Below are 57,671 nucleotides of genomic sequence, written 5' to 3' on the forward strand. Positions count from 1 at the left end.
TCGTTTATGCTGATGTCGATGCTGCAGCTGATGATTGGCAACGTGCAGGGCGGCGCGATCGATTTGGTGGTGTTCGGCATCCTCGGCGGCAGCAAAACCCATTGGTGGTGGACGATTGCCCTCGGCGTGATTTATGTGCCGATCTATTACTACGGCTTCCGTTTTGTCATCACCCGCATGCGCGTGGAGACGCCGGGACGCGAATCTGATGAAAAGCAAAAACCTGAATTGGTAGCGGCCGATGAACGCACTAAGGTCATCATCAGCGGACTCGGTGGTGAGGCCAATATAGAGGATGTCGATTGCTGCTTCACGCGACTGCGGGTGCGGGTGAAACAGATGAATGAAGTGGTTGATCAAACCTTGCTGACCACCGGTGCCAACGGTATCAATCGCGTCAGCGAACACGATGTGCAGGTGATTTATGGCCCGCAGGTCGAGAAGATTGCCAACGACGTCAAAACTGCTCTCGGCGTGGCGTAACAACCTGCCGCTGCGCGGGCCTTCAGCGCAGCGGCATTCGCCATGATACACTGTTGTTTTCCAGCCAATTCTGCTTTCCATGGACATCAAACAATTAATCTACCTCACTAATCTGGAGCGCGAGCGCCACTTTGGTCGTGCAGCCGAAGCCAGTTTTGTCAGCCAGCCGACGCTGTCGATGCGTCTGAAAAACCTTGAGCGCGAATTAGGCCTTTCGCTGATTAACCGCAGCAATAATTTCGATGGCTTCACGCCAGAGGGCGAACGCGTGCTGACGTGGGCGCGGGAGATTGTCTCGGTGTATCAGGGTTTGAAGCTGGAAGTTGAATCGCTTAAGCATGGCGTCAACGGCACGTTGCGGCTGGGCGTCATGCCGCAGTGCAGCGTGGCGCTGCCGGCGCTGTTGAAGGCGGTGGAAGTGCGCTACCCGCAGCTCGACTATCGCGTTTCGGCGATGAGCGCTGACCAACTGCTGGAAGCGCTCAACAGCCATACCGTGGACGGCGGTATCGGGTTCTTTGAACTGACGTCACTGCGTGAGCTGCACTTCCAGACGGCACTGCTGAAAGATCCCGGCGTGGAAGCCCTGTTTAATCCGGCGCATTTTCCGGCGTTGCTGCAGCAGGAAACCATCACGCTCTCTACACTCGCCAGCCAGCCGCTGTGCCTGGCCGAACCGACGCGCTATTTTCGCCGCTATCTCGACGGGCAACTGCGAGAAACCGGTCTGATCCCACGCGTTATCGTCGAAAGCGCCTCAATTATGCAGCTGTTGCAAAGTGCGCAGGTAGGATTGGGGGTGATGGTTTCGCCGTGCGGCCATCTGTTGCCGGAGCTGATGCAGAATCTGGCGCGGCGGCCAATTGATATCGCGCCGATGGGGCGTCAGGCGGCGCTGGTGATTGCCGAGCCGGGCAGAGCATCGCCGCTGGCTCAGCATTTCTTTGATGAAGCGCGCCGGCATCTACCCGATTAACGGGTTTCGCCGAGCGCCATCAGCACGCGATCCTGCCAGCTGGCAAAGGCTACCGCTTGTAACAGCGTGAAGATGCGTTCGGTGCCCCAGCCAGCATTTAACAGCGGCTGCAGGTGCGCAGCGCTAAAGCGGTCGGGCAGGCGAGTTAACTGGGCGCTGAGGGAAATCACCGGCGAGGTGTTTCCGGCGCGCTCGATATCCTGCACTAGCGCCGTGCGCCATTCACCTGCCAGCAGATCAAACTGGCGTCGACACCCCAGCACGCGCGCGCTAACTGCCTGCGCCAGCGCTTCATCCTGCGCAAAATGTTCGCTAAGCCGCTGCTTCAGAGTAGCGAAGCCGTACAACGCTTGCGCATCCTGCACCAGCAGCCACGTTGCTTCATCCAAACCCTCAATGCCCTGACAGAACGTCACGGCGGCCAGCTGTTCGGCGCTGGCATAGCGCAATTCAACCGGTTTTAACGCTGGTTGCCAGTCGGCGGAGTGGGCAAACAGGTCGGCGTTGGCATCTGGCGGCGGAGAAACACCCGGAATCCAGCGCACCGGCAAGCCCATCATCGCCTGCAGCGACGCCACTACGCGCGACTGATAACTGACATAGCCCACCAGTTGGTTGAGCGTGACGATATCGGGCTCGGTTAATCCCACCGCATCCAACGCGCTAATGCTGTTGCGGGTAATCAGCTCCGGCTGCATCGCTAGCTGGCGCGCATATTGGGTAATTTGTGTCAGGCGATTATTGCTTTCACGTGAAGAGTCCGGGCCGGGCAATGGATTTAGCCGGGCAGAGTAGTGATTGCACAAGCGCTGCACACCAGCGACCTGCGCCACCGTTAATGCAGTGCTGAGGCGATCGTACAGGGTTAACGTGTGCGTCAAACTGGTCGATAGCGTATCGGGAAACAGGATCTGACTCAGATCGCGCGCAGCCAACAGTGCAGGCTGAAAACGTGTCAGCAGCGGTTGTAACGCCGTGGCTTCCTGTTGCAAACCGAGCAGAAAACGGTCTTCGATATAGGCGGCTTCGGGCACCAGCGGTGCGGTAGCGGTAGTATTCGGGCGAGTCTGGCTTTCATAAAACCAGTGGTCATGGCCGGGAGAACGGCGTTGTTCCATGGTCATTCCTTTCGCTAAAAACGGACTTGCTGCAGGGCGTGCGAATCTGAAAAGCAGGCGTGCAACAAAGGGCTAGCTTATCGTCGCTGAACGGCTGTCCACGGCAAAAGAATGATGGGGAATAATTAATAGCTTAGGAGTATAAGGGCGGGGGCTTTTTAAACAGGTCGCCAGCAATGGCGACCTGTGGATGAATCTTATTTCAGTTCCAGCTCGTTCATCGCGGCGATGCTGAAGCCGCCATCAACGTGTACCACTTCACCGGTGATACCACCCGCGAGGTCAGAACACAGGAAGGCCGCAGAGTTACCCACGTCTTCGATGGTCACGGTACGACGAATCGGGGTAACCGCTTCGCAGTGTGCCAGCATCTTACGGAAGTCTTTGATGCCTGACGCCGCCAGGGTACGGATTGGACCGGCCGACACGGCGTTAACGCGCGTGCCTTCTGGACCCATCGCGTTCGCCATGTAACGAACGTTGGCTTCCAGAGACGCTTTCGCCAGACCCATAACGTTGTAGTTAGGGATCGCGCGCTCTGCACCCAGGTAGGACAGGGTCAGCAGGGCAGAGTTAGGGTTCAGCATCGCACGGCACTCTTTAGCCATCGCGACAAAGCTGTAGGCGCTGATGTCGTGAGCGATTTTGAAGCCTTCACGGGTCACGGCGTTCACATAGTCACCATCCAGCTGATCGCCAGGCGCGAAACCGATGGAGTGAACGAAACCGTCAAATTTCGGCCAGGTTTTTGCCAGTTCGGTGAACAGCGCAGTGATGCTCTCGTCTTCGGCTACATCGCAAGGCAGAACAATGTCTGAACCCAGATCTTTAGCAAACTCTTCCACACGACTTTTCAGTTTGTCGTTCTGGTAGGTGAAAGCCAGTTCTGCGCCCTGTTTGTGCATCGCCTGCGCAATACCGTAGGCGATTGAGAGTTTACTGGCAACGCCAGTAATCAGAATGCGCTTACCGGAAAGAAAACCCATAGCTGTAATCCTTTTGGTCATTGTTGTTGGCGGTCGCGATGATTAAAAAATAGGCGACCGACGTTAATCACGTGCGAAGTCTAGCACGTCTCTATAAATGCGGTAAATCGCACCGCGTTTTCCGCGGTAACCTGCGCCATCAGCGTTCGCGTCGCCAGGCTTCTGCGGTTAAAGCTTCGCCAAAGTGGCTGGTGATCAGACGTTTGGTCAAATCGTGCAGCGGCGAGGCCAGTACATCGGCGGTACCGCCGCGTTCAACCACTTCGCCCTGATGCATCACCAGCACCTGATCGCTAATGTGCTTCATCATGCCGAGATGCTGCGTCACATAAATATAGGCGATGCCATGCTTCTCCTGCAGTTCCAGCATCAGGTTCACCAGCTGTGAACGCATGGTCATATCCAGCGAGGCGAGCGCCTCATCGGCAACGATCACTTTCGGCTGTAAAATCAGCGCTCGCGCCAGCGCCAGACGCTGCTTCTGTCCGGGCGCCAGCATATGCGGATAGTAACCGGCGTGATCGCGCAGCAAGCCCACTTGACGCAGCGTGGCGATGATGCGTTTTTCTCGCGCTTCATCATCCAATTCGGTATTCAGGCGCAGCGGGAAATCAAGAATCTGACTGATGCGCTGGCGCGGGTTGAGCGACGTAGAGGGATCCTGAAAAATCATGCGGATGCGCTGGCTGCGGTAACCGTAGTCACCGTACTCTAAAGGATGATCGTCAATCAGCATGTCCCCTGCGGTGGGTTCCACCATGCCGCTCAGCATTTTCGCCAGCGTCGATTTTCCGGAGCCATTTTCACCAATCACCGCCAGCGTCTGCTTCTCGCGTAGGGTAAAACTCACGCCTTTCACCGCTTCGACGTGCTGACGACGGAATAAACCGGTGCGATAGCGATAGGTTTTGCTCAGATTGCGCACTTCCAGCAAGGTTTCCATCGCTACTGGCTCTCCATATTCAACGGGAAGTGACAGGCGAACAGATGCGCTTTGTTGCCGGTCAGGCGCGGTGTTTCGATACATTTGCGCTGCGCATAGGGGCAGCGCGGGCCAAGGCGGCAGCCAATCGGAAGATGTTCCAGCGACGGAATAGCGCCTGAGAGCGTATTCAGCCGGCTTTTATGCGGCAGCGCGCTGCCAAAATCCGGCATCGCACGGATCAACGCCTGGGTATAAGGATGATGTGGCGTATCCATTAAATCTTCGCTCTGGGCGGTTTCAACCGTCTGTCCGCAATACATTACGTTAATGCGGTCGGCCCATTGGCTCATGGTGCGCAGGTCATGGCTGATCAGCAATATCGTGGTGTTGTTGTTTTGATTCAGGCGGCTCAGCAGGCGGAAAATCTGCGCCTGCGTCGTCGGCTCCATCGCATTGGTCGGTTCATCGGCAATCAACAAGCGCGGCTGATTGGCCAGCGCGATGGCGATCATCACTTTCTGGCATTCGCCGTCGGTCAATTCGTACGGAAAACTGCGCATGATGTCTTTGTGATCTTTAATGCCGACGCGGTGCAACAGCTCAATGGCGCGCACTTTACGCCAGAACCACAAACGCTGATACCAGCGGCCTTTGTGGGTCCAGCGCGGAATCGCCTGCATGAGTTGGCGGCCAATACTTTCCGAAGGATCGAGACAGGACTGCGGCTCCTGGAAAATCATCGATACGTTATGGCCGACAATACGTCGCCTTTCTCGCGGCGACAGGCGCAGGAGATCGATGTCGTCAAACACCATGCGATCGGCGGTGACGCGCCAGTTGTCTTTGGTGACGCCACAGATAGCTTTAGCAATCAGGCTCTTGCCCGATCCCGATTCACCTACCAGCCCACGCACTTCCCCTTCAGTGAGCGTTAGATTGATACGATCGACCGCTTTGACCGGACCGTCTGCGGTCATAAATTCAATGGTCAGGTTACGGATATCCAGTAGCGGCATTATTCAACTCCCGCTTCTACCGCGCGACGGATACCGTCGCCCAGCAGGTTAACGATCAATACGCTGACCATTAGCGCCACGCCCGGCAGCATCACCGTCCAGGGCGCGACGTAGATCAACTCCAGCGCGTCACCCAGCATCGCTCCCCATTCGGGTGAGGGCAGCTGCGCACCAAGATCGAGGAAACCGAGCGCGGCGATATCCAGAATCGCCATCGACAGCGAGCGGGTAAACTCACTCACCAGCAGCGGCAGCACGTTGGGCAGCACCGCGTTCCATAAAATATTCAGGTTGCGCGCGCCATCGAGGCGCAATGCCACCACATACTCTTTTTCCATCTCATCATGCACAGCAGTATAGATCTCGCGCACCAAACGTGGGATCAGCGCCAGAAACACCGCCAGCATCGCGTGTTCCAGCCGTGGACCAAGAAACGCCACCACGATAATCGCCAGCAGCAGCGAAGGAATTGACAGCAGCGTATCCAGCACGTGATTCATCACCGCTGAACGTACGCCGTGTGTGATCCCGGCAAATACGCCCAGCACCAGCGCGCAGACCGCCGCCAGCAGCGTCACCACCATCGCGGAACCGACGGTAGGCGCCACGCCGCTCAACAGGCGGCTTAAGACATCACGCCCGAGATCGTCAGTACCGAGGAAGAAGGAGACGTCGCCATAGCGCGACCACGACGGCGGCAGCAACTGATAACCGAGGAATTGCTGATCGATACCATACGGCGCCAGTAATCCCCCGAACAGGCACAGGAACAGCAGGATGCCAAAGCCGTACAAACCGACCATGCCGCTGGTGTCGCGGTACAGGCGCTGCCAGCTGCGACGCAGCGTGCTGGGCAGCCGCTTCTCGTCGTAGACATTATCTAAGGGCATACCATTCCTTATGTTTCAGCGGATTAAGCGCCGCACCGAGAATATCCGACAACACGCTAACCAAAATAACCAGCCCACCAACCACCATTACGCCGGCGGAGATTGCCGCGTAATCCTGCTGGCGAATGGCATTGATCAGCCAGCGGCCAATGCCTGGCCAGTTGAACACCACTTCGGTGATCATCGCTAACGTCAGCATGGTAGAGAACTGCAGGCCAAGACGCGGAATCACCGGCGGCAGCGCATTGTGCAGCACGTGCCGACGAATCACGGTGAGACGCGATAATCCGCGCGTGGCGGCGGCTTTAACGTAATTTTTGTCCATTACTTCGCTGGTGCTGCTGCGCAGTAAACGGATCATTTCGGTGGTAGGCGCAACCGCTAATACCACCACCGGCAAAATCATGTGCGTTAAGGCGCTCACCATCATTTCGTGGCGCCACGGCGAATGGCTCAGCCAGGCATCAATCAAGGCGAAACCGGTAACATTTTGCACTGGATAGAGCAGATCGAAACGCCCGGAAACCGGCAGCCAGCCGAGCGTTAATGAGAAGAACAGGGTGAAGAGCAGCGCCAGCCAGAACACCGGCATCGAGAACCCCAGCAGCGCCAGCGCACTGATGGCTTTATCCTGCCATTTTTTACGCATTACACCGGCGCAGATCCCCAGCGGAATGCCGACCAGCAGCGCCAGCATAAATGCCAGCACGCACAGCTCCAGCGTGGCGGGAAACACTTCGCGCAGCTGAATATCGATCGATTGGCCGTTGGTGCTAGAGACGCCAAAATCAAACTGCAGCAGGCCTTTAAACCAGAACCACCAGGCATCAAACAGCGAAGCACCTTCCAGCGGCGCGTTCGGCGTGAAGTAGCTCAGGCTAAAGCTCACCAGCGACAGCAAAAACAGGGTGATCAGCAGCAGCACCAGACGACGCAAAATATAGATGATCATGCTTACTCCTCGCTGCTCTCATCGCGGTAGACGCCAGCAAACGAGGCGTTACCAAACGGGCTCAGCACTAAGCCTTTAATATCATGGCGATAGGCCTGCAAGCGCAGTGAAGAGGCCAGCGGTAATACCGGCAGCTCCTGCGCTAAAATCTGCTGCGCTTTATCGTAGCTATCAATGCGCGCCGACAGCTGCTGCGACAACAGCGCATGTTGTAGGGATTCATCAAAAGCTGGCGAGCACCAGTGCGCATAGTTGGTCTGTGAACGGATGGCTGCGCAGCTCAATAGGGGCCGGAAAAAACTGTCGGGATCGTTACTGTCCGTGGCCCAGCCGGTTAGGGTGAGATCGTGATTCATCTCCATTAACTGCGCTTCCTGAAAGCGGCCTTCAACCGGTGCAATAGTCACGCGCACGCCAACCTGAGCCAAATCGGCTTGTAACAGTTCAGCGGTTTTTAGCGGGCTGGGATTCCATGATTGCGACGATGAGGGCACCACCAGGCGCAAATGCAGATTCTCCAGACCGAGCGCTTTCAGTGCTTCACGTGCTTTAGCCGGGTTGTATTCGGTGACGCGCGCATCGCTGTCGTAAGCCCAGGAGGCACGCGGCAAAATCGAGGCGGCGGTCTCTGCGGTACCGTAATAGATCGACTCCATCAGGCGTTCGTTATTGATCGCCAGCGCCAGCGCGTGACGCACCTCCGGGCGATCGAGCGGCGGCTTGCGCGTATTAAACGCCAGATAGGCGATGTTCATGCCGGGGCGCAGCGTCATGCGCAGACGCGGGTCATCGCGCAAGATGCTCAGCTGGCTGGCGGCAGGATAGGCCAGCACATCGCATTCGCCGGTCAGCAGTTTGGATAAACGTCCGGTACCGCCGACGCCGAGATCAATCACCACCTGCTGCAGGCGCGGAACGCCTTTCCAGTACTGCGGATTACGCGCCAGCCGCAGATATTGTCCGGTGCGGTATTCACTCAGCTGGAACGGACCGGTGCCGACCGGTTCACGATCCAGCTGCTCCTGCTGGCCCTTAGCGCTGAGATTGTTGGCGTATTCCTGTGACAGAATCGGCGCGTAATGCGTGGCGATATGCCAGAGGAAGGAGGCGTCCGGGCTGTTGAGGCGAATCTCAACCGTATCGCTGTCGAGCTTCTTGACGCTCTGCACCGAATCGGCGAACTGCAGGCTATCAAAATAAGGATAGCTACCACCGTTAACGTTATGCCACGGATGCTTGCGGTCGAACATGCGCGCAAAGCTGAACACCACATCATCGGCGTTCATTTTGCGCGTTGGTTTAAACCAGTTGGTGTGCTGGAAGGCGACATCTTTGCGCAGGTGAAAACGGTAGGTGGCGCCGTTATCGCGCACTTCCCAGCTCTGGGCGAGGTCAGGAATTAGCCGATAGGTGTAAGGATCCACGTCGAGCAGACGGTCATAGAGCTGCGCCGCCAGCGTATCAACCACTAAGCCGCTACTCACCATTTGTGGATTAAAGGTATTGACCGTGCCGTTAACACAATAGACAAAACCGCTGTTGCGGATGTTGTCGGTTGGCGCGGCCCACGCTGACGCACTCATCATGCTGAGACCAAGCAGCAGAGAAGGGAATAATTTTGGCATAGAACTCAACGATTCTGAGGCAATAGCGAGAGTGTATCGCAAAGGTCTCGTACTCCCCAAATTCGCGACACTTCTGCTGTGTTTTTCGTCAAAGTGGCGATGGGGTAATCACATTGTTAGTGTGGAAATGAGAAAAATTCTCAATTAGGGCTTTACAGATGATAATAAGAATGATTATTATTCTTCTGCGCTTCGACGGTGGCTCTACCGAAGAAGAGCACGACATTGCTCACATTGCTTCCAGTATTAGTTGCCCGCACTCTGTTGCGGGCTTTTTTTCGTCCTGTTTCAAGCGGCTGCTGCGTTGGCTGCGCTCGTCCACCCTGGTCACATACTTATGTATGTTCCCAGGGATGTCCTCGCTTGCCGCCTTGCTTCCGCTCGAAACAGTTAGAAAAAAACACTGTGCGGTTCGCTAAAAAAAAACAATTCAATACGTAGGGGCGCCATTTATGGCGACCTGACTAATCCTCGTCGCGCGCCTGAATACCATGCTTTTTCATCATGGCGCGCAGCTGATGGTAAGTAACGCGTAATAGCTCAGCAGCACGGCGCTGATTGTATTTGGCCTGCTGTAAGCTTGCCTCAACTAACTCTCGCTCCTGCTGGTTTTGCCATTGGCGTATATCCAGCGGCAGGGAAGGTAGGGTGCTGATTGCGGGTTCAGTGAGGGTATCGGGTGGCGGATTACGCGGGGCGAAGGGATTAATGATGATATTGTCCAGTTCGTCTTCGGCACTATGATGACGATAAACCGAACGCTCGACCACATTCTTCAATTCGCGCACGTTACCCGGCCAGCTGTGATTCAGCAGCGTCAGCTGCGCACGATCGCTGAAGCCAGGAAACAGCGGCAAGCCCAGCTCGCGGCACATCTGGATAGCGAAATGATTGGCCATCACCAGAATATCGCTACGCCGCTCACGTAGCGGCGGCAGCTGCACCACATCGAAGGCGAGGCGATCGAGCAGGTCGGCGCGGAACTTGCCGGCGGCGGCCAGCATCGGCAGGTCTTCGTTGGTGGCGCAGACTAATCGCACGTTCACCTGCAACGATTGATTGCCGCCGACGCGCTCCAGCTGCCCATACTCAATCACGCGCAACAGCTTTTCCTGTACCAGCATCGGCGCGGTGGCCAGTTCATCAAGAAACAGCGTGCCACCATCGGCACGCTCAAAGCGCCCCAGATGACGTTTCTGCGCACCGGTAAAGGCGCCAGCTTCATGACCGAACAGTTCAGAGTCGAGCAGGTTTTCATTCAGCGCGGCGCAGTTGAGGGAAACAAACGGGCCTTCCCAACGGTTTGACAGGTAGTGCAGACGGCTGGCGATCAATTCTTTACCCGTGCCGCGTTCACCAACCACCAGCACCGGCTTCTCCAGCGGCGCCAAACGCGATACCTGCTCCAGCACCTCAAGAAAGTTGTTGGACTCGCCTAACAGATTGTCTGAATTATTTGCCATGATGAAATTCGCCACTGATTAATCATTTTCACTACCTTAAGGGATGCGGTAGCGGATGTAAAATAAAAAAAGACTGTAAAATCAGCCTATTAAAAGTTGGCACGCGAATTGTATTAGTGAAGGGCGCCTCGCGCACCTACATACAAAATTTGAGGAACATCATTATGGGTATTTTTTCTCGTTTCGCCGACATCGTGAACGCTAACATCAACTCTCTGCTGGAACGCGCCGAAGATCCGCAGAAACTGGTACGCCTGATGATTCAGGAAATGGAAGACACGCTGGTAGAAGTGCGCTCTACCTCTGCCCGTGCGCTGGCGGAAAAGAAACAGCTGGCACGCCGCATGGAGCAGGCTGAAATTCAGCAGGCCGAGTGGCAGGAAAAAGCCGAACTGGCGATTAATAAAGGTAAAGAAGATTTAGCGCGCGCGGCCTTAATTGAAAAGCAGAAGCTGACCGATTTAATCGCGGCCCTGCAGCAGGAATCGGCGCAAGTTGAAGAGACGCTTGAACGCATGAAAGGCGAGATTGGTGAGCTGGAGAAAAAACTCACTGAAACGCGGGCCCGTCAGCAGGCATTAACCTTGCGTCATCAGGCCGCATCCTCTTCACGCGATGTGCGTCGTCAGCTCGACAGCGGCAAGATTGATGATGCGATGGCGCGTTTTGAATCCTTCGAACGTCGTATCGATCACATGGAAGCCGAAGCGGAAAGTCAGCGCTTTGGTAAGCCGAAAGGTCTGGATCAGGAGTTCGCTGAACTGAAAGCCGATGATGAAATCAGCCAGCAGCTGGCCGCGCTGAAAGCCAAAATGAATCGCCCTGAGTGATCGCCACGGGTCTGGTAGCAGGCCCGAGTTAAAATGGTGTCAATGATTAAGGAGAGTCGAATTAATGAGCGCACTTTTTCTAGCCATACCTTTAACCATCTTCGTGCTTTTTGTGGCGCCGATCTGGTTATGGCTGCATTACAGCAACAAGCGCAACGGCGGCGCCGATTTGTCGTCGAGCGATTTGCAGCGTTTACAACAAATTACGCAGGATGCGCGCCGCATGCGTGAGCGTGTCGAAGCGCTGGAAGCCATTTTGGATGCCGAGCATCCGAACTGGAGGCAGCCATGATGAATGGACGTAAATTGTGGCGCATCCCACAACAGGGCAAAGTGCGCGGCGTCTGTGCCGGCGTGGCAGAATATCTCGACATTCCGGTACGCTTACTGCGGGTGATTGTGGTGCTGTCGCTCTTCCTTGGCTTATTTATGTTCACCATCGTTGCCTATTTTATTCTCGGTTTTGTGCTGGATGAGAAGCCCGCCGATGCCGCGGGTGAACGCACGCCGAGCGCACGGGAACTGCTCGACGAGCTGGAAGCCACGCTACACAGCGACGAACGTCACGTGCGTGAGATTGAACGCTATGTCACCTCGGAAACATTTAGCGTGCGTAGCCGCTTCCGCCAAATCTGATTTTTATCCCCGAGCCCGCTAATGGGCTCGCTTCTTCTACATTAAGGTAAGAGGCTCTATGCAAACTCAACGTTTTACTGCTCTGCGCCGTCGCGCGACACCTGCGTTGATGTCGGCGGGGAAATTTATCATCATTAGTGCAGTAACTTACGGGCCCGGCGGTATCGCTGGCTGGGCTGTTAAATCGGTGGCGCGCCGTCCGCTGCGCCTGTTGCTGGCGGCCGCCCTGGAACCGTTGCTGAGCAAAGCGTTTAAACGCTTGTCAGCACGATTCATCAGGGAGAACGATGAAAAGACTGCAAAATGAATTGCTGGCGCTGATGAACCGCGGTGTTGACCGCCATCTGCGCCTGGCCGTTACCGGCTTAAGCCGCAGCGGTAAAACCGCGTTTATCACCTCGCTGGTTAACCAACTGCTCAATGTGCACAGCGGCGCGCGTTTGCCGCTGTTTTCCGTGGTGCGCGAAGAACGCCTGCTTGGGGTGAAACGCGTACCGCAGCGCGAACTCGGTACGCCGCGTTTCACCTACGATGAAGGTCTGGCGCAGCTTTATGGCACACCGCCGATGTGGCCGACGCCCACCCGCGGCGTGAGCGAAATGCGCCTGGCGCTGCGCTATCGCCCGGATGAATCACTGCTGCGCCACTTCAAAGATACCGCCACGCTCTATCTCGAAATTGTCGATTATCCCGGCGAATGGCTGCTGGATCTGCCGATGCTGGCGCAGGATTATCTCAGCTGGTCACGGCAGATGGTTGGCTTATTGCAGGGCGATCGCGCCACCTGGTCTGCGCAATGGCGCAGCTTGTGTGCCGATCTCGATCCCTTTGCACCCGCCGATGAGAATCGTCTCGCCGCGATCGCCGCCGCCTGGACCGATTACCTGCATCAATGCAAAACCGAAGGGTTGCACTTTATCCAGCCGGGCCGCTTTGTGCTGCCGGGCGATATGGCGGGTGCGCCCGCGCTGCAGTTCTTCCCGTGGCCGCAGGTTGAAGAGATGCAGGTCAGCAAACTGGCGCAAGCCCCTGCCGGCAGCAACTTTGCTATGCTGCAGCAGCGCTTTAACTACTATTGCCAGCACGTGGTGAAAGGTTTCTATAAGAATCACTTCCTGCATTTTGATCGCCAAATCGTGCTGGTCGATTGCCTGCAGCCGCTCAATAGCGGACCGCAGGCGTTCAACGATATGCGCCTGGCGCTAACCCAGCTAATGCAGAGTTTCCATTACGGTCAGCGCACGCTGTTTCGCCGCCTGTTTTCGCCGGTCATCGATAAGTTGCTGTTTGCCGCCACCAAAGCCGATCACGTCACCTCCGATCAACACGCCAATATGGTCTCTCTGCTGCAGCAGCTGGTGCAGGACGCATGGCAGAACGCGGCGTTTGAAGGCATTAACATGGATTGCCTCGGCTTAGCGTCGGTACAAGCTACCGAAAGCGGGCTGGTTGATCATCGGGGTGAAAAGCTGCCTGCGCTGCGCGGCAATCGGCTGGCCGATGATGAAGCGCTGACTTTTTATCCCGGCGAAGTACCGCCGCGCTTGCCGGGGCACAGCTTCTGGCAGCAGCAGGGATTTCAGTTTGAACAGTTCCGGCCGCGGCAGCTGGATGTTGACCGCCCGCTGCCACACATTCGCATGGATGCCGCGCTGGAATTTTTACTGGGAGATAAATTGCGATGAGCGACGAAACACCTTTAAAAGGACGCATTGATTTTGCCCGTCCGCTGACGGTGGATGCGGAAAAACCGCTGCGCGCGGCACAAACCTTTAGTGCGGAAACGGACCATGCGTTTCTTGCCACCGCAGAAGCCGAGCCGCTGGAAGAGGGCGAAGGCGAAAAAGTGGTGGAAGCCGCGCTGCGTCCTAAACGCAGCCTGTGGCGTAAAATGGTGGGCGTTGGCCTCGCTATTTTCGCGGTTAGCGTGGTGGCGCAGGGCGCGCAAACGCTGCACGACGCCTGGATAGTGCGCGATTGGTTTACGCTGGGCACCGGTGTGGCCGGTACCTTGATTGTTGCGGCCGGTGCTGGCGCGCTGATTGGCGAATGGCGTCGCTTGTATCGTCTGCGCCAGCGTGCCGAAGAGCGCGATATTGGCCGCGAACTGCTGCACAGCCACGGCGTGGGGAAAGGCCGCGCATTTTGTGAAAAGCTGGCGCAGCAGGCACAGCTGGATCAGGCACATCCGGCGCTGCAACGCTGGCACGCGGCGCTGCATGAAACGCATAACGATCGCGAAATCGTCACGTTATATGCTCAGCTGGTGCAGCCGGTGCTGGATCGTCAGGCGCGGCGTGAAATCAGCCGTCATGCTGCAGAATCTACGCTGATGATCGCCGTCAGCCCGCTGGCGCTGGTGGATATGGCGTTTATCGCCTGGCGCAATCTGCGGCTGGTGAATCGCATCGCAGCAATTTATGGCATTGAGCTCGGCTACTTCAGCCGTATTCGCCTGTTCCGTTTAGTGCTGCTGAATATGGCGTTTGCCGGCGCATCGGAACTGGTGCGCGAAGTGGGCATGGATTGGATGTCGCAGGATCTCGCCGCGCGTCTCTCCACCCGTGCTGCGCAAGGGATTGGTGCCGGTTTACTGACCGCGCGGCTGGGCATTAAGGCGATGGAGTTGTGTCGGCCCTTGCCATGGCTGGAAGAGGATAAGCCGCGTCTCGGCGATTTCCGTCGCGAATTAATCGGTCAGCTGAAAGAATCCCTGGTAAAAAGTGGGGATAAAGCAGGGCAGGCTGCTAAATAATCACTCCTTGCTTACCTTTCACGCTATGGTTGGCGTGAAAGGTAAAATTATCTGTGTCTCAGCCTATATTCGGCGGGATTTTTGTTGGTCGCTCCGCTACACTTCTTCCTGTCACCTGCCTCTGGCTGTCAACTTTTCCTGACAGGCCTCTTCTGAGGCGCTGCAAGTTAGCGTATTATCACTAAAATCAAAACCTGACTAAGGCTCATCGCAATGCGTTTGGAAGTTTTCTGCCAGGACCGAATCGGTCTGGCGCGCGAGTTGCTCGACCTGCTGGTTGCCCGCAATATTGATCTGCGCGGCATCGAAATTGCGCCGCTCGGCCGCATTTACCTCAATTTTACCGCGCTGGAATTTGAACCTTTCAGCAATCTGATGGCAGAAATTCGCCGTACACCTGGCGTGACAGACGTTCGTACCGTTTCGTTTATGCCATCTGAACGTGAGCATCGTGCGCTGAGCGCGCTGCTGGTGGCGATGCCTGAACCGGTGTTGTCTATCGATCTGAAATGCAAGGTCGAGCTGGCTAACCCGGCAGCACAAAATCTGTTTACCCTCGATGAACAAAAACTGCGTAATCAAAACGTCGCAACCTTAATCACTGGTTTCAATTTTCAGCGCTGGCTGGAAAACGAGCGGGTTGACGCCCAGGCGCAGCACGTGGTGATTCAGGGGCGTGATTTTCTGATGGAGGCGCGGCCAATTTATCTGGCGGAAGAAGAGGGACAGAGCGATCTGCCCGTCGGGGCGATGATTACGCTGAAATCGACGGCGCGCATGGGTCGTCAGTTGCAGAACCTGACCGTCACCGACGAATCTGAATTCGATCACATCGTCGCCGTCACGCCAAAAATGCGTCAGGTAATCGATCAGGCGCGTAAGCTCGCGATGCACGATGCGCCGCTGCTGATCGTCGGCGATACCGGCACCGGTAAAGATATGCTGGCGCGTGCCTGTCATTTGCGCAGCGCACGCGGCAAAAAGCCGTTCCTGGCGTTGAACTGCGCCTCGTTGCCAGATGATGTGGCTGAGAGCGAGCTATTTGGTCACGCGGCGGGTGCTTATCCCAACGCGCTGGAAGGCAAGAAAGGTTTCTTTGAACAGGCCAATGGCGGCTCGGTGCTGCTGGATGAGATTGGCGAAATGTCGCCGCGGATGCAGACCAAACTGCTGCGCTTCCTCAACGACGGGACTTTCCGTCGCGTGGGTGAGGAGCATGAAGTCCACGTCGATGTACGTGTCATTTGTGCCACGCAGAAGAACCTGATTGAGCTGGTGCAACGCGGTGAGTTTCGTGAGGATCTATTCTATCGGCTGAACGTGCTGACGCTAAATCTACCACCGCTACGCGAACGTCCGCTGGATATTTTGCCGCTGACCGAAATGTTCGTCGCCCGCTTTGCGGATGAGCAAGGGTTGCCGCGTCCGCGCCTGTCATCGCAGCTAACGCCGTTCCTCACGCGTTATAACTGGCCGGGCAATGTGCGTCAGTTGAAAAATGCGCTGTACCGCGCGCTGACGCAGCTGGAAGGATACGAATTAGGGCCGCAAGATATCGTGCTGCCTGAGCAGGCACTTGATGTGTCGTTGGGAGAAGAGGCGATGGAGGGGTCGCTGGACGATATCACCAGCCGTTTTGAACGTTCGGTGTTGACCCGTTTGTATCTCTCTTACCCCAGCACGCGCAAGCTGGCGAAGCGTCTTGGCGTATCGCATACCGCGATTGCCAATAAGTTGCGTGAGTATGGCCTGGGGCAGAAACGAAGCGAGAGTGAATAACGCATAGAGTTACTGATCTAAACCTATGCGCCTCAAATAAACGCCGCCTTTTTAAGGCGGCGTTGTTATTTTGGCAGCCATTTACTTCAGTGCAGCCAGCGCCGCATCGTAGTTAGGCTCTTCAGTGATTTCGTTCACCAGCTCGCTGTAAATCACTTTATCGTTTTCATCCAGCACCACCACGGCACGTGCGGTCAGGCCTTTCAGCGGACCATCCGCAATCGCCACGCCATAATCTTCCTTGAATTCAGCACCGCGCAGTGAAGAGAGCGTGATGACGTTGCTCACGTTCTCAGCGCCGCAGAAGCGTGACTGGGCAAAAGGCAGATCCGAAGAGATACACAGCACCACGGTATTGTCCGCTTCACCTGAACGCTCGTTGAACTTGCGCACCGAGGCCGCGCATACGCCAGTATCAATGCTGGGGAAAATGTTCAGAACTTTGCGTTTGCCTGCATACTTAGAAAGGGATACGTCACCAAGATCTTTAGCGACAAGGCTGAACGGTTTAGCCTGCTCGCCAACTTGCGGGAAGTGACCTGCAACTGGCACCGGATTGCCCTGGAAGTGAACATTCTGAGACATACGATTTCCTTTTTTAACGACGGTGGAAGTCTGACTTTAGCAGCGTCAGATTAGATATAGCGCTAATTTATGACATAATTTTTAAGGGTTTACGAGCGCCTTTCCTGGCGATAATCGAGCCGGCTCGCAATTATGTTGCGGTTCTAAGGAGAAATAATGAGAACAGTAAAGAGTTATCCGGAAGCCTGGCCGTTGCATTCGCCGTTTGTTATTTCACGAGGCAGTCGCACCGAAGCGCATGTCGTGGTAGTGGAAATTGAGCAGGATGGCGTGAAAGGTGTGGGTGAAGCGACACCTTACGCGCGCTACGGTGAAAGCGAAGAGTCGGTGCTGCAACAAATTGCTTCGCAGCTGAGCGCGCTACAGGATGGTATGACGCGTGAAGCGTTGCAGCAGGCATTACCGGCCGGTGCGGCGCGCAATGCCATCGACTGTGCATTGTGGGATTTAGTGCGTCAGCAGCAGGGGAAAAGCCTGGTGGATTTGTGCGATGTCGCGTTGGCTAATGAAATCGTCACCGCGCATACCATCAGTATCGACACGCCAGATGCGATGGCCAGCAGTGCACAGGCGCTATGGCAGCATGGCGCGCGCTTGTTGAAGATTAAAATGGATGACCATCTGATCAGCGAACGTCTGGTGGCCATTCGCAGCGCGGTACCGCAGGCCACGCTGATCGTTGATGCCAATGAATCCTGGCATGCCGAAGGACTGGCGGCGCGTTGTCAGCTGCTGGCCGATCTCGACGTGGCGATGCTTGAGCAGCCACTTCCGGCGGCGCAGGATGCCGCGCTGGGCAACTTTATTCATCCGCTACCGATCTGTGCAGATGAGAGCTGTCATACGCGTGAAAGCCTGACCCAGCTTCAAGGGCGCTATGAAATGGTGAATATCAAACTGGATAAAACGGGCGGCTTAACTGAAGCGCTGGCGTTAGCGGATGCGGCGCAGCAGCAGGGTTTTGCCATCATGCTCGGCTGCATGCTATGTACTTCGCGGGCGATTCGCGCGGCGTTACCGCTGACAACCCGGGCGAAATTTGCCGATCTCGACGGTCCAACCTGGCTGGCTGCTGATGTTGAACCGTCGCTGCATTTCTCTCACGGCGTACTCAAACCGCGGGCTGCCAGCGCAGCAGATTGATCATCGCTTCCAGATAAACCTCGGTGGCTTCATCCACCGAAATCGGCGGCATCTCGGCGGTAATGCATAACAGACCGAGATCATCGCACCAGCTACCAAACGAGCCTGGCGTAGCATAACCCACGCTGCTGACGACCGGCAGCGCCGTTTGCTGCGCCAGCCACTGCGCTAAATCACTGTGATGTGGATCGTCGATACAAGCCAGCGGCTCATGCCAGGAGACCACCCAATGCGGCTTTATTTGGTGAATCAGCTGACATAGCGCGCGGGTTTCAGGTTCTGACGAAGGGCTGCTACCGGTTGATAGCACCACATCACGCTCATCGGCTTCGCTGTTCCAGCGATAAACCGTATCGCCGCTCTGCCAGTTAGCAGCGGGGAAATTACGATTGAGATCGACACCGTTAGCGTTAGCGCGCAGCCCCAGCTGACAGCCATCTGGATTCACAGCCAGAATGACGTGATGACGACGCAGAGCATCGGGTAAAGTGCGCATCGCGCCGGATAAGGTGGCAATAGCGGCATTCTCATCACCGTGTGTGCCGGCAATGATGAGGCCGCTTTCTGCATCCGTCGCGGGTGCAGGGAACCACAGCAGCGGGGCGCCCAGCACCGATTGCCCGTATTGCTGCCAGACAGCGTCCAGCTTGCCGCGTAGCGGACGTGGATGGTATGACGACATGACGTTCCTCATTGAGATGCTTCCAAACGCAGCCAAAAGCTTTCTGGCGCTCAAAGTAAAAATGTGACCGATAATCCAGCCTCAACATAACGGTAAACAGCGCGTGGGGAAATAGCTATATATCAATCAGCAATTTGCGATAAAGTGCCGAAAGTTACTGGCGACATCCTTTGTTTAGCAGTCGCCATTTTTTCGCGTAAAGGAGTGGTGATGAATCTAACGTTTCGCATGACGCTGGCGGCCTTAATCGTAACCAGCGCAGTCTCACCCGCATTCGCCGCCAACGTTCCGTCGGGCGCCCAATTGGCCAGCACGCAGGAAATTGTTCGGCATATTAAAGATGAACCCGCTTCGCTCGATCCAATGAAGGCGGTCGGCCTGCCGGAAATTCAGGTGATGCGCGATCTGTTCGAAGGGCTAACCAATCAGGATGCGCATGGCAAAATCGTGCCCGGCGTCGCGCAGAGCTGGAGCAGCAGCGATAACAAAACGTGGGTCTTTACCCTGCGCAAAGACGCGCGCTGGTCAAATGGCGAACCGGTGACCGCGCAGGATTTTGTCTACAGTTGGCAGCGTTTAGTTGATCCAAAAAACAGTTCTCCGTTTGCCTGGTTTGCCGCGCTGAGCGGCATTGAGAATGCTGATGCGATCACTAAAGGGCAGATGAGCGCCGATAAGCTCGGCGTGTCCGCAATAGACGCCACCCAGCTTAAGGTGACGCTGTCACGTCCTGTGCCATGGTTCCCAAGTATGGTCGCTAATGCAGCAATGTATCCCGTGCCGAAAAAAGTGATTGAAAAAGAGGGGGATAGCTGGACTTCTCCCGGCAAGCTAGTTGGCAACGGCGCCTATCAACTGCAAGATCGGGTGGTGAATGAAAAAATTGTGCTGGTACGTAACAGCCATTATTGGGATGACAAAGCTTCAGTGCTGACCAAGGTCACTTTTATTCCCATTAACGAAGAGTCCAGCGCGACCAAACGTTATCGCGCCAACGATATCGATATCACCGAATCCTTCCCGAAAAACATGTACGCGCTGCTGAAAAAAGAGTTGCCGGGCCAGGTTTATACGCCGGATCAGCTCGGTACCTATTACTACGCGTTTAACACCGAGAAAGGGCCGACCGCTGATGTGCGCGTGCGTAAGGCGCTGTCGTGGAGCATCGATCGCCGCATCATCGCGGAGAAAGTATTGGGCACCGGTGAAAAACCGGCCTGGCATTTCACGCCGGATGTCACCGCTGGCTTTACGCCGCTGAAAAGCTATCTGCAGCAGCATAGCCAGCAGGAACTGAATGCGCAGGCCAAAGCCCTGCTGACCGCCGCGGGTTATGGGCCGGGCAAGCCATTGCACCTGACGTTGTTGTACAACACGTCAGAGAGCCATCAGAAAATCGCTATCGCGGTGGCGTCAATGTGGAAGAAGAATCTCGGCGTTGATGTCACCTTGCAAAATCAGGAGTGGAAAACCTATATCGACAGTCGTAACAGCGGCAGTTTTGATGTGATCCGTGCTTCATGGGTTGGCGATTACAACGAACCGTCTACCTTCCTCAGCCTGCTAACCTCCAGCCATAGCGGTAATATCGCGCGTTTCCGCAGTGCCGATTATGATGCGGTGATCACCAAAGCCAGCACCGAAACCAGCGTCGCGGCGCGTAACACCGATTACAACAAAGCCGAACAGATTATTGCCGATCAGGCCCCGATCGCGCCGATCTACCAATATACTAACGGACGCCTGATCAAGCCGTGGGTGAAAGGGTATCCGATCACTAATCCGGAAGACGTGGCTTACAGCCGCGAAATGTGGATTGAGAAGCACTAAATCGCCCGGTCGGCATTAACGTCAACCCTACCCATCGGGCGATCAGGATGATCGCCTGTCATCTTTGCTCACAGCCTGATGATTGCAACTGGTCTGCGCCACGCTAGACTGTATCGTATTGATTTTGATAGCGAGGCGAGTTCGTGAACGTCATTGAAGGTAAAGCACTACAAGTATCCGATGCCATTGTGTCCTGTCAGCTTGATGGCACCGGTGGCATGATCCCCATCGACGATAAAGACGTGATCAACTGCGAACGTCCCTGCTGGTTACACCTCAATTACACTCAACGGCAAAGTGCGGAATGGCTGCAAAACACGCCGCTGATTCCCGATTCCGTGCGCGATGCGCTGGCCGGCGACAGCATGCGGCCTCGCGTTACGCGCCTTGGCGATGGCTTTATGATTGTGCTGCGCAGCGTGAACCACAACGCCGATTCGCGCCCCGATCAACTGGTGGCGATGCGCGTGTTTATCAACGACAAGCTGATTGTGTCGACGCGCCGCCGCAAAGTGTATGCAATTGACGCGGTACTGACCGATCTGCAAAACGGCAATGGACCGGTTGATGGTGGCAGTTGGCTGGTTGATGTGTGTGATGCGTTGACCGATCACGCCAGCGAATTTATCGAAGAGATGCACGATAAAATTATCGAGCTGGAAGATGCGCTGATGAACCAGGAAGTGCCGGCGCGCGGTGACCTTGCGCTGCTGCGCAAGCAACTGATTGTTATGCGCCGCTATATGGCACCACAGCGTGATGTCTACGCGCGGCTGGCTATCGAAAAAATGGCGTGGATGAACGATGACGATCGCCGTCGTATGCAAGAAGTTGCGGACCGATTGGGCCGCGGACTCGACGATCTCAACGCAGGCGTAGCGCGTACCTCAATTCTGGCGGATGAAGTCGCTTCGATTCTCGCGGAGTCAATGAACCGCCGCACGTACACCATGTCGCTGATGGCGATGATTTTCCTGCCCGCTACGTTTCTGACTGGGCTATTTGGCGTCAATTTAGGTGGCATTCCCGGCGGTAACTGGGCGCTTGGCTTTACCGCGTTCTGCGTACTGCTTTTGGTGATGGTGGCGGGCGTGGCGATATGGCTGAAACGGCGTAAATGGTTGTAGGGCAGAAAAGCGGAATAAACCTGATCGATATCAATATCCCGCCAGGTCAATCGGGGCAAACTCTTTCCCGCAGGTGAATGCAACGTCAAGCGATGGGCGTTGCGCTCCATATTGTCTTACTTCCTTTTTTGAATTACTGCATAGCACATTTGATTCGTACGACGCCGGCCTATCCGCCGGCTTTTTTTTGCCCGCTTGGCTTGCTCGCGCATCCTTTCCTATGCTTACAGGACATTCAGCAACAAGGAGAAGGGCATGCAACCGATTACTGCCAGCGAACCGATTCCTACCGATCCACCGCCAATTCCTGAACCGATTCCACAACCGCAACCGATTCCACCCGCACAGCCGCCTTACGACCCCGAATTTCCACCGATTCAAGATCCGCCACCGCACCGCTAATAAAAAAGGCGCGTAGCCAAAGCGACGCGCCTTTCGTTACATCAATGACGATTATTTAATTTCCAGCACATCAAGGCGCACGCTGAGATTAGGCGCATCTTCCTCTTCTGGCTGCCAGCCCGCAGGCTGCACCGGCAGGCTTTCACGGTCGAAGGCCAAATCGCCGCCGTCGACGACCGCATCACCGTGTTTAATACCTTTGAAATCAAACAGATTTATGTCCGCCATGTGTGATGGCACCACATTTTGCATCGCGGTGAACATGGTTTCGATGCGGCCAGGATAGCGTTTATCCCAGTCACGCAGCATATCAGCCACCACCTGACGCTGCAGGTTCGGCTGCGAACCACACAGGTTGCAGGGGATGATTGGGAAGTGACGCGCTTCGGCAAAACGAATGATGTCTTTCTCGCGGCAATAAGCCAGCGGACGGATCACGATATGTTTGCCATCATCGCTCATCAGTTTCGGCGGCATGCCTTTCATTTTTCCGCCATAAAACATGTTCAGGAACATCGTCTGGAGGATGTCATCACGATGGTGTCCAAGGGCGATTTTGGTACATCCCAGTTCGCTCGCAGTGCGATACAGAATGCCGCGGCGCAGGCGTGAACAGAGCGAACAGGTGGTTTTGCCTTCGGGAATTTTATCTTTAACGATGGAATAGGTGTCTTCGTTAACAATGTGGTACTCAACGCCCAGCTCATCCAGATAGGCCGGCAGAATATGCTCGGGGAAGCCAGGCTGTTTCTGGTCGAGATTCACCGCCACCAGCGAGAAGTTCACCGGCGCGCTCTGCTGCAAATTGCGCAGGATTTCCAGCATGGTGTAGCTGTCTTTACCGCCAGACAGACAAACCATGATGCGATCGCCTTCTTCAATCATATTGAAGTCGGCAATGGCTTCACCCACGTTGCGACGCAAACGCTTCTGCAGCTTGTTGAGGTTGTACTGTTCTTTCTTTGTTACTTCTTGATTTTCTGACATTATTTTCACGCTTGAGAGTGAAGGCGAGGGCCGTTAGCGGCTGAAGCAATCTTCAACGGCAATAAACCCTATAAACATGACTGCGTATGGTACGGATTGCGGGCGCGAATGCTAGCCTCAAGTGATCTCTTTTATGCGCAGAGAGCAATGCACTGGTAAATCTTATATCCTGTTGAACCCGCAAAAAGCCCGGCCTCGGTTGCCGGGCTTGTTCATTTAGTCACTTCTCTCGCTTTTCCCTGCCAATTCCGCCAGGCGTTGATAACGCTGATTAGCGGCCTCTGTCGCATCCTGCCACAGCTGCGAGGCCTCTTCGGGGCGCTGGGTTTGTAACTGGCGGAAGCGCTGTTCGTTCATTAATGCCTGTTCCAGTTCTGAAGTCGGTGGACGCGAATCCAGCGCCAGCGCAGCTTTACCTTGCTGCGCCCGGCGCGGGTCGAAGCGATACAGTGGCCAGAAACCGCTGGTGGTGAGCAAGCGCATCTGCTCGTGGCTGTAGGCCAGGTCGTAGCCATGCTCTTCACACGGGCTGTATGCGATGATCAGCGACGGACCTGGCCAGGCTTCCGCTTCCTGAATGGCTTTTACCGTTTGGTTGAGCTGCGCGCCGAGAGAGATCTGCGCCACGTACACATGGCCGTACAGCAGCGTAGACATGCCGAGATCTTTCCGTGCCTTGCGTTTACCTTGCTCACCAAACTTGGTCACCGCACCCAGCGGTGTCGCTTTTGATGCCTGACCGCCGGTGTTGGAGTAGCACTGCGTATCCAGCACCAGCACATTGACGTTTTCGCTCAGGCTCATTACGTGATCGAGGCCGCCGTAGCCGATATCGTAAGCCCAGCCGTCGCCACCAATCAGCCAGACCGATTTCTCAACCAGGGCATCGGCAGCCTCAGTTAATGCTTGGGCTGCGGGCTGTGACGAAGCGGCAAGCAGGGCGCGCAGTTGGGCTATCTGCTCACGTCGCTGCGATATGGTGACATTGTCACTTTTAAGTTCATCCACTAATGTGGCGGGCAATTGTGGCGCGCATTGGTCGAGCAAGCGCAGTGCGCGCTGTTTCTGTTGATCGACACTCAAGCGGAACCCCAAACCAAACTCGGCGTTATCTTCAAACAGCGAGTTCGCCCACGCCGGACCGCGCCCATCCGCGTTGGTGGTATAAGGCGTCGAAGGCAAATTGCCGCCATAAATCGAAGAGCAACCGGTGGCATTAGCAATTAATAAGCGATCGCCGTACAGCTGCGTCAGTAACTTGATATACGGCGTTTCGCCGCAGCCAGAACAGGCGCCAGAATATTCAAACAGCGGCGTAATCAGCTGCGAAGTACGGATATCAATACGTTCCAGCTGTTCAGCGGTGATCTCCGGCAGCGCGAGGAAGGCCGCATAGTTGGCCTTCTCAGTTTCAACATGTTCCAGCCGCGATTGCATATTGATGGCTTTGATTTCCGGATGCTGACGGTCGCTGGCCGGGCACACTTCCACGCACAGATTACAGCCGGTGCAATCTTCCGGTGCCACCTGCAAGACATACTTCTGCCCACGCATATCGCGTGATTTCACATCCAGTGAGGCCAGCGTAGCAGGCGCATCTACCAAGGCTTCTGGGGCGACAACTTTGGCGCGAATGGCGGAATGCGGACAAGCTGCGACACAATGGTTGCACTGCGTACAGAGATCGGGCTGCCAGATGGGCACCGCTTCGGCAATATTGCGCTTTTCCCACTGCGTGGTGCCAACGGGCCAGGTGCCGTCGGGCGGCAGCGCCGAGACCGGTAGTTTGTCGCCGAGACCGGCTAACATCGCCGCGGTGACGGTTTTGACGAAATCCGGTGCGCTATCCGCTACCACCGGCGGGCGGTGTGGGCTGCGATTGTCAACCGGCTGCAGCGCTACCGCCTGCAGTGCCTGTTGCGCCATCGCCAGCGCCTGCCAGTTACGCTGCACCAGCGCTTCGCCTTTACTGCTGTAGCTGCGCGCAATCGCGTTTTGTAGTTCAGTCAGCGCGCTATCGCCCGGCAGAATCTGCGTCAGCTGGAAAAAGGCCATCTGCATCACGGTGTTGATGCGAGCGCCCAACTGACATTCGCGCGCGATGCGCGCTGCATTGATCACAAAGAAGCGCGCCTGTTTGTCGTTAAGCTGGCTCTGCACCTCCTGCGGCAGGCGCGCCCACACTTCATCAGCAGCGTAAGGCGTATTGAGCAGGAAAATCCCGCCAGGCTTAAGCTGATCGAGCATCGAATATTTATCGATAAACTGCAGTTGGTGACAGCCGATGATGTCGGCCTGCTGAATCAAATAGGCGGACTGGATCGGATGTTCGCTGACGCGCAGATGGGAAACCGTCAGCCCGCCGGCTTTTTTCGAATCGTAGACGAAATAGCCCTGCACGTGCCACGGCGTAGCGTTGCCGATAATCTTGAGATTGTTTTTGCTGGCGCTAACACTACCGTCGCTGCCCAAACCGTAAAACAGCGCTTCCAGCCGCGCGCGGTTGGGCACGATGTTGGCTTCCATCGGCAGTGAAAGGTGGGTGACATCGTCGTAAATCCCCACGGTAAAGCGCGCCGGTGGCAGATCGCGCTGCAGCGCGCGAAACACTGCCAATACCGCATCGGGCGCGAACTCTTTCGACGACAAACCATAGCGACCACCAATCACTTTCGGCAGCGATGTCCGCTCGCCGCGACTAAAGGCCTCAGCTAACGCAGTCATCACATCCAGGAACAGCGGTTCCCCTAGCGCGCCCGGCTCTTTGGTGCGATCAAGCACCGCAATGCGCTGCGCGCTTACAGGAATCATCTGCAACAAATGCGTTGCCGAGAATGGGCGATACAAGCGTACTTTTACCAATCCCACTTTTTCGCCACGCTGTTGCATCTCATCAATCGCTTCTTCAGCGGTGCCACAGCCGGATCCCATCATAATGATCACGCGTTCGGCTTGCGGATGGCCGTAAAACTCAAACGGCTGATAGCAGCGTCCGGTATTTTCGCCAAAGGCTGCCATCGCGGCTTCAACGTGTCGGGTGCAATCGTCGTACCAGCGGTTGGTGGCTTCGCGAGACTGGAAATAGGTATCAGGATTGGCGGAGGTTCCGCGAATGGTCGGACGATCCGGCGTGAGCGCACGGGCACGATGAGCGGTAATTGCTTCGCCAGGCATCAGCGCCTGCAAGGTTTCATCGCTGATCGGTACAATCTTGTTGATCTCGTGCGAGGTGCGGAAGCCATCGAAGAAGTGAATAAAGGGAATACGGCTATTCAGTGAAGCGATTTGCGCGATCAAGGCAAAATCCTGCGCTTCCTGCACGCTGGATGCACAGAGTTGGGCGCAGCCGGTTTGGCGCACCGCCATCACATCGGAGTGATCGCCAAAAATCGACAGCGCGTGGGTCGCCACGGTACGCGCCGCTACGTGCAACACAAACGGCGTCAATTGCCCGGCCAGTTTGTAGAGCGTGGGGATCATCAATAACAATCCCTGCGACGACGTAAAGGTGGTGGAGAGCGCACCGGTTTGCAGCGCGCCATGCACGGTGGCAATCGCGCCACCTTCCGACTGCATCTCAATCACGCGCGGCACGTCGCCCCAGATATTACGGCGGCCTTCACCTGACCAGCTATCTGCCAGTTCAGCCATCGTTGAACTGGGCGTGATGGGGTATATGGCAATGACTTCGCTGGTGCGGAAGGCGACCGACGCCACCGCACCGTTACCGTCGACGGTAATCATAAATCGTCCTTTGCTACGCTGAGAAACCCGCAAAATTTACGGGGGTTATCAGTTCAGTTTAGCAAAGCACCATGATGTGACTTTCTCATCAGTGTGCAAGCGGGATGCCAGCGCACAAGCTTCTAAAATTGATGATTTTTACATCATCTCCAGCGATTGAACGCCTTTGATTTCCATCACTTTGTCATAAATATTGTGCATCGGCGTGCGCCGTGACAATGTCACCTCAACGCTTAATTCGCACAAGCCATTCTCCTCGTCACGATTAACGACGGCGATATGCCCGTAACGCACGTTCTCGCGCTGTAGCACCAGTAAGACAATCGGCACGCTTTTCGGTTTGAGATGCACCAGCAATGTATGATGACGGCCAATCAGCCAGTGGCTAATGCGACGAAAGGTTTCCAGCACTACCAGCGCCAGCACGGTGCCATAAATGCCGATTTCGTACATGCCGCTACCGATCACCAATCCAATTGCCGCCGTCACCCATAAGCCAGCGGCTGTAGTAAGGCCTTTCACTACCTGTTTTTGAATAATGATGGTACCCGCGCCGAGGAAGCCCATGCCGCTGACGACCTGCGCTGCAATACGGCTGGGATCGAGCGCCACATGATCGCTAACTAACATATCGGCGAAGCCGTATTTCGACACCAGCATAAACATGGCGCTGCCGATGCCGACCAAAATGTGGGTGCGCAGACCGGCTTCTTTAGCGCGTAGCTGGCGTTCCAGGCCAATCAGACCGCCGAGAATTCCGGCTAAAGCAATACGGATTAGCATATCCGTCAACATTGTTCTCTCCTTAGTTATTGATAATTGGGCAAGTAGCAGCGAGAAACGGGTGGAAATATCCCAATCAGGATAATTCTGCTTGCAAAGCATGGAAGAAAATTTTGTAAAAAGCTGTGTCTCCCCTCGATCCCTTGCCACGCCTGACATATGCTGGTGCGACTTTTTCGCTCAATCCCCGGAGCCCCATCGATGAAAGCCGCACTTTTTCTGCTGGCCGGAGCCACATTGTTACTTTCTGCCTGCAGCAGCAATAGTGATAATGAACCGCCGCAACAAGCCACTGCCGCACACGTATCACCGCGCGTTGTGATGTCATCTATGGCTGAAGTGAATTGCAGTAATGCCGGGGGCTCGCTGGCGTTTTCACGTCAGTTAGATGGTTCACGCATAGGCATGTGTCAGTTGGCCAATGGTCGTCGTTGTGACGAACAGGCGCTGATGGGTGGAAGCTGCGCCCGCTAAGGCAGGCGCAGGATAATTACGCGGTGACCAGATTCGGGCTGATTTCACCCCGTTCCAGCTGCTGCAAATTGCCGAGTGTGGTTTCTGAAATCGCCGTTAGCGCTTCGGCAGTCAGAAATGCCTGATGGCCGGTAAACAGTACGTTGTGACAGGCGGACAGGCGGCGGAACACATCGTCCTGAATCACGTCATTTGATTTGTCTTCAAAGAACAGGTCGCGTTCGTTTTCATACACATCCATTCCCAATGAACCAATCTTTTGTTGCTTGAGCGCATCAATCGCCGCCTGCGAGTCGATTAATCCGCCGCGGCTGGTGTTGATGATCATCACGCCGTCTTTCATTTGGCTGAACGCCTGGGCATTCAGCAGATGATGGTTTTCCGGCGTCAGCGGGCAGTGCAGCGTAATCACATCGGCTTCAGCAAACAGCGTTTTCAAATCGACGTATTCCGCACCCAGTTCCAGCGCGGCCTGGCTTGGATAAGGATCGAACGCCAGTAAGCGCATGCCAAATCCCTTCAGGATACGCATCGTGGCCACGCCGATTTTGCCGGTGCCAACGATGCCTGCGGTTTTGTTGTGCATGTTGAAGCCGGTTAAGCCATCCAGTGAAAAGTTGGCGTCACGCGTACGTTGATAGGCGCGGTGAATGCGACGATTCAACGTCATCATCAGACCAACCGCATGCTCGGCCACCGCTTCCGGTGAATAAGCCGGTACCCGTACCACGTTTAAGCCCAGTTCTTTCGCCGCCGCCAGATCGACATTATTAAAACCGGCGCAGCGCAGCGCGATGTGCTTAACACCTAACACCGCTAACTCTTCCAGCACCTCTTTGCTGGCATCATCGTTTACGAAAATGCACACCGCATCGCAGCCGGCGGCATTTTTCGCCGTGGCGGGCGTGAGCAGGAAGTCAAAAAACTGCAGCTCAAATCCAAAGCTGGCATTGACGTGTTCGAGGTATTTCTGGTCGTAATGCTTGGTGCTGTAAACCGCAACTTTCATTGTTTCGCTCCTGAAAAATGCAACGTCGGTATCCTCACAGGATAACGTTTTTCGCGGCATTTTGCTGTTCTTCAGCCAGACTAAGCAGCTAACGCCTTCATTTGTGAGATATAACATGCCATCATTAAATCCGTCATAATTCGAACGTCAGGAGCGTTGGTGGCGTGTGTTCACCCCAATCTCTTACTGCAGTAAGCTCCTGGGGATTCACCCACTTGCCGCCTTCCTGTCATTCGAATTATTTAGGACTTATTTAAAGGGATAGTTAGCTACCATGCCGCGTGGCCTCCGCCGAACACTTGCTGCGCTACTGGCGCTGATACTGCTGCTATTGGGATTGCTGCTGACGCTCACGCAATGGTTGCCGCGTCTGGCCGGTATCTGGCTGCCGGAAAATACCCGCGTTGAACTCAACGGCACGCCGCACTGGCAGCAGGGTGCCCTGCATTTCCCGGCGGTGCGCTATCTGGCCGGTGATTGCGAACTGGCGAACGTCCACGATGCCGCGCTCGGCTGGCAGCAGAAACGTTGGCAGCTTAGCGCCGCTGACGTACAGCTCAACAGTGATTGCCTGCAATCACTGCCGCAAAGCGCCGCAAGCGGTGCACCACGTAGCCTGGCCGACTGGCAGAAGATGCTGCCCGGCGCCGATGTGCATCTGCAAAAAATCACTGTTCTGCCGTGGCAACAATATGCTGGTCGATTCGATCTTACCTTAGATCAAGAGGTTCAGCGGCTGCGTTACCAGGGCGACAATCTCAATCTTGAGGCCCGTTTGCAGGGCCAACAGTTGCACATTAGTCAGCTGCAACTCAGTCATCCTTTACTGCCTAAACCGCTCAATCTGCACGGCGATGTGACTTTGCCAACTTTTGCCAACGGCTTGCCGGTAGCGGGTGAACTCAGCGCAGACCTTAACGTGGCGCAGTGGCCACAGCCGCTGGCGCTGACCCTCAACTGGCAACAGCAGCAGGGTACGTTAACCGTGAATCAGCAGGGAGATGAACTGCCGCTGCTGCAACTGCCGTGGCAGGTCGATGAGCAGGAAATACGCATCACGCAGGGGCAATGGCGCTGGCCACAGGCCGATCAGCCGCTTTCAGGCGGTCTGGCGCTCACGCTGGAAAACTGGCAGCAAGGTCTGGAAAACACCCTGGTCAGCGGACGATTCAATTTGCTGACGCAAGGGCGCGGCGGCAAAGGCAATCTGGTACTGAGCGTTGGGCCGGGCAAACTCAGCATGATCGATAGCGCTTTGCCGTTCCAGCTAACCGGCGAAAGTAAATTCGCCGATCTGCAACTGTTCGGCAGCATGCCGGGCTTGTTGCACGGGGTATTAACCGATCCACAGCTCAGCCTGAAGCAGGGTGCGCTGCTGCGGTTGCGTGGCCGCTTACTTTCAACGCTGGAGGTGGATGAAGCACGCTGGCCGCTGGCGGGTGTGACGCTGGCTTCGCGCGGCATAAACGGTCGCCTGCAGGCGATACTCAAAGCGCACGATCCGAACTTTGGCCGTTTCACCCTGCATCTCGATGGGCGCGCCACGGATTTCTGGCCGGATAGCGGTATCTGGAACTGGCGCTATTGGGGCGAGGGTGCCATCGCGCCACTGGCGGCCAAATGGGATGTAAAGGGCACCGGCAGCTGGCAGGACACCTTGATCAGCCTCGATACGCTGAATACCGGTTTCGATCAGCTGGCCTATGGCATGGTGCAAGTCGCAAAACCGCGTCTGACGCTCTCCGCGCCGGTACGCTGGCAACGTGATCCGCAACAGCCCGCGTTTAACGGCGGCTTCACGCTGAAATCTGGCCAAACCCAATTTAGCTACGGCGGCTGGCTGCCACCTTCAGAACTCAATTTTGAAGCTAAAGGCAGCGATCCCAGCCATTTCCTGTGGCGTGGTCAGCTGACGGCGGAAGATATCGGACCGGTGCGCGTGCATGGCCGCTGGGATGGCGAACGATTGCGCGGCGAAGCCTGGTGGCCGGCGCAGTCGCTGACGGTGTTCCAGCCGCTGCTCAGTAGCGATCTGAAAATGCGCATCCAGTCGGGTGAACTACGCGCGCAGGTGGCGTTCTCGGCCGCCAGCGTTCAGGGTTTTGAGGCCGGTGGTCACTGGACGGTGAAAAACGGCAGCCTGTGGATGCCGGACAGTGAAATCAACGGTATCGATTTCTCGCTGCCGTTCCGCCTGAAAGATCATCAATGGCAACTTGGACGTCGCGGCCCAGTATCACTGCGCATCGCTGAAGTGAAAAACCAGTTCTCGCTGCAAAATATCACCGCTGATTTGCAAGGCCACTATCCGTGGCAGGAGCGCCAGCCGTTAATCCTGAGTAATGTCAATCTTGATTTGCTGGGCGGACACGTCAGCATGCCCGAGCTGCGTATGCCTCAGCATCAGGCCGCGCGCGTCTCGCTGAAAGAGATCAACCTCAGCAAGCTGGTCACCGCGATTAAGCCCAAACAGTTTGCCATGTCCGGTAAAGTTAACGGTGAGCTACCGCTGTGGGTGAATAATCCCCAATGGTTGATTGAAAAGGGTTGGATCGCTAACAGTGGGCCGCTGACGTTCCGCATGGATAAAGATATGGCGGATGCTATCGTCAGCAACAATGTTGCCGCCGGCGCGGCGATGGATTGGCTGCGCTATATGGAGATTTCGCGTTCGTGGGCCACGCTCGATCTGGATAACTTCGGCAACTTGATCATGCAATCGGAAGTGAAAGGCGTCAGCCAGTTCAGTAACCGTCGACAAACCGTCAATCTGAACTATCGACATCAAGAGAATCTGTTCCAGCTGTGGCGCAGCCTGCGCTTTGGCGATAATTTGCAATCCTGGGTGGAGCAAAATGCCACCTTACCCTCGAAAAAGGATCCCCAACCATGAGCCTCAGGGCATTACTGGTGCTGGCAGCCTGGCTGCCATTGAGCGGCTGCGTGCCGCGTATTGAGGTGGCGGCACCGAAAGAGCCCATCACCATCAATATGAACGTGAAAATTGAGCATGAGATTCACATCAAGGTGGATAAAGATGTGGAAGCGCTGCTGAAGAACCAGAGCGGCCTGTTTTAAGGAGAAGCATGATGAAACGCAAGGCAATCGCGCTCGTTGTAGCGCTGCTGTTGGTGCCATCAGCGTGGGCGTTGACGCTCGATGAGGCGCGTCAGCAGGGGCGCGTAGGCGAAACGCTGAGCGGCTATGTCGCAGCGCGCCAGCAGGATGACGTAACGCTCGAACTGGTTAAGCGTATTAATGCCGGCCGAATGGAGCAGTATCAGCGCGTGGCGCAGCAAAATAATCTAACCGCCAGCGAAGTGGCGCGCATCGCCGGTGAGAAACTGGTGAATCGTGCCGGCAGCGGTGAGTATGTGCGCGGTATCAATGGGCAGTGGCTGCGTAAATAGCGCGCATAAAAAAGCCGGGCGCTCAGGCCCGGCAAGAGATGGCATCATACCCTTTATGGCTGGGCATTCATCACGTGCAAAAATGATTACGCGGCAACAATTTGTTTGATGGCGTCTTTGGCGTCGTTAGCCGCTTTGGTGGCCACTTCAGGACCATAAGCGATGCCTTCCGCGAACACGAAGTTCACGTCAGTGATACCGATAAAGCCGAGGAACAGTTTCACGTATGGCGTCAGCAGATCGCTGGCCGTATCTTTATGGATGCCGCCACGGCTGGAGAGGATTACCGCACGCTTGCCGGTCACCAGACCTTCTGGGCCTGCTTCGGTGTAACGGAAGGTCACGCCAGCGCGGGCAATCAGGTCAAAGTAGTTTTTCAGCTGGGTTGGGATGTTGAAGTTGTACATTGGCGCCGCAATAACCACGGTGTCATGGGCTTGCAGTTCAGCAATCAGTTCGTCAGATAACGAGAGCGCTTCCTGCTGACGCGGAGACAGCGGGGCGTCTGAAGGACGCAGCGCGCCAACCAGCTCACCATCCAGGACTGGAATCGGCTGAGCCGCTAAATCACGCACGGTCACTGAGTCACCTTTGGCGCGTGCTTCTTCAGCGTAGAAGTCAGCCAGTTGATTTGACTGAGAGTATCCAGCGAGGATGCTTGATTTCAGAACTAAAACTTTGCTCATGGTATTTTCCTGTGCGTTACGCGGTTGGCTTACCGCTCAATGCTTTACACTGTACGGAGTTAGCCCGCGAGGTAAAAGCGCAATATTTCGAGATCTATGTTCGAAATTATTGAACAAGCTCGCACGTCCCGCTCAGGCAGGCGTTCCAAATTGTGCTATGATGGCGACCATTAATTGCTTGAATCCGCCGGGAAAGTCTCCGGTTTGCTGCAACAATAGGTAACGCATCGCTATGTCATCATCCGCACCTTCCCCTTTAGCCTCCCTTTGGACGCGGCTCGATAATCTGACGCTGCGCGATGGTCAACGCCTGCGCCGACGTTTGCTGGGCGCGGCAAAGGTGAAAAATTCGGTTAAGCAGCAGGAGATTGTGGCTGAACTGGAACCGGAATTTGTCGCGGCCGAACAGCGCCTTGCGCAGCGTAAGGCGGCGACTCCGCGCATTACCTTCCCAGAAAACCTGCCGGTAAGTCAGAAGCAGCAGGACATTGCCGATGCCATCCGTGAGCATCAGGTGGTGATTGTGGCGGGTGAAACCGGATCGGGTAAAACCACCCAGTTGCCAAAAATCTGTCTGGCGCTGGGGCGCGGCGTCAAAGGCCTGATTGGCCACACTCAGCCGCGTCGTCTGGCGGCGCGCACCGTAGCGAACCGCATCGCCGATGAGCTGGAAACCTCGCTCGGTGGCACCATCGGCTACAAGGTGCGCTTTAACGATCAGGTCAGCGAAACCACTCAGGTTAAGCTGATGACTGACGGTATTTTGCTGGCTGAGATCCAGCAGGATCGCCTGTTATTGCAGTACGACACCATCATTATCGATGAAGCGCACGAACGCAGTCTGAACATCGATTTCCTGCTCGGCTATCTGCGCGAACTGCTGCCACGTCGTCCCGATTTAAAGGTGATCATCACCTCGGCGACCATCGATCCGCAGCGTTTCTCGCGTCACTTCCATAATGCGCCGGTGATTGAAGTTTCTGGCCGGACTTATCCGGTGGAAGTCCGTTATCGCCCGATGGTGGAAGACGCCGACGATACCGATCGCGATCAGCTACAGGCGATTTTCGATGCGGTGGATGAGCTTGGGCAGGAGAGCCGCGGCGATATTCTGATCTTTATGAGCGGCGAACGTGAAATTCGCGATACCGCCGATGCGCTGATGAAGCGTGATATTGCACACACCGAGATCCTGCCGCTGTATGCGCGCCTGTCGAATGCCGAGCAAAACCGCGTGTTCCAGTCGCACAGCGGACGCCGCATCGTGCTGGCCACCAACGTAGCGGAAACCTCGCTGACGGTGCCTGGCATCAAGTACGTTATCGATCCCGGCACCGCGCGCATTAGCCGCTACAGCTTCCGCACTAAAGTGCAGCGCTTGCCGATTGAGCCGGTATCTCAAGCCTCCGCTAATCAGCGTAAAGGGCGCTGCGGCCGCGTTTCCGAAGGGATCTGTATTCGTCTCTATTCAGAAGACGATTTCCTTAGCCGCCCGGAATTTACCGATCCGGAAATTCTGCGAACCAATCTCGCATCGGTGATTTTACAGATGACGGCGCTGGGGCTGGGCGACATTGCCGCTTTCCCGTTCGTCGAAGCGCCCGATAAACGCAATATTCAGGATGGCGTGCGCCTGCTGGAAGAGCTGGGCGCCATTACGCTGAGTGAAGATGAAACCTATAAGCTGACACCCTCAGGCCGCCAGCTGGCCCAGCTACCGGTCGATCCGCGTATGGCGCGTATGGTGCTGGAAGCACAAAAGTTTGGCTGCGTGCGGGAAGCGATGATCATCACCGCCGCGCTGTCGATTCAGGATCCGCGCGAGCGTCCGTCGGACAAACAGCAGGCTTCTGATGAAAAACATCGGCGCTTTGCCGATAAAGAGTCCGATTTCCTTGCGTTCGTTAACCTGTGGAATTATCTGCAGGAGCAGCAAAAAACGCTCTCCATCAATCACTTCCGCCGCCAATGTAAAACTGACTTCCTCAACTATTTGCGTGTACGCGAATGGCAGGATATCTATACCCAACTGCGCCAGGTAGTCCGAGAGCAAGGCATGCCGGTCAATAGCGAACCGGCGCCGTACCGCGAAGTACACAGCGCGCTGCTTACCGGCTTGCTGTCACACATTGGGCAGAAGGACAATGAGAAGCAGGAGTTCACCGGCGCTCGCAACGCGCGCTTCTCGATCTTCCCCGGTTCCGGCCTGTTTAAGAAGCCGCCAAAGTGGACCATGGTGGCCGAACTGGTTGAAACCAGCCGCTTGTGGGGGCGCGTTGCCGCGCGTATCGATCCGGAATGGATTGAGCCGCTGGCGCAGCATCTGATCAAGCGCAGCTACAGTGAACCGCACTGGGAAAAAGCGCAGGGCGCGGTGATGGCGACGGAAAAAGTGACGCTTTACGGCCTGGCGATCGTGCAGGCGCGTAAGGTTAATTACAGCCGCATCGACCCACAGCTGAGCCGTGAGCTGTTTATTCGTCATGCGCTGGTGGAAGGTGATTGGCAGACGCGCCACGCGTTTTTCCGTAATAACCTGAAGCTACGCAGCGAAATCGAAGATCTGGAACACAAATCTCGCCGCCGCGATATTCTGGTCGATGACGAAACGCTATTCGCGTTCTACGATCGCCGCATTGGCAGCGACGTGGTGTCGGCGCGCCATTTCGATAGCTGGTGGAAACAGGCCAGCAAAGAGAATCCCGATCTGCTGAGCTTTGATAAGCAAATGCTGATCAAAGATGGCGCCGATAAAGTCAGCCAGCTCGATTACCCTAACTTCTGGCATCAGGGCAACCTGAAACTCAAACTGAGCTATCAGTTTGAACCGGGTGCGCATGCCGATGGCGTGACGGTGCACATTCCGCTGCCGCTGCTCAACCAAATTGAAGAAACCGGTTTTGAGTGGCAGATTCCGGGCGTGCGCCGCGAACTGGTTATCGCGCTAATCAAATCCTTGCCGAAGCCGGTACGCCGTAATCTGGTGCCTGCACCTAATTACGCCGAAGCGTTTCTTGGTCGCGTCACTGCCATGGAACAACCGCTGCTGGATGCACTGGAGCGTGAGTTCCGCCGCATGACCGGCGTCACCATTGACCGGGAAGCCTGGCAGTGGGATCAGGTGCCCGATCATCTGAAAATGACTTTCCGCGTAGTCGATGAGCACAACCGTAAACTGCAGGAAGGCAAAAACCTGCACCAGCTCAAGCTGTTGTTGAAGGGCAAGGTGCAGGAGACGCTGTCAAAAGTGGCGGATGATGGTCTGGAGCAGAGCGGGTTACACATCTGGAGCTTTGGCGATTTGCCACAAAGCTACGAGCAAAAACGCGGCAGCTATCAGGTTAAAGCCTGGCCTGCGCTGGTCGATGAAAAAGACAGCGTGGCGATTCGTCTGTTTGATAGCGAAGCCGAGCAGCAGAAAATGATGTGGCGCGGCCAGCGTCGTCTGCTGCTGCTGAACATCCCGTCGCCGACCAAGTATCTGCACGAGAAGCTGCCAAACAAAGCCAAGCTCGGGTTGTACTTCAATCCGTACGGCAAAGTGCTGGAGCTGATCGATGACTGCATCGCCTGCGGCGTGGATAAGCTGATGGCAGACGCGGGCGGCCCGGCGTGGCAGCAGGAGAACTTCGAACAGCTGCGCGACAAAGTGCGTGCCGATTTGAATGAAACCGTTGTCACTATCGCCAAACAGGTCGAACAGATCCTGACGTGCGTGTTCAATATCAACAAGTTCTTGAAAGGACGCGTGGATATGTCGCTGGCGCTGGCATTAGGCGATATTAAAGCGCAAATGAATGGCCTGGTGTATCGCGGGTTTGTTACCGGCAACGGCTGGTCGCATTTGGGCGATACGCTACGTTATCTGCAGGGTATTGAGCGCCGGCTGGAGAAACTGCCGGTGGATCCGCACAGCGACCGCGCGCGCATGCTGAAAGTGCAGGCGGTTGAGCAGGCATGGCAGACATGGCGTAATAAATTGCCACCGCAGCGGCAGGATGATGCCGAAGTGCTGGCGACTCGCTGGATGCTGGAGGAGCTACGGATTAGCTATTTTGCGCAGCAGTTGGGTACGCCTTATCCGATTTCGGATAAGCGCATTCTGCAGGCGATGGAGCAGCTGAGTTAAGCGATTCGCATTTTAGGAGGTCGCCATGAATGGCGACCCTACGAAAGCGGGCATCAATATCACATTAACGAGAGAAAGGTGGGCAGTGGATTAGAGCCTCCGCCGCAGGGACAAAAACGCCGGTAGCGTTTTTGAACAACGCATAGCGTTGGCCCACGAAGTGGGCGAGCCTCAGGGACGAGGCGAGTAACCGGCGGTCGAGGCTACAGGGATGTATTCACGCCGTCTTTACGCAATGCCCGCCTTTTTCGACTGAGACGCACGTTACAAAGACCGCACATTACTGCGCCAACTCTTCCAGCTTATCCTTAAACGACGGCACCGCAATGGCGCGGTTATCGGCGCGGTAACGATCTGCCGGTGCGGGTGCCGAACTCTGCACCGCAATTAACTGCCACTCATCGCCATTCTTCAACAGCAGCGGCGAACCGCTGTCGCCTGGCAAGGTATCGCACTGGTGCGATAACACCGCACGCTGTGCCCAGCCGGTAACTAAACAATCACTGTGCGAATAGAGCGTATCCAGATGATCGGCCGGATATCCCGCTTGCGTCACTTTGCGCTCGGTGGTTTTCAGTGCAGCCGTCAAATCGCCACGGGAACCTTCAAACAGCGGAATCGGCACAATGCCGGACGGCGGGTTATGCAAAATAACCAGCCCGTAATCGTAAGGTGCAGCACCCGGCGGCACGATCCAGCCTTCGCCGTCAGCCTGCAATCTGCGCGCTAAAGAGGGCTCTACGCGCGCATCAATATCATGAATCTCGTAACGCCAGCCTTTTGCGCTGGCCATAAAACGCAGTGCTACCGGCTTATCAAACTTGCCCGGCGGCGCCAGCAAACAGTGCCCGGCAGTTAACGCCAGGTGGGCAGAAATCAGGGTGGCAGTACAGAGGTTACCGCTTTCGGTCTCTAACTGACCGATGGCATCCCAGGGCGCAGCACTCACGTCGCTAATCGCCTGGCGGTGATCTTTGCCAAAGAACAAGGTTTTGATGTCTTCCGGGCTAGGCCCATCTTCATCATCGGCATGTGCTGCGAGGTTAAAACTGAAAAGACCAACAAGTAACAGGATAGCCAGGCGCATAGTTCTCTCAATGGCGAGAATAAGTAGAAGTTGTTGTCATCACGCTTGAGCGATAACTATAGTCGGTGAGCGGTAAAAAAGGGAGAAATATTGGAGTAATCAGCACGCTACAACGACTAGATAAAAAAGCTGGCTGCAACTATGCCACAGAGGATCATCACAATCAGAATAATTTCGAAGCGATAGCGACGCACCATTTTTCGCTACTCCAGTAAATAAACACCCGGCTTAACCGGGTGTTTTCAATCATTAATGCGGTGTTGGCGCTAAAGGTAAACCTTATTTAGCCGCTTTTTTCACTTTGTGATGCTTTTTAGCAGCCTGAGCTTTCTGTGCAGCTGGCTTAGTTACTTTGTGGTGCTTTTTAGCAGCCTGCGCTTTCTGTGCAGCTGGCTTGGTTGCTTTGTGATGCTTTTTAGCAGCCTGGGCTTTCTGCGCAGCTGGCTTGGTTGCTTTTTTGTGGTGCTTTTTAGCAGCCTGGGCTTTCTGTGCAGCTGGTTTGGTTGCTTTTTTGTGATGCTTTTTAGCGGCCTGAGCTTTCTGTGCAGCTGGCGCTTTCTTCTCTACTTTCTTGTGTTTCTTAGCAGCCTGCGCTTTCTGAGCAGCAGGTTTCTTATGATGTACTGCTTTGTGTTTCGCTGGAGCAGTAGTCGTCGCTGGCGTTGCAGGAGCAGCTGTAGTCTCAGCAGCGAAAGCAACAGAAGACATACCCATAGCAGCGGCGATCACCAGTGCAAATAATTTTTTCATTGCAAAATCCTCGAACTATTTTTTCATGTGTAGCCCACTGCGGGGCCGGTGAAAACACTATATGAAAAACAATTCAGGCTTTCCGTGAGGCATTGGTATCGGCGTGTAACGGATTGTACAAAGCGGCGTAAAGGAAGTGAAAAGGGCGGCCGCATGGGCCGCCGCGCAGTTTACTCAGAGAGATAGCGTTGTTCAAGGTGCTGACGGAAATAGTGCGGATTCAGCGCTTCGCCAGTAGCGTTAATCAACAGCTGCTGGGTGGGGAAACGGCTGCCGTGCTGCCAAATGTTCTGCTGTAACCAATCAAACACTGGCTGCAACTCGCCTTGCTGAATCAGGCTATCTACCTGCGGGATCGCACGTTTCACCGCCTGGAACAGCTGAGCAGCGTACATCGCGCCCAACGTGTAGGTTGGGAAATAGCCAAAGGCACCGTCGGTCCAGTGGATGTCCTGCATGCAGCCATCGCGATAATTACCGCGCGTATCAATGCCCAGTGATTGCTGCATCTTCTCGTCCCACAATGCCGGGATGTCTTCCACCTCAATGTCGCCTTCGATCAAGGCACGCTCGATCTCGTAACGCAAAATCACGTGCGCCGGATAGCTCAACTCATCGGCATCAACGCGAATAAAGCCTGGCTTCACGCGCTGCGTCTGGCGGATAAAGTTTTGCAGCTCGAGCGCTGGTTGATCGCCCATCAGCGCCACAACCTGCGGATGAATGTGCTGCAGAAAGGCTTTGCTGCGTCCGAGCTGCATCTCCATAAACAGACTTTGTGACTCATGGATGGCGGTAGAGCGCGCCTGCGCCACCGGCTGACCGCGCCACTGCTGCGGCAGATTTTGCTCATAGCGCGCGTGCCCGGTTTCATGGATCACGCCCATCATGGCGCTGAGGAAGTCGTTCTCGTTATAACGCGTGGTGATGCGCACATCTTCCGGCACGCCGCCGCAGAATGGGTGCGCACTGACATCAAGTCGACCGTGATTAAAATCGAAGCCCAGCGTCTTCATCACGCTCAGGCCCAGCTGCTTTTGCGATTCAATCGCGAATGGCCCAACGGGTTGTGCAATGGGCGATTGTTGTTGCTTCACTACCGCTTTCTGCAACAGGTCTGGCAACCAACTTTTCAGATCACCAAAGGTTTGATCCAGCTGGGCGCTGGTCATGCCCGGTTCAAACACATCCAGCAGCGCGTCATAGCGCGAAACGCCGAGCGCGTCGGCTCGCAGCTGCGCCTCTTCACGGCTCAGCTTCACCACTTCTTTCAGATTGGCCGAGAAACCTTGCCAGTCGTTAGCCGGACGCTGCTGACGCCATGCATGCTCGCAACGCGAACCGGCCAGCGATTTGGCTTCCACCAGCGATGCAGGCAGCAACGTTGCCTGCTGCCATGCCCGCTGCATCTCGCTCAGGTTAACCTGCTCGACATCATTCAGTGATTCCTGTTGCGCCGCAGCAAACAGCCCGCCGAGACGTTTATCAGTCAGCACTTCGTGCATGAACACGCTAAGCTCGGCCATCGCTTCACCGCGGGCCTGGCTGCCGCCTGGCGGCATGGTGGTTTGCATATCGACACCGGCAATGGCGCCTAAATGGCCAAAGCGGGAAAGACGCTGAAAAGTGCGGCTAAGTTCTTGATAAGCTGAAGTCACGTAAAAAGCTCCTTATGACGGTAAGCGTGGCGCAATGTCCCGCAAGGGTAGATCAACCGGCCAGCAAAAGCGAACGCTGGCACCGCCTAGCGGGCTGCTCTCGATGGAGACATTTCCCTGCATAGCCAGCGCGATAGAGTGCACGATCGCCAGGCCTAAACCGCAACCGCCGGTGGCGCGATCGCGGCTTGGATCCAGACGTACGAAAGGTTCGAAAACCCGGGCTCGTTCCTCCTGCGGAATGCCCGGGCCATCGTCTTCCACCTGCAAACAGCCGATAGCGCCATCAAACCACAAACTGACGCGCAATCGCTGTTGCGCATAGCGCAGCGCGTTGTTCACCAGATTATCCAGCACGCGCTCCATCAGGCGCGTATCGGCGCTGCCGACGTTTTCCAGCTGCGGAATATCCAGCGCGATCTGTGTCTGCGGATTCATGGTCTGCACATCTTCAATATGCACACGCAGCCATTGGGCGAGATCAAAGGTTTGCAGATGAAGATCGACGCGGGGGCGATCGAGGCGCGCATAGGTCAGCAACTCCTCTATCAAACTCTCCAGCTGCCCGACATCGCGGTTCAGCGCGGCGGATTCCGCTGCGGTCAGATTATCGCTCATCTCCAGCCGATAACGCAGGCGCACCAGCGGGGTGCGCAACTCGTGCGCGATGCCATCGATTAACTGTTTCTTGCTGGCCACCAGCGTATTGATGTTCTCCGCCATCTGGTTGAAGGCCACGCCAAGGCTGTGCAGGCTGGAGGTACTTTCAAAATGGGTGCGTACGTCCAGCTCGCCACGGCCAAAACGCTGCGCGGCTTTCTCAAGGCGCTGCATCTCTTGCCAGTGCGGACGCAGCCAGATAAATACCGGCAGCGCCAGCGACATGCCAATAAATGCCAGCAGCGCAATATCCAGAATTCGCATTTGGTGCAGGTAGAAAAGATAGGGAATAGGGCCAACTGAGAGAACGTAATGGCTACGCGGGATGTGCTGCAAAAAAGTGTACTGATCGTCGATCGCCACAATTTCACCGGCGCGCAGGCGTTTCATGTCTGCTTCATCCAGCTGATATTTGCTCATGGGTTCGATATTCAGGTCAAATGACAGATCGAGATCGAGGCTGCGAATGGTTTTACTCCAGTCGCGGGGCGGGATCTCGCGCAGTTCGCTGCGCATTAAAAACAGTGAACTGGCCATCAAATCGTTCATCGACTGACGACCCGCGCGTTCGGCGGTGAATTTGTACACCAGACCGACCAGCAGCGTCATCACCAGAAAACAGACGAACAGCAGCAAATAGAACTGAATAAAGAGCTTTCTCATGCGGAGCGGGTATCCCAGGCCTGTGGTGCGAACAGATAGCCTTTATTACGGATGGTTTTAATGCGGAACGGCTCGGTAGCGCTGTCGTACAGTTTTTTACGCAGGCGAGAAATCGCCACATCAATACTGCGGTCCATGCCATCGTAGGTCACGCCACGCAGCGTTTTCAGCAGCGCATCGCGGTTGAGAATCTGCCCAGCGTGATTGGCCAGTTCCCACAGCAGATCGAAATCGGCGGTTGAGAGCACAATATTCTCTTCAAATAAGATGACCTGGCGATTAAGCGAATCGATGGTCAGCGAACCAAAACGCAGGACGCGCTGCGAACTTTGAATAGCAGGCGTCACTTCAGGCTGGCCGACATGTGCCTGGCGCAGGTGCAACCGCAGGCGCGCCAGTAATACGGCGGGTGGCGTGGTTTTGAGAATGTAATCGTTAGCGCCCATCTCCAGCGACAAAATATGGTTCATGTCGCTATCGAGCGAAGTCAGCAGCACAATTGGGCCTTGCCAGCTGGCGCGCAGATCGCGGCATAAGGTCATGCCATCTTTGCCAGGCAACATGATGTCCAGCATCACTAAATCGGGATCGTGGGTGGCAATGGTGGCTTCGGCGCGGTCACCGCGCGTTTCAACAATCACTTCAATATCGTGGCGGCCAAGGTAAGCGGCGATCAATTCGCCAACTTCTGGCTCATCTTCCACATAGACGATTTTATTCATAATTCACTGAGACGGGTGAGAATGTCAGCAGCATAGCTTTTCCTGGTCCTGAGCTCTACGCTACCGCACGAAATATCCCTGCCTTACTGGTATGTATACCGTGAAATGTGCCATTATTAGCGGCGCGTTGTCGCGCAAGGTTCGGAACCGTAACGAAAAACAGGAGGAGTGCGAGGGTGTCTGATAAAGAGATGGCTTCAGCCGGATACAGTGATCGCATCTGCTTCAATTACAGTGATTTTCTCTCCGCTTCCTGCAAAAAACGCTGGAGTTTTGTCGATGCCATTTACGGCGTGATGCCCATTTTTGGCATGGTGACACGTAAATCAGCGCATAACCTTCCGGCTAGCGACGATCACCTGAAAGAATTAGCATTACAAATCATTTCAACTCAGGTCAGCGATGAGATTAACATCGCGCGTCTGATCACCCTGGCCGAACAACAGCACATCAGTCGCTTCGATATTCAGCTGCCTTATCCGTTGTCAGCTGAGCAGCTTGACGCTATTCATCAGGAATACCACAAGCCGCTCAATCTGACACAGCAGGATGACCTGCTGTGCGTTTCCATTCCGGTCCAGCCGCACTAATTCGTCAACTGCCACAACGCGGGCAGTGATGCAGCAATCAATAACACAATCGCGATGCGTTCCAGCTGTGACAATAGGTTTTCGCCACGACCGCCGCGTCGTGCATACAGAAACAGCAACAAACCTGGCGCATAGAGCACCACCGAAAGCAATAAATGCAGTGGACCGGATGCATACAGCAGCCAAATACCGTAAGCGCTAGCGCCAATGCCGGTGAACATCGCCCAGGGTTTGTTCTGACCGCGTACCACCTTAATCAGATATAAACCGACCAGCAGATAGGGCACTAAAATCATTTCCGAGGCGATGGTCAGCAGCGTGTTGTAATCCGCGCCGGTCACGGCGATCAAAATCAGACACACCTGCACGCTGCCATTGGTGAGCCATAACGATGCAGCAGGTGAGTTGTGACGGTTCTGCCGTGCAATGCTGCGTGGAAATGCACCTTGCTGTGCCGCCAGGAACGGTACTTCAGCGGCCATAATCGTCCAGCTGAGATAAGCGCCACAAACGGAGATGATCAAACCGACTGCAATCACCGCATCGCCCCAATGTCCCAGCAGGTGTTTCATTAAGCCGGCCATGGAAGGGTTGCGCATCTGCGCCAGCTCGGCGCGCGGAATGACGCCCAACGACAGCAACGTCACCAGCAGATAAACCAGCAGCGCCGCCAGCACCGCCATCAGCGTGGCGCGCCCAACATCCTGTTTGTTACGTGCGCGAGCAGAAACCACCACCGCACCTTCGACACCAATAAACACCCACAAGGTGATCAGCATGGTTTGCTTCACCTGCTGCCACAGAGGTTGCCCCAGCTCAACGCCGCGAAAATCAAAGCGGAAGCGATCGTAATTGAACGCCAACAGCGCCAGCACTACAAATAGCAGCAGCGGTACCAGCTTACCTAACGTTGCCAGTAGATTAATGCTGGCCGCAGTTTGGACGCCGCGCAACACCAGGCAATGCACCAGCCACAACAGCACCGATGCACCGAGCATCGCCTGCCAGGTATTACCATCACCAAACACCACGTGTTCGGGTGTATCGGTGAAGAAGCTCAGAGCGGAGAAGACAATCACCAGATAGGAGACGTTAGCAATTACCGCACACAGCCAATATCCCCACGCCGAGCAAAATCCCATCAGCTCACCAAACCCGGCGCGCGCGTAGGTAAAGATGCCGCCATCCAACTCCGGTTTCAGTCGCGTGAGTAATAGCATGGCGAGCGAGAGGAAAATAATCCCCACGCCGGTGATAAGCCAGCCGATCAGCAGCGCGGCTGGACCGGCGACCGCTGCCATATTTTGCGGCAGGCTGAAAACACCCGCGCCGAGCATGGAGCTGAGCACTAACGCAGTGAGCGCGCTAAGACCTAATTTTTTATCCAAAACGCCCATCCTAAGCAGCAGAGTATGCTGGGTGGTGACGATTCCTTTGGTATCTCAGGTGGCGATTTGCCAACTTTAAAACGGAATCACCTAAAAACAAGGCGGCAGATTTTACGGAGTGCGAACAGGGAAGGCAATGCAAGACTATGCAAATCTGCGCACAGATTATGCAATCAATTGAGAAGGGCGGCGAATACCGCCCTGAGGGGAATTTATTTGAACAGATCGGCCGTAACGGTCAGATTGCCGCCACTCTGGTTCTGCCATTGGCGCGTAATGTGGTAGTACTTGGCACCTTTCGCCACTGCACGCTTGCCAACCGCTTCGGAGATTTCGGTTGGTGTACCGAAGTGATCGGAGAAGGTGATGGTGTCGAACGGTTGCATTTGAGCAGCGGTAATCGCATTCACTTCCTGCACGCTGCGGCCGTCCGCAGTTTTCACGGTGTAACGTTCGCCAGTGGAGCTTTGTGTTTCGAAGAAACGCCCCACATTGCGGCTTGGCGTCTCAGAGGAGGCCACTCCCGGGATGGCTACTTTCGTCGCTGCGGTGCCACCGGCGGCCAGCGCTGCTTTACCGGCTTCTGAATCAGCAGGGATGGAGTCTGAGGTGTTTTGCACCTTACGCTCTGGCGCATCGGCTTTATACACATAAGCGGTAACGTACTGGTTGCCGCCATTGTTGGCATCAACCTGACGCACAATAAAGAACGAGGCCGCGCCCTTATTTTTCGCCGCTTTACCAATTGCCTCGTTGACATCCGGCTGGCTAGAGAAGAATCCATTGACCGATACGGTATCGTAAGGCTCAAGGCGATAGGCTTCTGCTTTCGGCAGCTCTTTCACGCCTGAGAAGCTGCGATATTTGGTTGAGTCATCCGCTTTCGGGGCATTGGCTTTATACAGATCAGCCGTTACGCGCCAGTTACCGCCATTGCCGTTACTGTCATTGATACCTTGCACATAGAAAGAGTCAGCGCCTTTGGCATCGGCTTGTTTAGAGATGGCATCAGTCGCATCGCCAATGGCATTGAAACGGCCGCTGATATTAATACGTTCGAATGGTTTCAACGCGGCCGCTTGCTCTGGCGTTAACTCTTTAGCAGCAAAAGCATTTGCTGCCAGCAGTGATAACAAGGTTGACGCCAGAATGGTGTTCTTCAGCTTCATAAAATGATCCTTCGCCTTACGCAAAATGAGTACGAAAACGTGCTGGACTCTTGATGTATAACAGATTAGCCGCTGATTATTGCATGTAATAATCGGCCTGTCTCAGCCAATTTAAGCGCATAGGATTGACAATAATTGCGGATTATTCTCCGGGCTGTCATTGGCTTGTGCTAAGGCTTTTTTTTGCACAGTTAACCACTTAATCTGGTAACACTTAGTGCCATAATAGTTAACGCATTGTTAATTAAAGGTTTTTAAAAACACTTAATTCGACATGACACGATTTTGCGCAGCAGAATATTTTTTAATACGCCCTAAATGCAGTGGCAATACATAGCATTCAATCTTTGCGTCTGAATATTTGTGTGAATGTCATAAGTGCGCGTTATCGCTGTAGATCACTCTTCATATTTTCAGTAGGTTATAAAGACTTTGTTACATTGTGCATTTTGCTCATAAGAAGCTGAAACACCGTTTCGGCTTTTGAGCATTTGCCACTTATAGAACCTCATCCTTTAATTGTTGAAAGGAAACAGTATGTTAATTGGGATACCCAAAGAACGGTTAGCCAATGAGTCGCGCGTGGCCGCCACGCCTAAGACCGTTGAGCAACTGATCAAGCTGGGATTCAGCGTAACCGTTGAACAGAACGCCGGGCTGCGCGCCAGTTTCGATGATGAAAGCTTTATTGCTGCTGGCGCCACCGTGACTAACGGCGCTGAAGTATGGCAGTCAGATATCGTATTAAAAGTGAATGCGCCTGACGATCAAGAGATCGAACTGACGCGCGCTGGCAGCACGCTGGTGAGCTTTATCTGGCCGGCGCAAAACCCTGCGCTGCTGGAGAAACTGGCTGCGCGTAACGTTACCGTGATGGCAATGGATTCGGTGCCGCGTATCTCACGTGCGCAGGCGCTTGATGCGCTGAGCTCAATGGCGAATATCGCGGGTTATCGCGCCATCGTTGAAGCAGCTCATGAATTCGGCCGCTTCTTCACCGGTCAAATCACCGCTGCCGGTAAAGTTCCACCGGCGAAAGTGATGATCATCGGTGCGGGCGTGGCGGGTCTTGCCGCAATCGGCGCCGCGGGCAGCTTGGGCGCCATTGTGCGCGCTTTCGACACGCGTCCGGAGGTGAAAGAACAGGTGCAAAGTATGGGCGCCGAGTTCCTTGAGCTGGACTTCGAAGAGGAAGCAGGCAGCGGCGATGGCTATGCCAAAGTGATGTCTGAAGCCTTTATTAAAGCGGAGATGGAACTGTTTGCGGCACAGGCGAAAGAAGTCGACATTATTGTCACCACCGCGCTCATCCCTGGCCGCCCGGCACCCAAGTTTATTACCGCGGAGATGGTTGCCAGTATGAAGCCGGGCAGTGTCATCGTTGATCTGGCGGCGCAAACCGGCGGCAACTGTGAATTGACGGTTGCCGATCAGGTTACGCTGACCAGCAATGGCGTGAAAATTATCGGTTACACCGATCTGCCAAGCCGCCTGCCAACACAATCTTCTCAGCTGTACGGCACCAACCTTGTCAACCTGCTGAAACTGTTGTGCAAAGAGAAAAATGGTGAAATCACCGTTGATTTCGACGATGTGGTGGTGCGCGGTGTCACGGTGATTCGTGATGGCGAAGTGACCTGGCCAGCACCGCCGATTCAGGTTTCGGCGGCGCCAAAAGCACAACCCGCAGCGCAACCTTTGCCTAAGGCTGAAGCCAAACCGGTTTCGCCGTGGCGTAAATATCTGCTGCTGGCGCTGGCATTAGTGCTGTTTGCCTGCCTGGCGAATGTTGCACCGGCTGACTTCTTATCACACTTTACCGTCTTCGCGCTCTCGTGCGTGGTGGGTTACTACGTGGTGTGGAACGTGAGTCATGCCTTGCATACGCCGTTGATGGCCGTCACTAACGCCATTTCCGGCATTATTGTGGTGGGCGCGGTATTGCAGATGGGCCATGGCGGTTGGGTAACGATTCTCTCGTTTATTGCCGTGCTGATCGCCAGCATCAATATTTTCGGTGGTTTCACCGTCACCCAGCGCATGCTGAAAATGTTTCGTAAGAATTAAGGGGTAGCAACATGTCTGGCGGATTAGTTACTGCAGCATATATTGTTGCCGCAATTCTGTTTATTTGCAGCCTTGCGGGTCTCTCGAAACACGAGACCTCTAAGCAGGGTAATATTTTCGGTATGAGCGGGATGGCGATTGCGCTGCTCGCCACCATTTTTGGTCCAAACACCGGTAACGTTGCCTGGATTTTACTGGCAATGGTGATTGGCGGTGCGATTGGCCTGCGTTTGGCGAAGAAAGTTGAAATGACTGAAATGCCTGAGCTGGTGGCGATTTTGCACAGCTTCGTGGGTTTGGCGGCGGTGTTGGTGGGCTTTAACAGCTACATCGATCATGCCCCAGGCCTGGCGCCGGTGATGGAAAACATCCATCTGACCGAAGTGTTCCTGGGTATCTTCATTGGTGCAGTGACCTTTACCGGCTCGCTGGTGGCATTTGGCAAGCTGCGTGGAAAAATTTCCTCTTCTGCGCTGATGTTGCCACATCGTCATAAAATGAACCTTGCTGCGCTGGTGGTCTCTTTCCTGCTGATGCTGTGGTTCGTGCAGACCGATAGCACTGGCGCACAAGTGTTTGCGCTGTTGCTGATGACGATGATTGCACTGGTGTTTGGCTGGCATCTGGTGGCATCAATTGGCGGCGCCGATATGCCGGTCGTGGTCTCGATGCTGAACTCATATTCCGGTTGGGCGGCTGCGGCGGCAGGTTTCATGCTCAGCAATGACTTGCTGATCGTGACCGGTGCCTTAGTAGGTTCCTCCGGTGCCATCCTCTCTTATATTATGTGTAAAGCAATGAACCGCTCGTTTATCAGCGTTATCGCCGGTGGCTTTGGTACCGACGTTAGCGTGGGTGGTGAAAGCGAGGAGGTAGGTGAACATCGTGAGATCACCGCTGAAGAGACCGCCGAACTGCTGAAAGCCTCGTCTTCCGTGGTGATCACGCCGGGTTATGGCATGGCGGTGGCGCAGGCACAATATCCGGTTGCTGAGATTACCGAGAAACTGCGCGCGCGCGGCATCAAGGTTCGCTTTGGCATTCACCCGGTTGCCGGTCGTTTGCCGGGTCACATGAACGTGCTGCTGGCGGAAGCCAAGGTGCCTTACGATGTGGTGCTGGAGATGGACGAAATTAACGATGACTTCAGCGATACCGATACCGTGTTGGTTATCGGTGCTAATGACACCGTCAATCCGGCTGCGCTGGAAGATCCGCGGAGTCCAATCGCCGGTATGCCCGTTCTCGAAGTGTGGAAAGCGCAGAACGTGATTGTGTTTAAACGTTCGATGAGCACCGGATACGCCGGCGTACAGAATCCGCTGTTCTTCAAAGACAATACGCAGATGCTGTTTGGCGATGCGAAGGCGAGTGTCGAAGGCATTCTGCGCGCGCTATAAACAAGCAGGGCGGTGAAGTGATTCACCGCCCTGGATGCAAGGAGCAAGGACGGCCAATGCGTGCCGTCCTTTTTTATTTAATCGTCTTCATCTTCTTCGTCTTCGTAATCAATCGGCGATTTAAAATCGTCCGGTTTGATTGCCAGCAAATCACAGCGCAAATGATCGATTACCTGTTCCGCCGTGTTGCCCAGGAATGCCGCAGACAATCCAGTGCGACCAATGGTACCCAGCACCACAATCCCGGCATCCAGATGCGAAGCGATATCTGGAATCACTTCCTCGGGCAAACCTTTTGCCACATGCGTAAACTCTTCACTGATCGAGAATTTCTGGCGCAGCGCTTTCATCGCCACCAGATGCTGGCCGCGAATCGCATCGTTATAAACGCTGGGATCAAAGTCAGGCAATTCAATAGCAATATTGATTGGCGTAATAGGGTAGGCGCCGACTAAATGTACCTCAGTGTGATTCACCATCTCGGCGAGCAGCGTCGTTTCACGAATCAACTTTTGATTCAGCTCATCATGATGTGGTTCTTCGCTGGCCAGGTTAACCGCCACCACCGCTTTGCCCCCTTCAGGCCAGGCCTGATCTTTCACCATCCATACCGGACATGGGCATTTACGCAACAGATGCCAATCGGTTGGGGTGAATATCACCGCCTCCAGACGATCGTGCTGGTGCGCCATTTTCAGCACTAAATCATGCTGATGCGCCAGAATCTCCTGGATGATGGCTTCGTAAGGGCGGTTGTGCCATACCACTTTGATTTCGATCTCAACGCCGGCTTCCAGATAAGCCTGGGCCTGTTGACGAATCCACTCGGTACGTTGACTAATCACCCCTTTGCGCATGTTGGATCGCTCATCGGGTGACAGCAACGTGGTCATTTCGTAGGAGAAGTCGTAAATAGGCAGGAAAGCTTTGATTTTTCCGCCGATACGCTGATTGAGATAAACCGCACGACGCAGCGCGGGCTGGTCATCCTGTTGGGCGTCAATCGCCACCAGAATATTTTGGTACCGGGACATAAGCCGATCTCCTAAACCAAAGCAAGTTGGATTAAAGATAGCCTAAGTTTACGTAGGGCAGAAGCGGAAAAGTTGTTGCCGGATCAATAAAATAACTTTTACTGACCCGGCACAGAACTACGCGGCTTGTTCAGTCTGGCCAGCGAGTTCTGCCAGTAAAGCGTGGTTCTCAATGGTGATATATTTGCCTTTAACGGCAAGCATGCCACTTTTCTGGAAGCGACCGAGCAGACGGCTTATGGTTTCTACGGTTAGTCCCAGGTAGTTACCAATGTCGCCACGCGTCATGGTCAGACGGAATTCGCGCTGCGAGAAACCGCGCTGGCCGAAACGGCGCGACAGGTTCCAGACAAAAGCCGCCAGGCGCTCTTCGGCATTCTTCTTCGACAGCAGCAAAATCATATCCTGATCGCCTTTAATCTCGCCGCTCATCAAACGCATCATTTGCTGACGCAGGGCGGGCATTTTACCTGAGAGATCGTCAAGGGTTTCGAAAGGGATTTCACACACCATCGAGGTTTCCAGCGCTTGTGCGAAGCTAGGATGTTTGGCGCCAACAATCGCGTCAAAACCCACCAAATCGCCTGCCAGATGGAAACCAGTAATTTGCTCATCACCTTGTTCAGTAATGGTATAGCTTTTAATAGAACCGGAACGAATAGCGTAAAGGGATTTCAATTCATCACCGGCTTTGAACAGCGTCTGGCCTTTCTGAATCGGCTTTTTGCGCTCAATGATATTATCCAGCTGATCCAGTTCGTGCTCGTTCAGCGTGAAGGGAATACACAATTGGCTGATACTGCAATCCTGGCAATGGATGGCACAACCGCCAGACTGAATACGTCGTATGCTGCGTTTTTCCGGGATCATATAGTTACGCTCGATGATTATTGACTGCGGTCAATTTTAACATTTTTCTTCGCGAAGGGAACTCATCCGAGCAGTAAATGCCCTTAAAACCACATCAATGCTGGGTATTACCGGGTTTGCGCCGCTTTAAACGACATGGCTTTTTTGATCTGGAACGTTTAGTTGCCATATTTACAGCTATTCAGTTCCTGTTGGAGCGCAAAAAGTGACAGATGTATTGCTAATCATCCTTTGCTACTCTTTTGCTTTGGCGTCGAAATGGACGCTTAGGTAAACACCAGGCGAGAGGAAACACCATGAACCTTGATGATGAAGACCTTTTCCGCGACGCCATGGGTGATGTCACACCCCTCAAGAATTGCGCTAATACCCAATGGTTACGCGCGCCATCGCCGAAAGCTCCGCGTGCACCCCATGAAGGTGATAAACAGGAAAATTTTCTAACGCGTGGCTATCTGGACATTATTCCGCTGACCACGCCGCTGGAGTATAAGGTGGATGGCGTCCAGCAAGGCGTGCTGGACAAGCTTCGCTTAGGCAAATATCCGCCCCAAGCCAGCCTTAATCTGCTGCGTCAACCGGTCGAAACCTGCCGTCAGGCGCTGTTTAGCTTCATCCTGCAGGCGAATAAACACGGTTTACGCAATCTGCTGATCGTGCACGGCAAAGGGCGTGATGATGAGTCGCACGCCAATATTGTACGCAGTTACCTGGCGCGCTGGCTGCAGGAATTCGAGCAGGTTCAGACATTTTGTACTGCGCAACCGCAGGACGGCGGGGCTGGTGCGCTGTATGTCGGGTTACGCAAAACCGAACAGGCGCGGCTCGAAAACCGCGAACGCCATGCTAAGCGCAGTCGTTAACTGTGGAACTTGCGGATGGTCGCCATCAACACTTCGGTGCTCAGGCTTAAAGGGCTGCCGCTGCGGGTAATAATGCCGACCGGCTCGCCCGGTCCCGGCGACGCAATCGGCAAAGCGCACAGCGCATCGTGATTTAAATCTTCCTTAATCGCGCCAGAGGGCACAAACCACACGTAGTCGTAACGCAGCGCCAGCTGACGTGCCAGCGACGTAGATGAAGTTTCCACGCAGTTGGCCGGCAGCGAACAGCCTTGTTCATTTAGCATATGCTGGGCAATGCGGCGTGGCGCCGTACCTTCAGGAGAAATTACTACCGGCCACTGCATCGCGCGTGAAAGCATCACGTTGTCACTCAACAGCGGATGATCCGGGCGTACCACCAACTTGAGTGATTCCAGGAACAGCAATTCATAGGTCAATCCGGCCATCATTTCACTGTCAGCCATGCGGCCAATGCCGACATCAAACTCGCCGGCCCGCAAGCCAGCCAGCAAAACGTTGTTGTGCAAAGTAGCCACCTGCACGGTGGTATTCGGCTGCTGTTCGTGGAAGCGATCCAGAATCTGCGGCAGCATGCCCATGGCGGCAGTGGTAAGCGCGCCAAGGCGAATGACCACCGGGCGTCCCGGCTGCGGTGCGTTAAAACTCTGCCCCGCATGATTGAGCGCATCCAACACTTTTACCGCGTGAATCAGAAACTGTTCGCCCAAAGTCGTCAACTGGGCGCCAAGTCGACCGCGTTCGAACAGCCGCGCTCCCGCCAACTCCTCCAGCTCGTTTAGCGTTTTTGATAGGGCAGGCTGGCTAAGATTAAGCGTCTCGGCGGCACGGCCAAGCGTGCCTTGCTGCGCCACCGCCACAAAGGTATGTAAATGACGCAAGCGAATGCGCTGATTGAAAAGGATATTTTTGTCCATACGCCCAACATAATGAGTTCTGCCGAGTAGCGGCAATGGGGAAAATGAAATTATGTTAACCTGCCTGCAAAATTATATTAACAAAATTGCTGCAAAGAGACTTGATCAACTAACTCGCTGAATTTATTGCTGTTACGGTAAGCACTATTATTTCCCCTTATCGCATGACTCGGATAATCAAGGGCTTGCAGCCAAAAATATTGAATGATTCTCAATTGCACTCAAAAACTTTGCCCGTTATTGTTAACGATGAGCTATGATTAGCGCCGTTTTTTTTACTAAATCTGATGCCCTAAACGGTTAAAAGTGCAGGAGTCGTTACGTGACCAGCGTTGAAGCAGTAGACGTTCGCCAGCTTATCAACAAGAGTGCGCTAAGCAGCTGGCAGAAGCGCTTAATTGCGCTGTGCTTCGTGGTGGTGGCGCTGGACGGCATGGATATTGCGCTGATGGGCTTTATCGCACCCACGCTGAAAGCCAGTTGGGGCGTCACCAATCATCAGCTTGGCATGGTGATTAGCGCGGCACTGATTGGCCTGGCGCTGGGTGCCATGGTTGCTGGACCGCTGGCCGACCGTTACGGGCGCCGCGTGATGATTCTTATCAGCGTACTGTTTTTTGGCCTCTGGACGCTGGCTACCGCGATGGCGCAAAACATCGAACAGATGATGCTGTTTCGTTTTCTCACCGGTTTAGGCCTCGGAGCCGCAATGCCGAACGTTGGCACATTGGTCGCTGAATATGCGCCTGAACGCCGTCGATCTTTCATTATCACCGTGGTGTTCTGCGGCTTTACCTTTGGTGCCGCAACGGGGGGCTTTGCTGCTTCCTGGCTGCTGCCGCGCTACGACTGGCATTCAGTGATGCTGATGGGCGGCGTGCTGCCGCTGATCGTTCTGCCGTTTTTAGTGCGCGGTTTACCTGAGTCAGTCCGTTTCCTGATTAGCCGTCGCGCACCCGCTGCGCGTATTCACGCCATCCTCGAACGCATGATGCCGGGCAGCGTAAAGCCCGGTAGTCATTATCAAAGTCCTGAATTGCCGACTGCGCGCCGCGGCTCGGTGGCGACGGTGGTGTCGCGCCGCTATCTGTTTGGCAGCTTGATGTTGTGGGGCGGCTACTTTATGGGGCTGTTTCTTGTCTATTTAATTGGTAGCTGGATGCCATCACTGATCAGCACGCTTGGCATGTCGGTTACTGAAGCGGCGATTGTCACCGCGATGTATCAGGCGGGTGGCACCATCGGCTCGCTGTTTGCCGGCTGGCTGATGGACCGCATCAACGCCAATCTGGCACTGGCGCTCATCTACTTTTGTGGCGGAATTGCCATTGTGGCACTCGGCTTTTCCCCGGCACAGGTCGGCTTAATGAGCGCCATCGCCTTCTGCAGCGGCTTTTGCTTTAACGGCGCCAACACCGGAATGAACGCGCTCTCCGCCAGCTATTACCCCACTAACGCGCGTGCTACCGGTTCCAGCTGGATGCACGGCGTGGGGCGTGTCGGCGCCATTATCAGCGCATTCGTTGGCGCAGAGTTGTTAACGCTCGGCTGGTCGTTCAGCCAAATCTTCCTGCTGCTGGCGATCCCAGCGGTGTTAACCACCATCATGCTGGTGCTGAAGTGTCGTTATGGTGACCAGGCAAACGTCGTTGAGTGACAAGGCGATCACAGTTCCACGAAATTGTTACCCGCAGTTAAAGGGTTGATCTACAGTAGCAACAACCCTGTAGACCAAGGTGATGATGATGCCTAACTTTCTCAGCAGCGATGCCATTCGCACGTTGTTCTCCCAGTCCATGTCGACCATGTATCAGCAGGAAGTGCCGCAATACGGCACGCTGACGCAGTTGGTCACCGCTGTTAATGACCGTACGCTGGAAGCCAATCCGGCGTTAAAAAATCGCCTCTCGGCGGCGGATGAACTGAGCCGACTGAGCGTCGAGCGCCACGGTGCGATTCGCGTCGGCAAGGCTGATGAACTTAATACGCTACGCCAGATGTTCGCCGTCATGGGTATGGAAGCGGTCGGTTATTACGATTTGTCGCAGGCTGGCGTGCCGGTGCATTCGACGGCATTTCGTCCGGTTAGCGATCGCGCCCTGCGCCATAATCCGTTCCGCGTCTTCACCTCATTGTTGCGCCTCGAATTGATTGATGACGAAGCACTGCGCGAAAAAGCCGCTGCGATTCTCGCCGCGCGCGACATCTTCACACCCGGCTGTCGCGCCTTGATTAGCCAACATCAGCAGCAGGGCGGCTTAAACGCGGCTGACGCGGCTCGCTTTGTGCAGGAAGCGCTGGAAACCTTCCGCTGGCATGCGCATACCACGGTGGACAGCGCCACTTATCGCGCGTTGAGCCAACAGCACCGCCTGATTGCCGATGTGGTGTGTTTCCGCGGTTGCCATATCAACCATTTGACGCCGCGTACGCTGGATATCGATCGCGTGCAAGCGCTGATGCCCTCGCGCGGCATCGATCCCAAGACCCTGATTGAAGGCCCGCCATCGCGTCAGGTGCCTATTTTGCTGCGCCAGACCAGCTTTAAAGCATTAGAAGAGACGGTACATTTCAATGATGGCACGCCAGGCACGCACACCGCGCGCTTCGGTGAAATTGAGCAACGCGGTGCGGCACTGACGCCACAAGGGCGCGCGCTTTACGATCGTCTGCTGGCTGAAGCCGGCACCGGCAGTGATAACCAGCAGCATCAGCAGCACCTCAGCGCCGTATTCCGTGATTTTCCGGATGATGAAACCGTGTTGCGCGAACAGCAGCTGGCGTGGTTCCGCTATCGTCTGACCGAAAAAGGCGAGCATCAGCCACCGCGTGCGGGTGAAAGCGTCGCGCAATTGCTGGCTGAAGCGCGTTTAACCGCTGAACCGATTGTCTATGAGGATTTCTTACCGGTTAGCGCGGCGGGGATTTTCCAATCTAATCTCGGCGATGTGACGCAGGCACGCAGCGCAGGCAATGCCAGTCGAGCGGATTTTGAGCGGGCGTTGGGTAGTGCGGTGCAGGATGAAATGGCGTTGTATCAGCAGATGCAGGAGCGCAGTCTGGATCGCTGCGGCGTGGCGTAATGCGTAAATAATAGAGCCGGTCTGTGAAGTGGCAGTCTCACTTCAGCAGACCGGCTGCTTTTCTTGTCGTTATTGCAAGCGCGAATCACGCACCAGCGTGTACTTCCCAGCACCCAAAAACATAATGGCCAGCGCGCCAAGCAGGTAAAGAGCTTCTGTTTCCAGGGCCCAGGCACCGACATCCGTGCGATGCCAGATGGCGCCCATTTTTACCAGCAGTGTCGCGACGATCATATTCACCGCAATAATGAACGCCGCCGGGCGGGTCATTAATCCGATCATTACCATTACTGGCGCCGCTATTTCCCCGATGTAAGCACCGTAAGCGATGAAACCTGGCATCCCTTTGACGGCAAGCATGTGCGCGATCCAGCCAACGCCATGTACCACTTTGAATGCACCATGAAACAGCAGTAGTCCGCCAAACGTCAAACGTAACAGCAGCTTACCGAAGTCCGGGTGATCACACATCCGGTTGAACATCTGATTAATGCCACCAAACATGCTGTTTCTCCGTCGCGCCAGGTTAACTTGTAACCTTAGAACAAATGGCCTTGATAGGGTTAACCAAAATATTTGATGGAGTTGTTCAAAGATTCACGCCGCGTTTCGGCTTAATCTGCAAATGCTTTCAGAACATGGACATTCACTCAAGGCCTGCAAATAATGGAATGATGCTTTATCAGGGAACCCGAGATGAATAATGAACGACGTCTGAGGATCATGACCGCAGAAGGTGAACTCAGAGGCCTAATGGATGAAGATCTTTTTGTCTTCAAGGGAATACCGTACGCCGCAGCACCGGTCGGTGCATTACGCTGGCGACCGCCGCAGCCGGTGCAACCCTGGCAAGAGGTGCGCGATGCCACCGAATGGGGCGCTGCGAGCTGGCAGAATCATAACTATTGCGTGGCTGCCGGCGGTGGCGATCCTGGCCGCTTAAGTGAAGATTGCCTGTACCTGAATATCTGGACCCCCGATGTTGAGCCATCGCGACCGCTGCCTGTGATGGTTTGGTTACACGGCGGGGGTTTTACTATTGGTGCGGGCAATCTTGATCCCTATCGTGGCAAAGCGCTGGCGGCACAAGGCGTGGTGGTGGTGACGCTAAATTATCGCCTAGGCCATTTCGGTTTCTTTTCTCATCCCGCGTTGGATGCGCAATACCCGGCAGGCGGCGTGATCAACAACTTTGCCTTGCTCGATCAAATTGCCGCCTTGCAGTGGATTCAGCGCAATATTCCCGCTTTTGGTGGCGATCGTCACAACATTACCTTGTTCGGTGAATCATCTGGCGCGCGCAGCGTGCTCTCACTGTGCTGCTC

Annotated in this window: 52 protein-coding genes (2 of these 52 running past the window's edge); 26 read left to right on the forward strand and 26 right to left on the reverse strand. The window is 55.0% G+C overall.

The annotated features are described in order from the left end of the window. Positions 1-483, forward strand: partial view of a PTS transporter subunit EIIC gene (locus AC790_RS14250; RefSeq protein WP_049852205.1) — the end only. It extends 1,107 nt beyond the left edge of the window; the window shows 483 of its 1,590 coding nt (coding positions 1,108-1,590); its start codon lies beyond the left edge, outside the window; the stop codon is at positions 481-483. Between the two features lie 79 nt (positions 484-562). Continuing rightward, positions 563-1,459 (forward strand): LysR family transcriptional regulator, encoded by an 897-nt coding sequence (locus AC790_RS14255; RefSeq protein ID WP_007892450.1) that lies wholly within the window; start codon positions 563-565, stop codon positions 1,457-1,459. Here the strand turns inward: AC790_RS14255 and AC790_RS14260 are convergent. From AC790_RS14260 to sapA, 7 genes are all read right to left on the reverse strand, one after another. Then, positions 1,456-2,577, reverse strand: a complete 1,122-nt coding sequence (locus AC790_RS14260) for an oxidoreductase (protein WP_049852206.1) — start codon at positions 2,575-2,577, stop codon at positions 1,456-1,458. The two genes, AC790_RS14255 and AC790_RS14260, sit on opposite strands and share 4 nt — an antisense overlap. Before the next feature lie 197 nt (positions 2,578-2,774). Beyond that, the gene (gene fabI, locus AC790_RS14265; RefSeq protein WP_007892455.1) at positions 2,775-3,563 is read right to left on the reverse strand and encodes an enoyl-ACP reductase FabI; all 789 of its coding nucleotides are present in this window, start codon (positions 3,561-3,563) and stop codon (positions 2,775-2,777) included. Positions 3,564-3,702: 139 nt separating this feature from the next. Further along, complete coding sequence (gene sapF, locus AC790_RS14270) at positions 3,703-4,506, reverse strand: putrescine export ABC transporter ATP-binding protein SapF (protein WP_007892457.1); 804 nt, start codon at positions 4,504-4,506, stop codon at positions 3,703-3,705. Between the two features lie 2 nt (positions 4,507-4,508). Further along, positions 4,509-5,504 carry a putrescine export ABC transporter ATP-binding protein SapD gene (sapD, locus tag AC790_RS14275; RefSeq protein WP_007892458.1) on the reverse strand — a complete coding sequence of 332 codons (996 nt, stop codon included), beginning with the start codon at positions 5,502-5,504 and terminating at the stop codon, positions 4,509-4,511. Continuing rightward, a complete protein-coding gene (gene sapC / locus AC790_RS14280) occupies positions 5,504-6,394 on the reverse strand; it encodes a putrescine export ABC transporter permease SapC (RefSeq protein WP_007892460.1) in 891 nt (296 codons plus the stop codon). The genes sapD and sapC overlap by 1 nt, the downstream gene beginning before the upstream one ends. Beyond that, positions 6,381-7,346 (reverse strand): putrescine export ABC transporter permease SapB, encoded by a 966-nt coding sequence (gene sapB, locus AC790_RS14285; RefSeq protein WP_007888087.1) that lies wholly within the window; start codon positions 7,344-7,346, stop codon positions 6,381-6,383. The genes sapC and sapB overlap by 14 nt, the downstream gene beginning before the upstream one ends. Positions 7,347-7,348: 2 nt before the next feature. Beyond that, the gene (gene sapA, locus AC790_RS14290; RefSeq protein ID WP_049852207.1) at positions 7,349-8,971 is read right to left on the reverse strand and encodes an ABC transporter substrate-binding protein SapA; all 1,623 of its coding nucleotides are present in this window, start codon (positions 8,969-8,971) and stop codon (positions 7,349-7,351) included. A gap of 170 nt (positions 8,972-9,141) precedes the next feature. Between sapA and AC790_RS24935 the strand changes: the two genes are divergently transcribed. Further along, positions 9,142-9,390 carry a hypothetical protein gene (locus tag AC790_RS24935; protein WP_152929131.1) on the forward strand — a complete coding sequence of 83 codons (249 nt, stop codon included), beginning with the start codon at positions 9,142-9,144 and terminating at the stop codon, positions 9,388-9,390. Between the two features lie 45 nt (positions 9,391-9,435). Here the strand turns inward: AC790_RS24935 and pspF are convergent, their stop codons facing one another. Beyond that, on the reverse strand, positions 9,436-10,434 hold the full coding sequence (gene pspF, locus AC790_RS14295) for a phage shock protein operon transcriptional activator (protein ID WP_049852280.1): 999 nt from the start codon (positions 10,432-10,434) through the stop codon (positions 9,436-9,438). A gap of 164 nt (positions 10,435-10,598) precedes the next feature. Here pspF and pspA point away from each other — a divergent pair, with 164 nt between their 5' ends. The 7 genes from pspA (at position 10,599) to tyrR (ending at position 16,434) form a co-directional block, all read left to right on the forward strand. Next, positions 10,599-11,264, forward strand: coding sequence for a phage shock protein PspA (gene pspA / locus AC790_RS14300; RefSeq protein WP_007888082.1), 666 nt, complete (start codon positions 10,599-10,601; stop codon positions 11,262-11,264). Between the two features lie 64 nt (positions 11,265-11,328). After that, positions 11,329-11,556, forward strand: coding sequence for an envelope stress response membrane protein PspB (gene pspB / locus AC790_RS14305; RefSeq protein WP_007888081.1), 228 nt, complete (start codon positions 11,329-11,331; stop codon positions 11,554-11,556). Further along, the gene (gene pspC, locus AC790_RS14310) at positions 11,553-11,900 is read left to right on the forward strand and encodes an envelope stress response membrane protein PspC (protein WP_049852208.1); all 348 of its coding nucleotides are present in this window, start codon (positions 11,553-11,555) and stop codon (positions 11,898-11,900) included. Before pspB ends, pspC begins: the two co-directional genes overlap by 4 nt. A 58-nt stretch (positions 11,901-11,958) precedes the next feature. Beyond that, positions 11,959-12,207, forward strand: a complete 249-nt coding sequence (gene pspD / locus AC790_RS14315; RefSeq protein ID WP_007888070.1) for a phage shock protein PspD — start codon at positions 11,959-11,961, stop codon at positions 12,205-12,207. Beyond that, a complete protein-coding gene (locus tag AC790_RS14320; protein WP_049852209.1) occupies positions 12,188-13,585 on the forward strand; it encodes a YcjX family protein in 1,398 nt (465 codons plus the stop codon). Before pspD ends, AC790_RS14320 begins: the two co-directional genes overlap by 20 nt. Beyond that, the gene (locus tag AC790_RS14325; RefSeq protein ID WP_049852210.1) at positions 13,582-14,655 is read left to right on the forward strand and encodes a YcjF family protein; all 1,074 of its coding nucleotides are present in this window, start codon (positions 13,582-13,584) and stop codon (positions 14,653-14,655) included. The genes AC790_RS14320 and AC790_RS14325 overlap by 4 nt, the downstream gene beginning before the upstream one ends. 213 nt (positions 14,656-14,868) lie before the next feature. Beyond that, positions 14,869-16,434 (forward strand): transcriptional regulator TyrR, encoded by a 1,566-nt coding sequence (tyrR, locus tag AC790_RS14330; RefSeq protein WP_049852211.1) that lies wholly within the window; start codon positions 14,869-14,871, stop codon positions 16,432-16,434. Between the two features lie 81 nt (positions 16,435-16,515). Here the strand turns inward: tyrR and tpx are convergent, their stop codons facing one another. Then, positions 16,516-17,019, reverse strand: coding sequence for a thiol peroxidase (gene tpx, locus AC790_RS14335; RefSeq protein WP_007888056.1), 504 nt, complete (start codon positions 17,017-17,019; stop codon positions 16,516-16,518). Between the two features lie 156 nt (positions 17,020-17,175). Here tpx and ycjG point away from each other — a divergent pair, with 156 nt between their 5' ends. Then, positions 17,176-18,162, forward strand: coding sequence for an L-Ala-D/L-Glu epimerase (ycjG, locus tag AC790_RS14340; RefSeq protein WP_049852212.1), 987 nt, complete (start codon positions 17,176-17,178; stop codon positions 18,160-18,162). On the opposite strand, the gene mpaA is transcribed toward ycjG, so the two are convergent. Then, positions 18,131-18,844 carry a murein tripeptide amidase MpaA gene (gene mpaA, locus AC790_RS14345; RefSeq protein ID WP_049852213.1) on the reverse strand — a complete coding sequence of 238 codons (714 nt, stop codon included), beginning with the start codon at positions 18,842-18,844 and terminating at the stop codon, positions 18,131-18,133. The two genes, ycjG and mpaA, sit on opposite strands and share 32 nt — an antisense overlap. Before the next feature lie 210 nt (positions 18,845-19,054). Here mpaA and AC790_RS14350 point away from each other — a divergent pair, with 210 nt between their 5' ends. From AC790_RS14350 to AC790_RS25015, 3 genes are all read left to right on the forward strand, one after another. Next, positions 19,055-20,674 (forward strand): ABC transporter substrate-binding protein, encoded by a 1,620-nt coding sequence (locus AC790_RS14350; protein WP_049852214.1) that lies wholly within the window; start codon positions 19,055-19,057, stop codon positions 20,672-20,674. A 143-nt stretch (positions 20,675-20,817) separates the two neighbouring features. Then, positions 20,818-21,801: a zinc transporter ZntB gene (gene zntB / locus AC790_RS14355; RefSeq protein WP_007888030.1), complete on the forward strand. Its 984-nt coding sequence runs from the start codon at positions 20,818-20,820 to the stop codon at positions 21,799-21,801. A 255-nt stretch (positions 21,802-22,056) separates the two neighbouring features. Then, positions 22,057-22,203 carry a hypothetical protein gene (locus AC790_RS25015; protein WP_007888028.1) on the forward strand — a complete coding sequence of 49 codons (147 nt, stop codon included), beginning with the start codon at positions 22,057-22,059 and terminating at the stop codon, positions 22,201-22,203. Between the two features lie 51 nt (positions 22,204-22,254). Here AC790_RS25015 and ttcA read toward each other — a convergent pair whose 3' ends face one another. From ttcA to AC790_RS14370, 3 genes are all read right to left on the reverse strand, one after another. Continuing rightward, on the reverse strand, positions 22,255-23,190 hold the full coding sequence (ttcA, locus tag AC790_RS14360; protein WP_049852215.1) for a tRNA 2-thiocytidine(32) synthetase TtcA: 936 nt from the start codon (positions 23,188-23,190) through the stop codon (positions 22,255-22,257). 216 nt (positions 23,191-23,406) lie between these two features. Continuing rightward, on the reverse strand, positions 23,407-26,934 hold the full coding sequence (gene nifJ, locus AC790_RS14365) for a pyruvate:ferredoxin (flavodoxin) oxidoreductase (RefSeq protein WP_049852216.1): 3,528 nt from the start codon (positions 26,932-26,934) through the stop codon (positions 23,407-23,409). Between the two features lie 138 nt (positions 26,935-27,072). Beyond that, the gene (locus tag AC790_RS14370) at positions 27,073-27,729 is read right to left on the reverse strand and encodes an MgtC/SapB family protein (protein WP_007888022.1); all 657 of its coding nucleotides are present in this window, start codon (positions 27,727-27,729) and stop codon (positions 27,073-27,075) included. Between the two features lie 189 nt (positions 27,730-27,918). On the opposite strand from AC790_RS14370, the gene AC790_RS14375 reads away from it, so the two are divergent. Further along, complete coding sequence (locus tag AC790_RS14375) at positions 27,919-28,191, forward strand: DUF333 domain-containing protein (RefSeq protein ID WP_007888020.1); 273 nt, start codon at positions 27,919-27,921, stop codon at positions 28,189-28,191. Between the two features lie 16 nt (positions 28,192-28,207). Here the strand turns inward: AC790_RS14375 and AC790_RS14380 are convergent, their stop codons facing one another. After that, positions 28,208-29,200: a 2-hydroxyacid dehydrogenase gene (locus tag AC790_RS14380; RefSeq protein WP_049852217.1), complete on the reverse strand. Its 993-nt coding sequence runs from the start codon at positions 29,198-29,200 to the stop codon at positions 28,208-28,210. Positions 29,201-29,474: 274 nt separating this feature from the next. Here AC790_RS14380 and AC790_RS14385 point away from each other — a divergent pair, with 274 nt between their 5' ends. The 3 genes from AC790_RS14385 to AC790_RS14395 are packed head-to-tail and all read left to right on the forward strand — an operon-like array spanning position 29,475 to position 32,610. Further along, positions 29,475-32,093 (forward strand): YdbH family protein, encoded by a 2,619-nt coding sequence (locus AC790_RS14385; RefSeq protein ID WP_049852218.1) that lies wholly within the window; start codon positions 29,475-29,477, stop codon positions 32,091-32,093. Then, entirely contained in the window at positions 32,090-32,278 is a 189-nt protein-coding gene (locus tag AC790_RS14390; RefSeq protein WP_007888015.1) for a YnbE family lipoprotein, read from the forward strand. The genes AC790_RS14385 and AC790_RS14390 overlap by 4 nt, the downstream gene beginning before the upstream one ends. Before the next feature lie 11 nt (positions 32,279-32,289). After that, positions 32,290-32,610, forward strand: a complete 321-nt coding sequence (locus AC790_RS14395) for a YdbL family protein (protein ID WP_007888014.1) — start codon at positions 32,290-32,292, stop codon at positions 32,608-32,610. 86 nt (positions 32,611-32,696) lie between these two features. Here AC790_RS14395 and azoR read toward each other — a convergent pair whose 3' ends face one another. Then, a complete protein-coding gene (gene azoR / locus AC790_RS14400) occupies positions 32,697-33,296 on the reverse strand; it encodes an FMN-dependent NADH-azoreductase (RefSeq protein ID WP_049852219.1) in 600 nt (199 codons plus the stop codon). A 232-nt stretch (positions 33,297-33,528) separates the two neighbouring features. Here azoR and hrpA point away from each other — a divergent pair, with 232 nt between their 5' ends. After that, positions 33,529-37,425: an ATP-dependent RNA helicase HrpA gene (gene hrpA / locus AC790_RS14405; RefSeq protein WP_049852220.1), complete on the forward strand. Its 3,897-nt coding sequence runs from the start codon at positions 33,529-33,531 to the stop codon at positions 37,423-37,425. 280 nt (positions 37,426-37,705) lie between these two features. Here the strand turns inward: hrpA and AC790_RS14410 are convergent, their stop codons facing one another. From AC790_RS14410 to rstA, 5 genes are all read right to left on the reverse strand, one after another. After that, positions 37,706-38,512, reverse strand: coding sequence for a serine protease (locus AC790_RS14410; RefSeq protein ID WP_007888006.1), 807 nt, complete (start codon positions 38,510-38,512; stop codon positions 37,706-37,708). A 279-nt stretch (positions 38,513-38,791) separates the two neighbouring features. Further along, positions 38,792-39,262 carry an acid resistance repetitive basic protein Asr gene (gene asr, locus AC790_RS14415; RefSeq protein WP_049852221.1) on the reverse strand — a complete coding sequence of 157 codons (471 nt, stop codon included), beginning with the start codon at positions 39,260-39,262 and terminating at the stop codon, positions 38,792-38,794. 170 nt (positions 39,263-39,432) lie between these two features. Next, entirely contained in the window at positions 39,433-40,920 is a 1,488-nt protein-coding gene (locus tag AC790_RS14420; RefSeq protein WP_007887996.1) for a carboxypeptidase M32, read from the reverse strand. Positions 40,921-40,932: 12 nt separating this feature from the next. Further along, a complete protein-coding gene (rstB, locus tag AC790_RS14425) occupies positions 40,933-42,243 on the reverse strand; it encodes a two-component system sensor histidine kinase RstB (protein WP_007887993.1) in 1,311 nt (436 codons plus the stop codon). After that, a complete protein-coding gene (gene rstA, locus AC790_RS14430) occupies positions 42,240-42,965 on the reverse strand; it encodes a two-component system response regulator RstA (RefSeq protein ID WP_007887991.1) in 726 nt (241 codons plus the stop codon). The genes rstB and rstA overlap by 4 nt, the downstream gene beginning before the upstream one ends. A 176-nt stretch (positions 42,966-43,141) precedes the next feature. Between rstA and AC790_RS14435 the strand changes: the two genes are divergently transcribed. After that, positions 43,142-43,555, forward strand: a complete 414-nt coding sequence (locus tag AC790_RS14435) for a hypothetical protein (RefSeq protein WP_049852222.1) — start codon at positions 43,142-43,144, stop codon at positions 43,553-43,555. Here AC790_RS14435 and AC790_RS14440 read toward each other — a convergent pair. Then, positions 43,552-44,943: an amino acid permease gene (locus AC790_RS14440; RefSeq protein ID WP_049852281.1), complete on the reverse strand. Its 1,392-nt coding sequence runs from the start codon at positions 44,941-44,943 to the stop codon at positions 43,552-43,554. The genes AC790_RS14435 and AC790_RS14440 overlap by 4 nt on opposite strands. A 212-nt stretch (positions 44,944-45,155) precedes the next feature. Then, positions 45,156-46,112, reverse strand: coding sequence for a DUF1471 family protein YdgH (ydgH, locus tag AC790_RS14445; protein ID WP_007887988.1), 957 nt, complete (start codon positions 46,110-46,112; stop codon positions 45,156-45,158). A 537-nt stretch (positions 46,113-46,649) separates the two neighbouring features. Between ydgH and pntA the strand changes: the two genes are divergently transcribed. Next, entirely contained in the window at positions 46,650-48,179 is a 1,530-nt protein-coding gene (gene pntA / locus AC790_RS14450) for a Re/Si-specific NAD(P)(+) transhydrogenase subunit alpha (RefSeq protein ID WP_049852223.1), read from the forward strand. Positions 48,180-48,190: 11 nt separating this feature from the next. Beyond that, positions 48,191-49,579 (forward strand): Re/Si-specific NAD(P)(+) transhydrogenase subunit beta, encoded by a 1,389-nt coding sequence (pntB, locus tag AC790_RS14455; RefSeq protein WP_049852224.1) that lies wholly within the window; start codon positions 48,191-48,193, stop codon positions 49,577-49,579. Positions 49,580-49,656: 77 nt separating this feature from the next. On the opposite strand, the gene uspE is transcribed toward pntB, so the two are convergent. Both uspE and AC790_RS14465 read right to left on the reverse strand, forming a co-directional pair. After that, positions 49,657-50,613, reverse strand: coding sequence for a universal stress protein UspE (uspE, locus tag AC790_RS14460; protein ID WP_049852225.1), 957 nt, complete (start codon positions 50,611-50,613; stop codon positions 49,657-49,659). A gap of 117 nt (positions 50,614-50,730) precedes the next feature. Beyond that, positions 50,731-51,483, reverse strand: coding sequence for an FNR family transcription factor (locus AC790_RS14465; RefSeq protein WP_007887976.1), 753 nt, complete (start codon positions 51,481-51,483; stop codon positions 50,731-50,733). A gap of 296 nt (positions 51,484-51,779) precedes the next feature. Between AC790_RS14465 and smrA the strand changes: the two genes are divergently transcribed. Further along, positions 51,780-52,346 carry a DNA endonuclease SmrA gene (gene smrA / locus AC790_RS14470; RefSeq protein ID WP_049852226.1) on the forward strand — a complete coding sequence of 189 codons (567 nt, stop codon included), beginning with the start codon at positions 51,780-51,782 and terminating at the stop codon, positions 52,344-52,346. On the opposite strand, the gene AC790_RS14475 is transcribed toward smrA, so the two are convergent. Beyond that, positions 52,343-53,263, reverse strand: a complete 921-nt coding sequence (locus AC790_RS14475) for a LysR substrate-binding domain-containing protein (protein WP_007887974.1) — start codon at positions 53,261-53,263, stop codon at positions 52,343-52,345. The genes smrA and AC790_RS14475 overlap by 4 nt on opposite strands. A gap of 322 nt (positions 53,264-53,585) precedes the next feature. Here AC790_RS14475 and AC790_RS14480 point away from each other — a divergent pair, with 322 nt between their 5' ends. After that, positions 53,586-54,920, forward strand: a complete 1,335-nt coding sequence (locus AC790_RS14480; RefSeq protein WP_049852227.1) for an aromatic acid/H+ symport family MFS transporter — start codon at positions 53,586-53,588, stop codon at positions 54,918-54,920. Between the two features lie 88 nt (positions 54,921-55,008). After that, the gene (locus AC790_RS14485; RefSeq protein WP_200902268.1) at positions 55,009-56,346 is read left to right on the forward strand and encodes a VOC family protein; all 1,338 of its coding nucleotides are present in this window, start codon (positions 55,009-55,011) and stop codon (positions 56,344-56,346) included. Positions 56,347-56,415: 69 nt separating this feature from the next. On the opposite strand, the gene AC790_RS14490 is transcribed toward AC790_RS14485, so the two are convergent. Further along, entirely contained in the window at positions 56,416-56,850 is a 435-nt protein-coding gene (locus AC790_RS14490; protein WP_049852229.1) for a DoxX family protein, read from the reverse strand. A gap of 192 nt (positions 56,851-57,042) precedes the next feature. Between AC790_RS14490 and AC790_RS14495 the strand changes: the two genes are divergently transcribed. Next, a protein-coding gene (locus tag AC790_RS14495) for a carboxylesterase/lipase family protein (protein WP_049852230.1) crosses the window boundary here: on the forward strand, positions 57,043-57,671 show its beginning. Its footprint extends 889 nt past the window's final position; 629 of the gene's 1,518 nt are visible here — the first part of the coding sequence; the start codon lies at positions 57,043-57,045; its stop codon lies beyond the right edge, outside the window.

Source organism: Pantoea sp. RIT-PI-b (assembly GCF_001187905.1).
Classification (GTDB): Bacteria; Pseudomonadota; Gammaproteobacteria; order Enterobacterales; family Enterobacteriaceae; genus Pantoea; species Pantoea nemavictus.

Excerpts from the sequence above, each read along its gene's own strand:
- AC790_RS14255 (WP_007892450.1), top strand. The coding sequence starts at position 563 with ATGGACATCAAACAATTAATCTACCTCACTAATCTGGAGCGCGAGCGC.
- AC790_RS14260 (WP_049852206.1), bottom strand. The coding sequence starts at position 2,577 with ATGGAACAACGCCGTTCTCCCGGCCATGACCACTGGTTTTATGAAAGC.
- fabI (WP_007892455.1), bottom strand. The coding sequence starts at position 3,563 with ATGGGTTTTCTTTCCGGTAAGCGCATTCTGATTACTGGCGTTGCCAGT.
- sapF (WP_007892457.1), bottom strand. The coding sequence starts at position 4,506 with ATGGAAACCTTGCTGGAAGTGCGCAATCTGAGCAAAACCTATCGCTAT.
- sapD (WP_007892458.1), bottom strand. The coding sequence starts at position 5,504 with ATGCCGCTACTGGATATCCGTAACCTGACCATTGAATTTATGACCGCA.
- sapC (WP_007892460.1), bottom strand. The coding sequence starts at position 6,394 with ATGCCCTTAGATAATGTCTACGACGAGAAGCGGCTGCCCAGCACGCTG.
- sapB (WP_007888087.1), bottom strand. The coding sequence starts at position 7,346 with ATGATCATCTATATTTTGCGTCGTCTGGTGCTGCTGCTGATCACCCTG.
- sapA (WP_049852207.1), bottom strand. The coding sequence starts at position 8,971 with ATGCCAAAATTATTCCCTTCTCTGCTGCTTGGTCTCAGCATGATGAGT.
- AC790_RS24935 (WP_152929131.1), top strand. The coding sequence starts at position 9,142 with ATGATTATTATTCTTCTGCGCTTCGACGGTGGCTCTACCGAAGAAGAG.
- pspF (WP_049852280.1), bottom strand. The coding sequence starts at position 10,434 with ATGGCAAATAATTCAGACAATCTGTTAGGCGAGTCCAACAACTTTCTT.
- pspA (WP_007888082.1), top strand. The coding sequence starts at position 10,599 with ATGGGTATTTTTTCTCGTTTCGCCGACATCGTGAACGCTAACATCAAC.
- pspB (WP_007888081.1), top strand. The coding sequence starts at position 11,329 with ATGAGCGCACTTTTTCTAGCCATACCTTTAACCATCTTCGTGCTTTTT.
- pspC (WP_049852208.1), top strand. The coding sequence starts at position 11,553 with ATGATGAATGGACGTAAATTGTGGCGCATCCCACAACAGGGCAAAGTG.
- pspD (WP_007888070.1), top strand. The coding sequence starts at position 11,959 with ATGCAAACTCAACGTTTTACTGCTCTGCGCCGTCGCGCGACACCTGCG.
- AC790_RS14320 (WP_049852209.1), top strand. The coding sequence starts at position 12,188 with ATGAAAAGACTGCAAAATGAATTGCTGGCGCTGATGAACCGCGGTGTT.
- AC790_RS14325 (WP_049852210.1), top strand. The coding sequence starts at position 13,582 with ATGAGCGACGAAACACCTTTAAAAGGACGCATTGATTTTGCCCGTCCG.
- tyrR (WP_049852211.1), top strand. The coding sequence starts at position 14,869 with ATGCGTTTGGAAGTTTTCTGCCAGGACCGAATCGGTCTGGCGCGCGAG.
- tpx (WP_007888056.1), bottom strand. The coding sequence starts at position 17,019 with ATGTCTCAGAATGTTCACTTCCAGGGCAATCCGGTGCCAGTTGCAGGT.
- ycjG (WP_049852212.1), top strand. The coding sequence starts at position 17,176 with ATGAGAACAGTAAAGAGTTATCCGGAAGCCTGGCCGTTGCATTCGCCG.
- mpaA (WP_049852213.1), bottom strand. The coding sequence starts at position 18,844 with ATGTCGTCATACCATCCACGTCCGCTACGCGGCAAGCTGGACGCTGTC.
- AC790_RS14350 (WP_049852214.1), top strand. The coding sequence starts at position 19,055 with ATGAATCTAACGTTTCGCATGACGCTGGCGGCCTTAATCGTAACCAGC.
- AC790_RS25015 (WP_007888028.1), top strand. The coding sequence starts at position 22,057 with ATGCAACCGATTACTGCCAGCGAACCGATTCCTACCGATCCACCGCCA.
- ttcA (WP_049852215.1), bottom strand. The coding sequence starts at position 23,190 with ATGTCAGAAAATCAAGAAGTAACAAAGAAAGAACAGTACAACCTCAAC.
- nifJ (WP_049852216.1), bottom strand. The coding sequence starts at position 26,934 with ATGATTACCGTCGACGGTAACGGTGCGGTGGCGTCGGTCGCCTTCCGC.
- AC790_RS14370 (WP_007888022.1), bottom strand. The coding sequence starts at position 27,729 with ATGTTGACGGATATGCTAATCCGTATTGCTTTAGCCGGAATTCTCGGC.
- AC790_RS14375 (WP_007888020.1), top strand. The coding sequence starts at position 27,919 with ATGAAAGCCGCACTTTTTCTGCTGGCCGGAGCCACATTGTTACTTTCT.
- AC790_RS14380 (WP_049852217.1), bottom strand. The coding sequence starts at position 29,200 with ATGAAAGTTGCGGTTTACAGCACCAAGCATTACGACCAGAAATACCTC.
- AC790_RS14385 (WP_049852218.1), top strand. The coding sequence starts at position 29,475 with ATGCCGCGTGGCCTCCGCCGAACACTTGCTGCGCTACTGGCGCTGATA.
- AC790_RS14390 (WP_007888015.1), top strand. The coding sequence starts at position 32,090 with ATGAGCCTCAGGGCATTACTGGTGCTGGCAGCCTGGCTGCCATTGAGC.
- AC790_RS14395 (WP_007888014.1), top strand. The coding sequence starts at position 32,290 with ATGAAACGCAAGGCAATCGCGCTCGTTGTAGCGCTGCTGTTGGTGCCA.
- azoR (WP_049852219.1), bottom strand. The coding sequence starts at position 33,296 with ATGAGCAAAGTTTTAGTTCTGAAATCAAGCATCCTCGCTGGATACTCT.
- hrpA (WP_049852220.1), top strand. The coding sequence starts at position 33,529 with ATGTCATCATCCGCACCTTCCCCTTTAGCCTCCCTTTGGACGCGGCTC.
- AC790_RS14410 (WP_007888006.1), bottom strand. The coding sequence starts at position 38,512 with ATGCGCCTGGCTATCCTGTTACTTGTTGGTCTTTTCAGTTTTAACCTC.
- asr (WP_049852221.1), bottom strand. The coding sequence starts at position 39,262 with ATGAAAAAATTATTTGCACTGGTGATCGCCGCTGCTATGGGTATGTCT.
- rstB (WP_007887993.1), bottom strand. The coding sequence starts at position 42,243 with ATGAGAAAGCTCTTTATTCAGTTCTATTTGCTGCTGTTCGTCTGTTTT.
- rstA (WP_007887991.1), bottom strand. The coding sequence starts at position 42,965 with ATGAATAAAATCGTCTATGTGGAAGATGAGCCAGAAGTTGGCGAATTG.
- ydgH (WP_007887988.1), bottom strand. The coding sequence starts at position 46,112 with ATGAAGCTGAAGAACACCATTCTGGCGTCAACCTTGTTATCACTGCTG.
- pntA (WP_049852223.1), top strand. The coding sequence starts at position 46,650 with ATGTTAATTGGGATACCCAAAGAACGGTTAGCCAATGAGTCGCGCGTG.
- pntB (WP_049852224.1), top strand. The coding sequence starts at position 48,191 with ATGTCTGGCGGATTAGTTACTGCAGCATATATTGTTGCCGCAATTCTG.
- uspE (WP_049852225.1), bottom strand. The coding sequence starts at position 50,613 with ATGTCCCGGTACCAAAATATTCTGGTGGCGATTGACGCCCAACAGGAT.
- AC790_RS14465 (WP_007887976.1), bottom strand. The coding sequence starts at position 51,483 with ATGATCCCGGAAAAACGCAGCATACGACGTATTCAGTCTGGCGGTTGT.
- smrA (WP_049852226.1), top strand. The coding sequence starts at position 51,780 with ATGAACCTTGATGATGAAGACCTTTTCCGCGACGCCATGGGTGATGTC.
- AC790_RS14475 (WP_007887974.1), bottom strand. The coding sequence starts at position 53,263 with ATGGACAAAAATATCCTTTTCAATCAGCGCATTCGCTTGCGTCATTTA.
- AC790_RS14485 (WP_200902268.1), top strand. The coding sequence starts at position 55,009 with ATGCCTAACTTTCTCAGCAGCGATGCCATTCGCACGTTGTTCTCCCAG.
- AC790_RS14490 (WP_049852229.1), bottom strand. The coding sequence starts at position 56,850 with ATGTTTGGTGGCATTAATCAGATGTTCAACCGGATGTGTGATCACCCG.